General features: G+C 59.5%; 43 protein-coding genes (1 of these 43 running past the window's edge). 23 read left to right on the top strand and 20 right to left on the bottom strand.

What is annotated here, in order from left to right; all coding sequences use genetic code 11:
- Positions 1 to 400 precede the first annotated feature (400 nt).
- From smc to ligA, 3 genes are all read left to right on the top strand, one after another.
- On the top strand, positions 401 to 3,889 hold the full coding sequence (smc, locus tag ACIGHL_RS06645) for a chromosome segregation protein SMC (protein WP_216706841.1): 3,489 nt from the start codon (positions 401 to 403) through the stop codon (positions 3,887 to 3,889).
- A gap of 182 nt (positions 3,890 to 4,071) precedes the next feature.
- Entirely contained in the window at positions 4,072 to 4,890 is an 819-nt protein-coding gene (gene zipA, locus ACIGHL_RS06650) for a cell division protein ZipA (protein ID WP_128121370.1), read from the top strand.
- A gap of 333 nt (positions 4,891 to 5,223) precedes the next feature.
- Positions 5,224 to 7,590 (top strand): NAD-dependent DNA ligase LigA, encoded by a 2,367-nt coding sequence (gene ligA / locus ACIGHL_RS06655; protein ID WP_128121369.1) that lies wholly within the window; start codon positions 5,224 to 5,226, stop codon positions 7,588 to 7,590.
- Positions 7,591 to 7,743: 153 nt separating this feature from the next.
- On the opposite strand, the gene queD is transcribed toward ligA, so the two are convergent.
- Positions 7,744 to 8,100 carry a 6-carboxytetrahydropterin synthase QueD gene (gene queD, locus ACIGHL_RS06660; RefSeq protein ID WP_127839145.1) on the bottom strand — a complete coding sequence of 119 codons (357 nt, stop codon included), beginning with the start codon at positions 8,098 to 8,100 and terminating at the stop codon, positions 7,744 to 7,746.
- Positions 8,101 to 8,281: 181 nt separating this feature from the next.
- On the opposite strand from queD, the gene ACIGHL_RS06665 reads away from it, so the two are divergent.
- Together ACIGHL_RS06665 and ACIGHL_RS06670 are read left to right on the top strand one after the other, a co-directional pair.
- On the top strand, positions 8,282 to 9,598 hold the full coding sequence (locus ACIGHL_RS06665) for a Na+/H+ antiporter family protein (protein WP_128121368.1): 1,317 nt from the start codon (positions 8,282 to 8,284) through the stop codon (positions 9,596 to 9,598).
- A gap of 116 nt (positions 9,599 to 9,714) precedes the next feature.
- Positions 9,715 to 10,773 (top strand): AI-2E family transporter, encoded by a 1,059-nt coding sequence (locus ACIGHL_RS06670; protein ID WP_128121367.1) that lies wholly within the window; start codon positions 9,715 to 9,717, stop codon positions 10,771 to 10,773.
- Between the two features lie 32 nt (positions 10,774 to 10,805).
- Here ACIGHL_RS06670 and ACIGHL_RS06675 read toward each other — a convergent pair whose 3' ends face one another.
- Complete coding sequence (locus ACIGHL_RS06675) at positions 10,806 to 12,794, bottom strand: PhoX family protein (protein WP_128121366.1); 1,989 nt, start codon at positions 12,792 to 12,794, stop codon at positions 10,806 to 10,808.
- A gap of 143 nt (positions 12,795 to 12,937) precedes the next feature.
- On the opposite strand from ACIGHL_RS06675, the gene zapE reads away from it, so the two are divergent.
- Complete coding sequence (gene zapE, locus ACIGHL_RS06680) at positions 12,938 to 14,065, top strand: cell division protein ZapE (RefSeq protein ID WP_128121365.1); 1,128 nt, start codon at positions 12,938 to 12,940, stop codon at positions 14,063 to 14,065.
- A gap of 3 nt (positions 14,066 to 14,068) precedes the next feature.
- On the opposite strand, the gene ACIGHL_RS06685 is transcribed toward zapE, so the two are convergent.
- The gene (locus ACIGHL_RS06685; protein WP_128121364.1) at positions 14,069 to 14,347 is read right to left on the bottom strand and encodes a peptidylprolyl isomerase; all 279 of its coding nucleotides are present in this window, start codon (positions 14,345 to 14,347) and stop codon (positions 14,069 to 14,071) included.
- A gap of 241 nt (positions 14,348 to 14,588) precedes the next feature.
- On the opposite strand from ACIGHL_RS06685, the gene ACIGHL_RS06690 reads away from it, so the two are divergent.
- The 4 genes from ACIGHL_RS06690 to gntR all read left to right on the top strand — a co-directional run bounded on the left by ACIGHL_RS06690 (position 14,589) and on the right by gntR (position 19,262).
- Positions 14,589 to 15,740 (top strand): gluconokinase, GntK/IdnK-type, encoded by a 1,152-nt coding sequence (locus ACIGHL_RS06690; RefSeq protein ID WP_128121374.1) that lies wholly within the window; start codon positions 14,589 to 14,591, stop codon positions 15,738 to 15,740.
- A 43-nt stretch (positions 15,741 to 15,783) separates the two neighbouring features.
- The gene (locus ACIGHL_RS06695) at positions 15,784 to 17,061 is read left to right on the top strand and encodes a TRAP transporter large permease (protein ID WP_128121363.1); all 1,278 of its coding nucleotides are present in this window, start codon (positions 15,784 to 15,786) and stop codon (positions 17,059 to 17,061) included.
- A 50-nt stretch (positions 17,062 to 17,111) separates the two neighbouring features.
- Positions 17,112 to 18,128 carry a TRAP transporter substrate-binding protein gene (locus tag ACIGHL_RS06700; RefSeq protein ID WP_045427681.1) on the top strand — a complete coding sequence of 339 codons (1,017 nt, stop codon included), beginning with the start codon at positions 17,112 to 17,114 and terminating at the stop codon, positions 18,126 to 18,128.
- Positions 18,129 to 18,242: 114 nt separating this feature from the next.
- Positions 18,243 to 19,262, top strand: a complete 1,020-nt coding sequence (gntR, locus tag ACIGHL_RS06705; protein WP_128121362.1) for an HTH-type transcriptional regulator GntR — start codon at positions 18,243 to 18,245, stop codon at positions 19,260 to 19,262.
- Positions 19,263 to 19,316: 54 nt separating this feature from the next.
- On the opposite strand, the gene ACIGHL_RS06710 is transcribed toward gntR, so the two are convergent.
- Positions 19,317 to 20,231, bottom strand: a complete 915-nt coding sequence (locus ACIGHL_RS06710; RefSeq protein WP_019339258.1) for a LysR family transcriptional regulator — start codon at positions 20,229 to 20,231, stop codon at positions 19,317 to 19,319.
- 146 nt (positions 20,232 to 20,377) lie between these two features.
- Between ACIGHL_RS06710 and ACIGHL_RS06715 the strand changes: the two genes are divergently transcribed.
- Positions 20,378 to 21,604: an acyl-CoA dehydrogenase gene (locus tag ACIGHL_RS06715; protein WP_045427675.1), complete on the top strand. Its 1,227-nt coding sequence runs from the start codon at positions 20,378 to 20,380 to the stop codon at positions 21,602 to 21,604.
- A gap of 293 nt (positions 21,605 to 21,897) precedes the next feature.
- Here ACIGHL_RS06715 and xylB read toward each other — a convergent pair whose 3' ends face one another.
- The 10 genes from xylB to xthA form a co-directional block, all read right to left on the bottom strand.
- The gene (gene xylB, locus ACIGHL_RS06720) at positions 21,898 to 23,421 is read right to left on the bottom strand and encodes a xylulokinase (RefSeq protein ID WP_128121361.1); all 1,524 of its coding nucleotides are present in this window, start codon (positions 23,419 to 23,421) and stop codon (positions 21,898 to 21,900) included.
- Between the two features lie 11 nt (positions 23,422 to 23,432).
- Positions 23,433 to 24,911, bottom strand: a complete 1,479-nt coding sequence (locus ACIGHL_RS06725) for a mannitol dehydrogenase family protein (protein ID WP_128121360.1) — start codon at positions 24,909 to 24,911, stop codon at positions 23,433 to 23,435.
- 106 nt (positions 24,912 to 25,017) lie between these two features.
- Positions 25,018 to 26,121 (bottom strand): ABC transporter ATP-binding protein, encoded by a 1,104-nt coding sequence (locus tag ACIGHL_RS06730; protein WP_128121359.1) that lies wholly within the window; start codon positions 26,119 to 26,121, stop codon positions 25,018 to 25,020.
- 38 nt (positions 26,122 to 26,159) lie between these two features.
- Positions 26,160 to 26,993 carry a carbohydrate ABC transporter permease gene (locus ACIGHL_RS06735; RefSeq protein WP_216706840.1) on the bottom strand — a complete coding sequence of 278 codons (834 nt, stop codon included), beginning with the start codon at positions 26,991 to 26,993 and terminating at the stop codon, positions 26,160 to 26,162.
- A 10-nt stretch (positions 26,994 to 27,003) separates the two neighbouring features.
- The gene (locus tag ACIGHL_RS06740) at positions 27,004 to 27,813 is read right to left on the bottom strand and encodes a carbohydrate ABC transporter permease (RefSeq protein ID WP_499175971.1); all 810 of its coding nucleotides are present in this window, start codon (positions 27,811 to 27,813) and stop codon (positions 27,004 to 27,006) included.
- A 231-nt stretch (positions 27,814 to 28,044) separates the two neighbouring features.
- Complete coding sequence (locus ACIGHL_RS06745; RefSeq protein ID WP_241509242.1) at positions 28,045 to 29,313, bottom strand: ABC transporter substrate-binding protein; 1,269 nt, start codon at positions 29,311 to 29,313, stop codon at positions 28,045 to 28,047.
- Between the two features lie 350 nt (positions 29,314 to 29,663).
- Positions 29,664 to 30,569 (bottom strand): AraC family transcriptional regulator, encoded by a 906-nt coding sequence (locus tag ACIGHL_RS06750; RefSeq protein WP_128121355.1) that lies wholly within the window; start codon positions 30,567 to 30,569, stop codon positions 29,664 to 29,666.
- 68 nt (positions 30,570 to 30,637) lie between these two features.
- Positions 30,638 to 31,573, bottom strand: a complete 936-nt coding sequence (locus ACIGHL_RS06755; protein WP_128121354.1) for a carbohydrate kinase family protein — start codon at positions 31,571 to 31,573, stop codon at positions 30,638 to 30,640.
- Between the two features lie 107 nt (positions 31,574 to 31,680).
- The gene (locus ACIGHL_RS06760) at positions 31,681 to 33,051 is read right to left on the bottom strand and encodes a substrate-binding domain-containing protein (RefSeq protein WP_128121353.1); all 1,371 of its coding nucleotides are present in this window, start codon (positions 33,049 to 33,051) and stop codon (positions 31,681 to 31,683) included.
- Positions 33,052 to 33,199: 148 nt separating this feature from the next.
- On the bottom strand, positions 33,200 to 34,012 hold the full coding sequence (gene xthA / locus ACIGHL_RS06765) for an exodeoxyribonuclease III (protein ID WP_127840655.1): 813 nt from the start codon (positions 34,010 to 34,012) through the stop codon (positions 33,200 to 33,202).
- Positions 34,013 to 34,157: 145 nt separating this feature from the next.
- On the opposite strand from xthA, the gene ACIGHL_RS06770 reads away from it, so the two are divergent.
- The 6 genes from ACIGHL_RS06770 to ACIGHL_RS06795 all read left to right on the top strand — a co-directional run bounded on the left by ACIGHL_RS06770 (position 34,158) and on the right by ACIGHL_RS06795 (position 44,132).
- Positions 34,158 to 34,796, top strand: a complete 639-nt coding sequence (locus ACIGHL_RS06770) for a GNAT family N-acetyltransferase (protein ID WP_045427659.1) — start codon at positions 34,158 to 34,160, stop codon at positions 34,794 to 34,796.
- A 149-nt stretch (positions 34,797 to 34,945) separates the two neighbouring features.
- Positions 34,946 to 36,667: an autotransporter assembly complex protein TamA gene (locus tag ACIGHL_RS06775; protein WP_413818156.1), complete on the top strand. Its 1,722-nt coding sequence runs from the start codon at positions 34,946 to 34,948 to the stop codon at positions 36,665 to 36,667.
- 53 nt (positions 36,668 to 36,720) lie between these two features.
- Complete coding sequence (locus ACIGHL_RS06780) at positions 36,721 to 40,356, top strand: translocation/assembly module TamB domain-containing protein (protein ID WP_128121351.1); 3,636 nt, start codon at positions 36,721 to 36,723, stop codon at positions 40,354 to 40,356.
- Positions 40,357 to 40,754: 398 nt separating this feature from the next.
- Complete coding sequence (locus ACIGHL_RS06785) at positions 40,755 to 42,107, top strand: alanine/glycine:cation symporter family protein (RefSeq protein WP_128121350.1); 1,353 nt, start codon at positions 40,755 to 40,757, stop codon at positions 42,105 to 42,107.
- Between the two features lie 47 nt (positions 42,108 to 42,154).
- Positions 42,155 to 42,655, top strand: coding sequence for a thiol peroxidase (gene tpx, locus ACIGHL_RS06790; protein ID WP_128121349.1), 501 nt, complete (start codon positions 42,155 to 42,157; stop codon positions 42,653 to 42,655).
- 301 nt (positions 42,656 to 42,956) lie between these two features.
- On the top strand, positions 42,957 to 44,132 hold the full coding sequence (locus ACIGHL_RS06795) for an NAD(P)-dependent oxidoreductase (RefSeq protein WP_241509240.1): 1,176 nt from the start codon (positions 42,957 to 42,959) through the stop codon (positions 44,130 to 44,132).
- A 170-nt stretch (positions 44,133 to 44,302) separates the two neighbouring features.
- On the opposite strand, the gene ACIGHL_RS06800 is transcribed toward ACIGHL_RS06795, so the two are convergent.
- The 5 genes from ACIGHL_RS06800 to ACIGHL_RS06820 all read right to left on the bottom strand — a co-directional run bounded on the left by ACIGHL_RS06800 (position 44,303) and on the right by ACIGHL_RS06820 (position 48,362).
- Entirely contained in the window at positions 44,303 to 45,598 is a 1,296-nt protein-coding gene (locus tag ACIGHL_RS06800) for a TRAP transporter large permease (RefSeq protein ID WP_128121347.1), read from the bottom strand.
- Positions 45,588 to 46,064: a TRAP transporter small permease gene (locus ACIGHL_RS06805; protein ID WP_128121346.1), complete on the bottom strand. Its 477-nt coding sequence runs from the start codon at positions 46,062 to 46,064 to the stop codon at positions 45,588 to 45,590. The genes ACIGHL_RS06800 and ACIGHL_RS06805 overlap by 11 nt, the downstream gene beginning before the upstream one ends.
- 48 nt (positions 46,065 to 46,112) lie before the next feature.
- Positions 46,113 to 47,108: a DctP family TRAP transporter solute-binding subunit gene (locus tag ACIGHL_RS06810; protein WP_216706839.1), complete on the bottom strand. Its 996-nt coding sequence runs from the start codon at positions 47,106 to 47,108 to the stop codon at positions 46,113 to 46,115.
- A gap of 286 nt (positions 47,109 to 47,394) precedes the next feature.
- Positions 47,395 to 47,799, bottom strand: coding sequence for a hypothetical protein (locus ACIGHL_RS06815; protein ID WP_128121344.1), 405 nt, complete (start codon positions 47,797 to 47,799; stop codon positions 47,395 to 47,397).
- A gap of 164 nt (positions 47,800 to 47,963) precedes the next feature.
- Positions 47,964 to 48,362 carry a DoxX family protein gene (locus ACIGHL_RS06820; protein WP_128121343.1) on the bottom strand — a complete coding sequence of 133 codons (399 nt, stop codon included), beginning with the start codon at positions 48,360 to 48,362 and terminating at the stop codon, positions 47,964 to 47,966.
- 407 nt (positions 48,363 to 48,769) lie between these two features.
- Between ACIGHL_RS06820 and tig the strand changes: the two genes are divergently transcribed.
- The 6 genes from tig to ACIGHL_RS06850 all read left to right on the top strand — a co-directional run bounded on the left by tig (position 48,770) and on the right by ACIGHL_RS06850 (position 57,202).
- On the top strand, positions 48,770 to 50,080 hold the full coding sequence (gene tig / locus ACIGHL_RS06825; protein WP_128121342.1) for a trigger factor: 1,311 nt from the start codon (positions 48,770 to 48,772) through the stop codon (positions 50,078 to 50,080).
- Between the two features lie 87 nt (positions 50,081 to 50,167).
- Complete coding sequence (gene clpP / locus ACIGHL_RS06830; protein ID WP_216706838.1) at positions 50,168 to 50,806, top strand: ATP-dependent Clp endopeptidase proteolytic subunit ClpP; 639 nt, start codon at positions 50,168 to 50,170, stop codon at positions 50,804 to 50,806.
- Positions 50,807 to 50,924: 118 nt separating this feature from the next.
- Positions 50,925 to 52,205 carry an ATP-dependent Clp protease ATP-binding subunit ClpX gene (clpX, locus tag ACIGHL_RS06835; protein ID WP_045427644.1) on the top strand — a complete coding sequence of 427 codons (1,281 nt, stop codon included), beginning with the start codon at positions 50,925 to 50,927 and terminating at the stop codon, positions 52,203 to 52,205.
- Positions 52,206 to 52,338: 133 nt separating this feature from the next.
- A complete protein-coding gene (gene lon, locus ACIGHL_RS06840; protein ID WP_128121341.1) occupies positions 52,339 to 54,735 on the top strand; it encodes an endopeptidase La in 2,397 nt (798 codons plus the stop codon).
- Positions 54,736 to 54,868: 133 nt separating this feature from the next.
- On the top strand, positions 54,869 to 55,141 hold the full coding sequence (gene hupB, locus ACIGHL_RS06845; protein ID WP_019339231.1) for a nucleoid-associated protein HU-beta: 273 nt from the start codon (positions 54,869 to 54,871) through the stop codon (positions 55,139 to 55,141).
- A gap of 207 nt (positions 55,142 to 55,348) precedes the next feature.
- Positions 55,349 to 57,202, top strand: coding sequence for a SurA N-terminal domain-containing protein (locus ACIGHL_RS06850; protein WP_128121340.1), 1,854 nt, complete (start codon positions 55,349 to 55,351; stop codon positions 57,200 to 57,202).
- 62 nt (positions 57,203 to 57,264) lie between these two features.
- Here the strand turns inward: ACIGHL_RS06850 and fabI are convergent, their stop codons facing one another.
- Positions 57,265 to 57,671, bottom strand: partial view of an enoyl-ACP reductase FabI gene (gene fabI, locus ACIGHL_RS06855; protein ID WP_045427639.1) — the 3' portion only. 388 nt of this gene lie beyond the right edge of the window; 407 of the gene's 795 nt are visible here — the last part of the coding sequence; its start codon lies off the right edge, out of view — the gene reads right to left on this strand; its stop codon occupies positions 57,265 to 57,267.

A 57,671-nucleotide genomic window follows, 5' to 3' on the forward strand; every position in this document is an offset into this window, starting at 1 on the left:
CCTAAGGGTGGATACGGCTTCCTGACCTTCCCCCGATGATCAGTCGGGAACTATCACCCCAACATAGCGTGGTAGTCGAGATACAAGGGTGGATGACGCTTTTCTCATCCACCGTGGCCCATCACCCATTTCTGCCGACCCGCAGTTGAGATGGCTGTAAGGCTGGGTCGAGCAACGCTTCGCTTCAGGCCGCCTTATCCTTCATTGTTGGTGGGCTGAAGCCCACCCTACGTCCTGGCGGTAGGCTCGAGATAGCTGCACTGCTGCGCAGGATGCGGTAAAAGCAGCGTGATAGACTCCGCGGCTTTATGCCAGCATCCACTCGACTTCAGGACTCCTTCCGATGTTCACGGCGACTCTGCTTGTTCATCCCTACGCTGACTGCCACGGATAGGCCTCCATGCGTCTGAAAAGCATCAAGCTTGCCGGCTTCAAGTCCTTCGTCGATCCCACCACGGTCAGCTTCCCCAGCAACATGGCGGCGGTGGTCGGCCCCAATGGTTGCGGAAAGTCCAACATCATCGATGCCGTGCGCTGGGTGATGGGTGAAAGCTCGGCGAAGAACCTGCGCGGCGAGTCGATGACCGATGTCATCTTCAACGGCTCGAACACCCGCAAGCCAGTGACCCAGGCCAGCATCGAACTGATCTTCGATAACTCGGACGGTACGTTGCTGGGCGAATACGCGGCGTTCACAGAAATCTCTATCCGCCGGCGGGTCACGCGTGACGCTCAGAACACTTATTTTCTCAACGGGGTGAAATGTCGTCGGCGCGACATCACCGACATCTTTCTGGGTACCGGTCTGGGGCCACGCAGCTATTCGATCATCGAGCAAGGCATGATCTCCAAGCTGATCGAGGCCAAGCCGGAAGACCTGCGTAACTTCATCGAAGAGGCGGCCGGCATCTCCAAATACAAGGAGCGCCGCCGCGAAACCGAAACTCGCATCCGCCGCACTCATGAAAACCTGGCTCGCCTGACCGATCTGCGGGAAGAGCTGGAACGTCAGCTGGAGCGCTTGCATCGTCAGGCGCAGTCGGCGGAAAAATATCAGGAGTACAAAGCCGAGGAGCGCCAGCTGAAGGCCCAGCTGTCGGCGTTGCGCTGGCAGGCTTTGAATGAACAGGTCGGCCAACGCGAGCAAGTGATCGGCGATCAGGAGGTCAGTTTCGAGGCGTTGATAGCCGAACAGCGCAACGCCGACGCCAGCATCGAGCGCTTGCGCGACGGCCACCATGACCTGTCGGAGCGCTTCAATCTGGTCCAGGGCCGCTTCTATTCCGTCGGCGGGGATATCGCCCGGGTCGAGCAGAGCATTCAGCATGGCCAACAGCGCTTGCGTCAGCTGCAAGACGATCTGCGCGAAGCCGAGCGAGCCCGGCTGGAAACTGAATCCCACCTGGGGCATGACCGCACCCTGCGTGCCACGCTTGGCGAAGAGTTGGCCATGCTTGAGCCGGAGCAGGAAATCGCAGGCGCGACGGCCGAAGAATCTGCCGCCCAGCTCGAAGAAGCCGAGGCGGCAATGCAGGTTTGGCAGGAACAGTGGGAGCGGTTCAACCAGCAGAGCGCCGAGCCGCGCCGGGCGGCGGAAGTCCAGCAGTCGCGCATCCAGCAACTGGAACAAAGCCTAGAGCGCTTGGCAGAACGTCAGCGGCGCCTTGAGGACGAGCGCGCCTCGCTCGCCAGCGATCCAGAGGACGCCGCGGTGGCCGAGATAAGTGAGCAGCTGGCCATTGACGAGCTGAGTCTGGAAGAGCTATCTGCGGCGCAAGAACAAACCGAGCAACAGCTTGAGCTGCTCCGCAAACAACTGCAGCAGGCGAGTCGCACCGAGCAGGAAGCGCTAGGCCAGTTGCAGCGTATGGGTGGCCGCATCGCTTCGCTTGAGGCCTTGCAGCAGGCTGCCATGGACCCGGGGAAAGGTGTTTCCGATTGGCTGCATGAGCGAGGGCTCGACCAGCGACCGCGTCTGGCCGAAGGGCTTCGCGTAGAGCCGGGTTGGGAGCTGGCGGTCGAGACCGTGCTGGGCGCAGATCTGCAAGCGGTGCTGCTGGACAGCTTTGACGAATTGGACCTGAACGGCTTCGAGCAGGGCGATCTGCGTCTGGTCAGCGCCACGCAGCGTGCCGGCGTGATCAGCGGAAGTCTGTTGGATAAAGTCGAGTCCGCCATGGACCTCTCGCCTTGGCTCGGCCGGGTGCGCACTGTGGACGACCTCGATCAAGCGTTGGCTGCACGTGGCTCACTCGGTGATGGCGACAGTCTGATCAGTCGTGATGGCTATTGGGTTGGTCGACATTTTCTAAGAATTAGACGGGCTGGAGAGGCCGAGTCCGGAGTGCTGGCGCGCAGCCAGGAACTGGCGCGTTTGCAGGCCGAACGTGATGAGTGCGAGGCGAACCTTGAGCAGTTGACGGAGCAACTCGGCCAGCTGCGCGAGGCACAACGCGAACAGGAGGAGCGCCGGGAGCAGCAGCGCCGTCAGCATCAGGATCTGTCTCGTCAGCAAGGCGAATTGAACGCTCGCCTGTCGGCCAGCCAGGCCAGGCTGGAACAGTTGAGCTTGCGTTGCCGCCGGCTGGACGAAGAGCTTGTCGTGCTTTCCGAGCAGCGCGTGTTGGAAACCGAGCAACTGGGCGAGTCGCGCCTGCATCTGCAAGATGCGCTCGACGCAATGGCCGCCGATACCGATCAGCGCGAGTCGCTGTTGGCAAGCCGTGACGGCATTCGCGAGCAGTTGGACCGGGTTCGCCAGGAAGCGCGGCAGCACAAGGATCACGCACATCAACTGGCTGTCCGAATCGGTTCGCTAAGAGCCCAGCATGATTCGATCCGCCAAGCGCTTGAGCGTCTTGAGCAGCAATTCGAGCGCGCCGTCGAGCGTCGTGAACAACTGAGTCTTAATCTGGAGGAGGGCGAGGCGCCACTCGAAGAGCTGCGCATGAAACTCGAGGAGCTGCTGGAGCGGCGCATGGGCGTTGAAGACGAGCTCAGGCTGGCACGCTTGGCCCTCGAAGACGCTGATCGCGAATTGCGAGATGCCGAGAAGCGCCGGACCCAGGCCGAGCAGCAGGCGCAGTTGCTGCGTGGCCAGCTGGAGCAGCAGCGGATGGACTGGCAGGCCCTTAGCGTTCGGCGTAAGACGGTGCAGGACCAGTTGCATGAGGAGGGCTTCGATCTGCATGGCGTACTGGCGACGCTGCCCGTCGAGGCCGGCGAGGCCGAGTGGGAAGTCGAACTCGAGCGTCTGGGTGCCCGCATCCAGCGCCTCGGGCCGATCAACCTCGCGGCGATCGATGAATATCAGCAGCAATCGGAACGTAAACGCTACCTCGACGCACAGAACGCCGACCTTGCCGAGGCGCTGGATACGCTGGAAAACGTCATTCGCAAGATCGACAAGGAAACGCGAAATCGCTTCAAGGAAACGTTTGATCAGATCAACAGTGGTCTACAGGCGCTTTTCCCAAAGGTTTTCGGTGGCGGCAACGCTTATCTGGAACTTACCGGGGAAGATTTACTCGATACCGGGGTGGCGATCATGGCGCGACCACCCGGGAAGAAGAACAGCACCATCCACCTGTTGTCAGGCGGTGAGAAGGCACTGACCGCGCTGGCATTGGTGTTTGCGATTTTTCAGCTCAACCCGGCACCGTTCTGCATGCTGGACGAAGTGGATGCGCCTTTGGATGACGCTAACGTCGGGCGCTATGCGCGTCTGGTCAAGGAGATGTCGGAAAAGGTGCAGTTCATTTACATCACGCACAACAAGATCGCGATGGAAATGGCCGACCAGCTGATGGGAGTCACCATGCACGAGCCGGGTTGTTCAAGGCTGGTCGCGGTTGATGTGGAGCAGGCGGTGGCGCTCGTGGAAGCTTGAGAGGCGCTCGCTTTGAAGCGCAGTGGAAGGTGTTCGTCGACCAATAAAAGAGCCGCGCCGGGCGGTGCAAATCTACCGTTCGTCGTGATAGTTTAGAGCGCAATTTTTACGATGCGCAGATGAGCCTGTTCAGCGGCTGTGAATCTGCGTCTTTATCATCGATTTCAGGGGTTCAAGCATTAATGGATATCGGTCTGCGCGAGTGGCTGATCGTCATCGGCATCATTGTCATCGCCGGCATTCTTTTTGACGGCTGGCGGCGGATGCGTGGTAGCAAGGGTAAGTTGAAATTCAAGCTGGACAGCAATATCACGAGCAATCTTCCCGATGAAGACGAGTCGAACGAATTGTTGGGCCCGCCGCGTGTCGTGAGTCGAAACAACGAGCCCTCACTGGACGAAACGGATCTTCCGCCGATGAGCGCACGTGAGACCGGTAAGCGTCGCACCGCAGAACCACGCCAAGGCGACCTGCATTTTTCCAGCGATGATGCTCCGGTCCCTACGCTGCTTGACCCGGTAGCGGATGATGAAAACAAACTCAGCGAGCCCAATGAGGACCTGCCTCCGGTAGAGGAAGTGCTGGTCATCAATGTGATATCCCGCGATTCGCATGGCTTCCGTGGTCCCGCTCTGCTGCAGAACATTCTCGAAAGCGGTTTGCGCTTTGGCGAGATGGACATCTTCCATCGCCACGAGAGCATGGCGGGTAACGGTGAAGTGCTGTTCTCCATGGCTAATGCGGTCAAGCCTGGAACCTTCGATCTGGACGACATTGATCATTTCACTACGCCAGCCGTGAGCTTCTTCCTCGGCCTGCCCGGTCCGCGCCATCCGAAACAGGCGTTCGATGTCATGGTCGCCGCTGCTCGGAAGTTGTCGCAGGAGCTGAACGGCGAACTCAAGGATGATCAGCGCAGCGTGCTGACGGCGCAGACCATCGAACACTATCGCCAGCGCATAGTCGATTACGAACGCAGGCAGATGACGGCTAAGCGTTGATCCAGAAAACCGCTCCCAGGAGCGGTTTTTTTAGGGTATTGATCCGTCTGGTCCCATCGAGCCTCGTAGGGTGGGCTTCAGCCCACCGAAGCCTTTTAGGTTAGCTCTGATGGTGGCCGAAGCCATCCCGGCCAACGATGACTCTGATTTCGCCTCTAAGTAGTCTTCGAAGACAAACTGATCTGCAGATAGCGGTCACGCCTCCGACCCCCTCCCGCCCGGTGCTCCATGCCATCACGCAAACAGGCTAAAATCCTGCGCAGAACATCAACTTAAGGTCGACCGGCGCGCTGCTTCTCGTCGGTCCAGCCTGCAGCTATGGCCTCACATACCATGACGTCCGCCCAGACCGCCGCACAACGCATTGCCGAACTTCGCAGCGAAATCGACGCCCACAACTACCGGTATTACGTGCTCGACGAGCCCAGCGTTCCTGACGCTGAATATGACCGCCTGTTCAATGAACTCAAAGCACTCGAAGCCGAGCATCCTGAGCTGGTCAGCCCGGACTCGCCTACCCAGCGCGTCGGCGGCGCGGCGTTGGCGGCCTTCGGCCAGGTCCGCCATGAGATGCCAATGCTCAGCCTGGGTAATGCATTCGAAGAACAGGACCTGATCGACTTCGATCGTCGAGCCCATGAAGGCCTGGACCTACCTTCAGGCGACCTGTTCGGCGGTGGCGTCGAGCTGGAATACAGCTGTGAGCCCAAGCTCGACGGTCTGGCCGTAAGCCTGCTTTACGAAAACGGCAAGCTGGTGCGAGGTGCGACTCGCGGGGATGGCAGCACCGGGGAGGACATCAGCGCAAACGTACGCACAGTGCGCAATATTCCGCTGAAGCTCCATGGCGACGGCTGGCCCGCGGTGTTGGAAGTGCGTGGCGAGATCTACATGCCCAAGGCAGGCTTTGAGGCGTTGAACGCACGTCAGCTGGAGGCGGGAAACAAGCCGTTTGCCAACCCGCGAAACGCCGCTGCGGGCAGCCTGCGCCAGCTGGATTCGAAGATAACCGCCAACCGCCCTCTGGAGCTCTGTGCCTATGGCGTAGGCCGCAGCGACGGTGATTTGCCTGGTACCCATATCGGCATCCTCGAGGCGCTCAAGGGCTGGGGCTTGCCGATCAGCCGAGAGCTCAAGCTGGCCAAAGGCGTGCAACAGTGCCGCGATTACTACCAGGCCATTGGGGCGAAGCGCGACGCGCTGCCTTATGAAATCGACGGCGTGGTGTTCAAGGTCAACTCGACGGCTCAGCAACGCGAGCTGGGCTTTCGTGCTCGCGAGCCACGTTGGGCGATCGCGCACAAATTCCCAGCACGAGAAGAAGTGACCGAACTGCTCGATGTGGAGTTTCAGGTCGGCCGCACCGGCGCCATCACCCCGGTTGCACGGCTGCAGCCGGTACAGGTCGCCGGCGTGACGGTATCCAATGCCACACTGCACAACATGGATGAGGTCGCCCGGCTGGGCGTCATGATCGGCGATACGGTGATCGTGCGTCGCGCCGGTGATGTCATTCCGCAGATCCTTGGGGTCATTCCGGAGCGCCGGCCCGACAGTGCGCGTGCCGTGCATGTGCCAGAGCATTGCCCAGTTTGCGGCTCGGCCGTCGAACGCACCCAGCTGATCAAGCGTAGCAAGGGGCGGGAATCGGTAAGTGAAGGTTCGATCTATCGTTGCGTTGGCCGCCTGGCCTGTCAGGCTCAGCTCAAGCAGGCAATCATCCATTTCGTCTCCCGCCGGGCCATGGACATTGATGGCCTGGGTGACAAGATTGTCGAGCAGTTAGTCGATGCAGGGCTGGTCAGCTCGCCGGCTGATCTCTATTGCCTGAGCTTCGACCAAGTTTTGGCATTGGAGGGCTTCGCCGAGGTTTCGAGCCGCAATCTGCTCAAGGCGATCGACGCCAGCCGCACGCCGTCCCTGGCGCGCTTCGTCTTTGCCCTGGGTATCCCGGATGTTGGCGAAGGCACTGCAAAATTGCTGGCGCGTGCCTTGGGGTCGCTGGATCGCATCAGTCGAGCATTGCCCGATGTGCTGGTCTATCTGCCGGATATCGGCCTGGAAGTCGCACATGAAATTCACAGCTTCTTCAACGATGATCATAACCAGTCCGTCATTGCGCAGTTGCGCACGCGCGGTGTGCAGTTGCAGGAGGAGGGCGACGTGCATCCTGAGTTCGCCGCCTGTGCGACGCTCGCTGGATTGCTCGACAAGCTGAATATCCCCTTTATTGCCGCCACCGGCGCCCAACGTCTCGCCGATCGTTTCGGCAGTCTGCAAAACATTATCGAAGCCGATTGGCTGGACCTGCGTCAGGTTGAACGGCTCAACGAAAAGGCGGCCCGCGCACTGCGCGACTATTTCGACGACCCGGCAAATGCTGTGCGCGCTCGTGCCATCGAAGCCCAGCTGAAGGAATTCGGCATGCATTGGCAGAGCGAAAGAAAGGCCGCGGAGGGCTTGCCGCTGGCCGGCCAGACTTGGGTGCTGACGGGCACGCTGGAAACCATGAGCCGGGACGACGCCAAGGCAAGGCTGGAAGCCTTGGGCGCAAAAGTTTCCGGCTCAGTCTCGGCGAAGACAAGTGTCGTGGTGGCTGGGCCGGGCGCCGGGTCTAAGTTGGCAAAAGCCAACGAACTGGGTCTTGAAGTGGATGACGAAGCGTCGTTTCTAAAGCGCCTTGCCAGCCTCGAAAGCTAGTCTTCAATCGGTGCGCGGCTGGGGCCTGCATGGCAGGTCCCGCTACGTGGACATGGACGCGAAGGTCACGCTGGTTTGCCAACGAGGCGCCATTTGCTGACTGATTTACCTGCCCGGCGAAGCGGGCAAAACAGCGCTGACGAGGCCGTGCGCTTACTGGCCGCGGTATTCGCAGCCACTGGTGCAGGTTTCATGGATGCGTATCCGCGAGAGCTCCGGTAATAACGGCTTCAGCTCGTTCCAGATCCATATCGCGAGATTTTCGCTGGTCGGGTTGTCGAGGCCCGGCAGATCGTTCAGATAGTGGTGGTCGAGCCGTTCGTAGATCGGGTTGAAAATCTGCTTGATCTCGCTGAAATCGCGGATCCAGCCTGTCTGGGCATTCACCTCGCCCTCAAGATAAATCGCGACTCGGAACGAGTGCCCGTGCAAACGGCCACACTTGTGCCCCTCGGGTACGTGGGGCAAGCGGTGGGCGGACTCGAAGGTGAACTCTTTGAATATTTCCACTGGTGCATCCGGATAAGGGCGAAAGGCGGCATTCTACTGCTTTGTACTCTCCTGTCGTTGCTGGACAGCAGCCTGCCAGGTGCTACTTCACCACTGCTTGCGCGGCGCTTTTGACACTCCCTTGAGCTTGGGGCACAGTGCCCGGCTTTTTATCGGCGTTCGCCGCTTTCGGGGAGTTGAAATGAATGCAGTGGTAGCGGCAGTCGGCATCATGCTGATTCTTAGCCTGTGCAGGGTCCATGTGGTGGTGGCGCTGATTGCGGGCGCTCTTGCTGGCGGCGTTTTGGGTGGATTGGGGCTGGAAGGGACCCTCGCCGCGTTCAACAAGGGACTGGGTGGCGGCGCGACGGTAGCGCTTTCCTACGCTTTGCTGGGTGCGTTCGCTGTTGCGATCGGCAAGAGCGGGTTGGCCCATGCGCTGGCTGATCGCGCGCTGGCCATGGTAGGCAAACGCGAATCGGAGTCGGCTGGAGCCGTGAAGTGGTTGATGATCGGTCTGCTGCTGGCGGTCGCTGTGTCGTCGCAGAATATCCTGCCGATCCATATCGCCTTCATCCCGCTGCTGGTGCCGCCGTTGCTCTACGTGCTGAGCAAACTGCAGATCGACAGACGTCTGATTGCTTGCGTACTGGCGTTCGGTCTGGTCACACCCTACATGTTCCTGCCGGTGGGCTTCGGCAGCATCTTTCTGCATGAGATTCTGCTGGCGAACGTAGCCAAGAGCGGTGCTGACATCGCCGGAATCAACGTCAGCCAGGCCATGCTGATTCCAGCTATCGGCATGCTGACCGGGCTGCTGATCGCCATGTTCAGCTATCGCAAGTCGCGAACGTACGACCTGACCAAAGTCGACCAGTCGAAGGCAATTAGTGTCAGCTACAGCCCGCTGACCTTGTTGGTTGCAGGGCTAGCGGTCGCAGCCTCTTTTGTTGTTCAGCTGTGGTTGGACTCGATGATCATCGGTGCGCTGGTCGGGTTCGTGACGTTTTCCGTATCTGGCGTGGTGCGCTGGAAGGAGGCCGATGACCTGTTTACCGAGGGCATGAAGATGATGGCCATGATTGGCTTCATCATGATTGCCGCAGCGGGATTTGCCGAAGTGATGCGCGAGACCGGCGAGGTAAAAACCCTTGTCGATGCGTCTGCAGCCTGGATTGGTAACAGTAAGGCCGTCGGCGCGCTGCTGATGCTACTGGTGGGGTTGCTGGTCACCATCGGCATCGGTTCCTCTTTCTCGACAGTACCGATCATCGCAGCGATCTTCGTTCCGCTCGGGTTGGAGCTCGGCTTCAGTCCGCTGGCGATCGTCAGTCTTGTGGGCACGGCTGGAGCGCTCGGAGATGCCGGCTCGCCAGCATCAGACTCGACCCTTGGCCCAACCGCCGGGTTGAATGCTGATGGCCAGCACAACCATATCTGGGACACCGTGGTGCCAACCTTCCTGCACTACAATCTACCGCTACTTGCATTCGGCTGGATGGCCGCGATGACGCTCTAACGCTTCCCGGGTGACGCACGCGTCGTTGTTGCAACGGCGCGTTCACTCCATCTCTATCAGCACTCCTGACGACAATCGCTGACTAACGGATACAACCGCAGCGATAGGATGCATTCGTGAAATCAACCCTTGAGCAGAAAGTCTTTCTTGCTCTGTTGCTCGTCGTAAGCATTGCCTTCGGCTGGATACTTTATCCGTTCTACGGGGCGGTGTTTTGGGCCGTCATTCTGGCAATTATCTTTTCGCCGCTGCAACGCCGATTGCAACGCCATATGGGGTACCGGCGAAACCTGACAGCGATCATTACTTTATTGGTTTGCCTGATCGTTGCGGTGCTCCCAGTGATTCTGATTACCGGTCTTCTGGTCCAGGAAGGTTCGTCGCTCTACCAACAGATGGAAAGTGGTGAGCTTGACGTCGGCCAGTTCGTGGGTGGGATGAAGAACCTGCTGCCGGACTCGCTGCAGCAGCAGCTGCAACGCTTCGGTTTTGGCAATCTGGATCAGATGCGTGAACGCCTTGCCAGTGGCGCGTTGCAGGGCAGCCAGTACCTTGCGACCAAGGCGTTCAGTTTCGGACAGGGCACCTTTCAGTTCCTCGTCAGCTTTTTTGTGATGCTGTATTTGCTGTTCTTCTTCATCCGGGACGGGCGCGAGCTGGTTGTGAAAATCCGCCGCGCGCTGCCGCTAAGCGATAACCAGAAACGCAGGCTGTTCAGCAAGTTCACCCGGGTGGTTCGCGCCACTGTCAAAGGCAACATCGTGGTGGCAGCTACTCAGGGATTTCTCGGCGGGGTGATCTTTGCGATTCTTGGGATACCGGCATCGTTGCTCTGGGGCGTGCTGATGGCGTTTCTATCCTTGCTGCCCGCAATCGGTGCCGGCCTGATATGGACGCCGGTTGCGATCTACTTTCTGGTACAGGGCATGGTCATCCAGGCCGTGATACTGACGCTCTACGGCATTCTGGTGATTGGCTTGGTAGACAATTTCCTCAGGCCGGTCCTGGTGGGTAAGGACACCAAGATGCCTGATTATCTGGTGCTGATCTCGACGTTGGGCGGTCTCGCCCTGTTTGGCCTAAATGGCTTCGTCATAGGGCCGCTGATTGCTGCCTTGTTCATGTCGTCGTGGGCCTTGTTCATCACCCCTGACGCTAAACCTACACCCGAGTAGGCGTCCGGGCGGAGCCGGACGCCGCTCTTGGGCTAGAGAATACGCCCGCCATCGTCACGCGTGATGATCACCGTCGCCGAACGCGGCCTGCGGCCAGGGCCGTCGGGCCAGGTGCTGGTGTATTCCGTTGGCGTTGATCCTTCCCCCGGGTGCTGAATGTTCACAAACAGCGTGCGGAAGTCCGGAGTAGCGGTGATACCGGTCACTTCGGCTCCCTTGGGGCCGACCAGGAAGCGCTTGGTTTCGCCGCTCTTCGGGTCCGAAATCAGCATCTGGTTGTTGCCGAAGGGGCCGCTTCTGAGCTGACTTCCGCTCATGTCGGTCTGGATCCAGAGTCGTCCTTCCTCGTCGAACCAAAGCCCGTCCGGGCTCGCCATGATGTTTTCGTCAGTCAGTGGCCGACCGCGCGGATCTCGGCTGTCACTCTGTGGCCCGGCGAGCAAGTACAGATCCCACTGGAACTGCGTGCCAATCTGATTCTTGCCAAGCTCACGCCAACGGATGATGTGCCCGGTGGGGTTCGGCGCGCGAGGGTTGGCTGCGTCGGCTTCCTCCCGCGAGCTGTTGTTGGTGAGCGTGAAATACACCTCACCGGTGTCGGGATGAACGGCGCCCCACTCAGGGCGGTCCATTTTGGTCGCGCCAACGATGTCTGCTGCCAGACGGGTATTGATCAGTACTTCGCCCTGATCGGCAAAGCTGACGTTTGCTGCAGCGCAAGCCTGCTGGAAGGCCGCGTCTTCGATATCCAACGCTAGCCAGTCGCCGCTGCCGTCCGGGTTGAAGCGCGCGACATATAGAGTGCCATCGTCAAGTAGCCGGCCGTCGCTGCGCTGCGGGCGGTACTTGTCGCGACTGATGTACTTGTAGATGTATTCGTTCTGCGAATCGTCGCCGGAGTAGCAGACGAGCGGCCAGCCCGGTTTGGTAGGTGCAAACACCAAGCCTTCGTGGCCAAAGCGGCCCAGCGCAGTGTGCTTGATCGGAGTGGAATCCGGGTCGAAGGGGTCGATTTCGACAATCCAGCCAAACGTATTGGGTTCGTTACGATAGTCGGCTCGCGGATCTGCGGCTGTCGTGGTCGCATCGAAACGCTCGAATTCGTCGCCGCGGACGGTCTCCCAGCCGTAACGCCCGCTCGAACGAAGGCCGTAGCGCTCCAGGTGGCGAGGCAATTCAGCGTCTCGCGTTGCGAAATAGCCTGCCCAGTTTTCTTCGCACGTCAGGTAGGTACCCCATGGCGTGTAGCCATTCGCGCAGTTGTTCAGCGTGCCGCGGGTCGACGTACCGCTCGGGCTGTAGCGGGTTTGCATCAGCTCATGGCCACGAGCCGGGCCTTCGATATGCATCGGTGTCGCGCCGGTTATGCGGCGGTTGCGCGCGGATGGCAGTACCGACCAGTCTCCCTGAGGGCCACGGCGTACCTCGACGACCGAAACACCGTGCGCGTTGATCTCCTTGCGCACTTCATCGGCATCCACGCGTTTGCCATTGACCACCGTTGGGCCGTTGGGATGCAGCAGCGGGGCATCAATGTACTCGTGATTCAGTACGAGCAGGCCGTGATCACTTTTACGGCCCTTGAAGCGCGCGTCCATCGGGAAGAAATGCATGCCGTCGTGATGCATGCCGGTCTGTTGAGCCTGGTCTTCCGCGCTGTTGCTGGCGTCTTCCAGAAAGGCGGGGTAGCTACCGCAGATTGGCGTGCCCCACGGAATGAACGTCTTCGCGGAAAAACCGGCTGGGACGGTGATGGTGTCAGCGCGGGTTACCGGCACTGCACCAAAGGGGAGGCGATTACGAAGCTGGAAGGGCTGACCACTGCCGATCTTGGCCGGCTCGGCTGCTCCTGCTATCGAAGGCAAGCCGCCCAGAAAGGCAAGCGCACCGAACGCTGCTCCGCTCGCCACGACCTTGCGACGGCCTTGGTTAATGACATCTTGGATGTGAGGGTTGGCGGAATGGTTACTCGGCAGTTCATCGCCGTTGCCGAACAGTATGTTTTGACTATCGTCAGTCACGGTGCAGCTCCATAGGTAATCGACGGAACTGTGACGTTATGTGCTGCTTGCGACAGCTTTATGACACAGGTTTCGCGGTCGACGAGCGGTACGTGTCTCATGTCTGCGGTACCATCGCAGCCTGTTTCGGAACGGCCGCTCAAATGAACACTAGCGCTCCGCTTGCCTTGTATCGGCAAGCCATCGCCCGTGAGGGCTACGTCAGTGATGCAGCTCAGCTGCGCACCGTGGAACAGCTGCAGCATTGCTATGAGACGCTGCATGGCAACGTGGCCGGTGAATTGCGCTGCGGTGTGTATTTGTGGGGCCCGGTCGGGCGCGGCAAGACATGGCTGATGGACATGTTCCATCGCAGTCTCAAGGTGCCGGCGAGGCGTCAGCATTTTCACCACTTCATGCGCTGGGTACACATTCGTCTGTTTCAGCTCAACGGCACGTCAGATCCGCTACAGGCGTTGGCGACGGAGCTGAGCGAAGACGTGCGGGTGCTGTGTTTCGACGAGCTGTTCGTAGCGGATATCGGCGATGCGATCATCCTGGGCCGGCTGTTTCAGGTGATGTTCGAGCAGGGCGTGGTGATCGTTGCGACGTCCAACCAGCCACCTCATCAGCTCTATGCTGATGGTTTCAACCGCGAGCGCTTCCTGCCTGCCATCGATGCGATCGAGCGCCACATGCGGGTAATAAACGTGGACGGTGGTGCTGATCATCGCTTGCGTCCAGGTGTGGGCGAGCAGCGTTATTGGGTCCGTGATCCCCGCGAAGACGGGGTGCTACGTTCGGTCTTCGACAGGTTGAACGGCGGGGCGATTGCTACGACCGAGCCGGTTCTCATCGGACGCCGGCCGCTTCAAGTTGTGTGTAGTAGCGACTCCGTCCTCTGGTGTCGCTTTGCAGACCTGTGCGCACAGCCATTCTCGGCGCTGGATTTCATCGAGCTATGCGATCGCTACCAGGCGATCCTGATTGGCGACGTGCCGCGGTTGGGCAGCGAACAGCGCGAAGGGCGCATCGCTCGTGGAACCGAGGATGGTGCGGTGCGGGTGGAGGCGGGGGATCGTGAGCTACCCAAGTTGGCTGCTCACGATGATAGTGTCCGGCGATTCATCGCTCTGGTGGATGAATGCTATGACCGGGGGGTGCCGCTGTATCTCGAAGCCCAGGTCGCCATGGACGAACTTTACACCGAGGGCTATCTGTCCTTTGCCTTTCGCCGCGCGCTGAGCCGATTGCGCGAGATGCAGTTGCAGCGTTTCGGTAGGGCCGATTAAGTCTCAGTCGCGGTAGAACACCTGCACGAGGTGATAGCCGAACTGGCTTTTGATTGGACCATGCACTTCACGCAGCGGCTTTTTGAAAATCACCTGATCGATGCTGCGCACCATCTGCCCCGGTCGAACTTCGCCTAGATCACCGCCTTTCTTGCCCGACGGGCAAGTCGAAAACTTCCTCGCTAACACATCGAAGGCTTCGCCGTTGGCGATGCGATTTTTCAGCTGCGCAGCTTCAGCTTCGGTGTTGACCAGGATGTGACGGGCCATGGCTTTCGGCATTGTGGATCTCCTCGGATGCGGCGGCGATTGTAGTCATCCAGCCCGGGAAACCGAAGCGGGAATCGGATGGGATCGACCTTTGATCTGCAAACAAACCCGACGAACGGTGTTTATGGTTGCTGTATGTTAGCGCTACCATTCGGTCCACAAACATAATGTGGCACAACGATGCCGCCGGAGACCGACAGTGGATTACCACTCCCACAGCGAATTTCCCGCAAATCGCCGCGCATTGGTGGTCATGGGTGTCAGTGGTTCGGGCAAGACCGAAACCAGCCATGCCGTGGCCGATGCCTTGGGCTTTCGACACATCGAAGCCGATCATTTCCATCCCGAAGAAAATGTTGCGCGCATGCGTGCCGGCACGCCTTTGTCGGATGCCGACCGGGTCGAGTGGCTGCAAAGGCTCGTTATCGAAATGCAGCGTGCCATCGAGGACGACGTTGGCTTCGTTCTCGCCTGTTCTGCCCTGAAGCGCCGTTACCGCGACCTGTTGCGCGACGCCGTGCCTGGCTTGTGCTTCGCGCACCTGTCCATCGACTACGAGACGGCGATCCAGCGCGTCGGTGGGCGCGCCGGGCATTTCATGCCGATTTCGCTGGTGGACAGCCAGTTCGCGACGCTCGAGTCGCCGGCAGGCGAGCCCCACGTGCTTGTTGTCGATGCCAGCCAGCCGCGAGAGCAGGTCCTGAACGAGATCACCCGCTGGATGAATCAGGACGGCGGTTTGGCTATCAATGCCAACGAAGACCTTTCCGCGGCTCCGCTTGATAGCGCTAACAAGCGCAGCGGCGAGCACGGCGGTCAGCGCAGTAGCGAGCCTTCCAACATGGTGAATAGTCTGGACGTCGAGCCCAAGGGCGCCGAGCTGACTACCCACGCCATTTATGGCGGCAAATTTGCTCAGGGCTTCGATCGAATTACGGATTGGCTGATGGCAGCGCTGCTGGCCTTCATGGTCATCGTGGTGTTCAGCAGTGTGGTCTTGCGCTATGCCTTCGGTACTGGTTGGACGGGCGCAGAAGAGCTGTCGAGGCTGGCCTTCGTTTGGCTGGTGTTCGTCGGTGTGGCTTCGAGCATGCGCCGAGGCGAGCTGATGGCCTTCAGCATGATTCGTGACCGGTTTCCGCATCTGCTCCGCCGGCTGGTGGACTCGGTCAGCTGGATCATGGTCGCAGTGGCCAGTGCGTTGGCCGCAATGGGCGGATGGAATCAGATGCAGTTCGGCTGGACCATCAACAGCCCGGTGGTGGGGTATCCGCTGGCCGTGGCCATGGTTCCGGTCGCGGCCAGCATGGTCGCACTCGCTGTCCTTGCGCTGATCCAGCTGGTGAATGTCTGGCGTCGACAGCCGCCGTTACCCATCGCCGAAGCCAACGTAACGGCCGATTGATCCCCGATAACAACAAGGGCATGCGCCCACCCGAGGTCCGTACATGACTGTCGTCGTCTTCTTATCGTCATTGTTTGGCTTCATGGCCTTCGGTATGCCGATTGCCTTCGCGCTGATTCTTACCGGCGCGGTGCTGATGTGGTACCTGGATTTCTGGGATGTGCAGCTGCTGGCGCAGAACCTTCAGGCCGGTGCCGACAGCTTTCCGCTGTTGGCTGTGCCGTTCTTCATTCTGGCTGGCGAGTTGATGAATGCGGGCGGCATCTCGCGCCGGATCATCAACATGGCGCAGGCCTACTTCGGCCATAAGCGCGGGGGCCTTGGCTATGTGGCGATTGCGGCGTCGGTCCTGCTGGCAAGCATGTCCGGCTCAGCCCTTGCCGATACCGCCGCGCTGGCGACACTGTTGCTCCCAATGATGCGTGAGCGCGGTTACCCGCTGAGCTCGTCTTCGGGCTTGGTGGCCGCCGGCGGCATCATCGCGCCGATCATTCCGCCGTCGATGCCGTTCGTGATCTACGGCGTTGTCACCAACACCTCCATCAGTCAGCTGTTCCTTGCCGGTATGGTGCCGGGCCTGATCATGGGCGTAGGACTGGTGGTGGCCTGGACGATGATCGCCCGCCGGATCGATGAACCCCCACAGGAAAAAGCCAGCGGAGCTGAACGCCGCAAGGCGCTGGTCGATGGCGCGGCTGCGCTGATGCTGCCGGTGATCATCGTGGGTGGCTTGCGTTTCGGTCTGTTCACGCCGACCGAGGCCGCCGTGGTGGCGGCGGTCTATGCATTGCTGGTGTCAACGCTGCTGTACCGCGAACTGAGCTGGAACGGTGTGGTCGAGGTGTTGACCCGCGCCAGCCGCACCACGGCGTCGGTCATGTTCCTTTGCGCTGCTGCGATCGTCTCCGCCTACATGATTACGCTAGCTCAGCTGCCGGACGAGATCGCTTCGATGCTCGGCCCGCTGGCGGAAGATCCCAAGCTGCTGATGGTCGCCATTATGGTGTTGATGATCGCTATCGGCATGGTGCTCGACCTGACCCCGACCATCCTGATTCTCGGGCCGGTGTTGGCGCCGATTGCAGTGAAGGCCGGAATCAACCCGGTGTACTTCGGCGTAATGTTCGTGCTGATCGGCTCGATCGGGCTGATCACGCCACCCGTTGGCACGGTACTCAACGTTGTCGGCGGAATAGGGCGGCTGCGCATGGAAACGCTGGTGCGCGGTGTCATCCCGTTCTTCCTCATCTATCTGGCCATCGTGGTCCTGTTGATTGCAGTGCCGTCGATTATCACCGTGCCGTTGGAATGGCTACGGTGACCGAGGCTTGAGCTTCACCCTTCATCCACAACAACAAAAGGTAAGTGAACATGAAACGATTTCTCATCGCGGCCCTGGCCGCCACTACGCTTAGCAGCGCTATCACCGCAGTGACCGCTCAGGCAGCCGACGATATCCGGCCACGGATGATTCGCTTCGGCTACGGGCTCAACGAAGACAGCAATCAGGGGCGCGCCGCGAAGCTGCTGGCCGAGGAGATCGCCAAGGCGTCCGATGGCAAGCTCAAGGTTCGTACTTTCGGTTCTGCCAGCCTGGGTTCTGATGATCAGATGCAGAACGCATTGATGGGCGGCGCTCAGGAAATGATGGTTGGTTCGACGGCTACTCTGGTCGGTGTTGCCGAAGAAATGGCGGTCTGGGACACGCCGTTCCTGTTCGAGAGCGAGAAGCAGGCCGATCACGTGCTGGATGGCCCGGTCGGTCAGAAGGTCATGGATGCGCTGGAAGAAAAGGGCCTCGTTGGCTTGGCGTATTGGGAAAACGGCTTCCGTAACCTGACCAACAACGTGCGTCCTGTCGAGAAGCTGGAAGACTTCGACGGCATCAAGTTGCGCGTGATGCCAAACCCTGTGTTCATCGATACCTTCAAGCTGATGGGCGCCAACGCTGTCCCGCTGCCGTTCTCCGAGCTGTTCACGGCACTGGAAACCAAGGCAGTCGACGGCCAGGAAAACCCCTATAACACCATCCTCTCGTCCAAGTTCTACGAGGTACAGAAGTACCTGAGCGTGACCAACCACGTGTACAGCCCCTGGATCGTCACGGCATCCAAGCGCTGGTGGGATGGCCTGTCGAAAACCGAACAGGACATCATCATGAAGGCGGCGCAGACGGCGCGTGATTTCGAACGTGAGGACACTCGCGCCGAAGCCCGCGAGGCCCTGGCCAAGATCAAGGAGCAGGGTATGGAGGTGAACAAGGTCAGCCCGGAAGAGATCCAGCGCATGCGGGAACAGGCTAAACCGGCCATCCAGACCGTGATCGATACGGTTGGCGAGCCTCTGTTCAACGAAGTACAGGCAGCGGTCGAGAAAGCCCCGAAGTAATCGGACGCGCCCCATGCAGGCCATGTAAAACCCAGCGAGCGATAGCGTTCGCGTGACCTGCTTAGGGGCGCCTTCCCGTATAGAATCTCCGCCCCCTCGCTGCTGGATCCCGCTATGAGCTCTCGCCGTCGCCGTTCGCTGGAGCGGGCCACATTATCCGATGTGGCTCGCACTGCCGGTTGTTCGCTGATGTCCGCCTCGCGTGCGCTGTCGCAACCCGAACGGGTGTCGGACGCCTTGCGCGAGCGGGTGATGGCTGCGGTCAAAACCTTGGGTTACGTCCCGCATACGGCAGCGCGAAACCTGGCGAGCGCACGTTCGAATCTTGTCGCGGTGATCATTCCGTCGCTGTCGAACGCCGTGTTCGTCGATACCGTCGAAGCCATTCAGCGTGTGCTAATGCCGGCGGGTTACGAGCTGATGATCGGCGTCAGCCATTACCATCCCGAGGAAGACGAACGCCTGTTGCGTGCCTACCTCGCGCATCAACCGGCGGGGCTGCTGGTCACCGGTTTCGAGCGCAGCGACGCCGCGCGCGAAGTGCTCGGCAGCTACACCAGTCCGATTGTGACGCTGATGGAGCTGAGCGAAGCCGACGAGGAGTACTGCGTCGGTTTTTCCCAGCTTGAAGCCGGTGCGGCCATGACCCGCAAGCTGCTCGAGCGCGGCTACCGCAACATTGCCTTTGCGGCTGCGCAGCTTGACCCCCGAACCCTGCAACGTGCCGAAGGCTATCGGCAGGTCATGCGCGAGGCCTCGCGTTACGATGCCGCACTTGAACTGCTCACACCGCAGGTTTCGTCCATCGGGCTGGGCGCCGAGTTGCTCGATCGGTTACTGGCGCAGCATCCAGAAATCGATGCAATTTTCTTCAACAACGATGACTTGGCGTTGGGCGCACTGTTTCGTGCTCGCCAGCTGAACTTGGCCGTGCCGGAGCGGCTGGCGGTTGCCGGGTTCAACGACTTGCCGGCCGCGGCCTGGATGCACCCGGCGCTGACCACGGTCCGTACCATTCGCGGCGAGATTGGCAAGCTGGCTGGGCAAATGTTGCTGAGCCTGATGCGCGGCGAGTCGCCACCGCAGCGGCGTATCGATGTAGGTTTTGAAGTGGTGATGCGCGAAAGCGCATGAGTCAAACCGGCACGCATTGCACGTGCCGGCCGATCTGGCATTTAAGCGGGCAAATCAGTCGGCCTGCTGCGCCGCCGTAACCTGCTGAGCGATCTCAATCATTTGTTCGCGCATCCAGCGGTTGGCCGGGTCCTGATCGGTGCTCTCGTGCCAGTAGATGTGTGTCTCCAACGGTGGGATATCCACCGGCAGTGGCACCTGATACAGGTCATGACGCCGGGCGAAACGCTCAGGAACCGTCACTGCCATATCAGTCTGCTGAATCACCTGGGTGGCCATCATGTAGTGCTGCGAGCGCAAGGCGATTTTGCGCTGTTGGCCCATCTTGCCGAGTGCCAGGTCAACCATGCCCAGCCCGCTGCGACGGCTGGAAATATGGATATGCGACAACGAGAGGTATTCCTCGACGCTGAGCTTGTCCTTAGCCAGTGGGTGTCCGCGGCGCATGGCACAGACGTAGCGGTCCTCCAGCAGCTTGACGTGGCGCACCTGCGGATCGGTATTCAACGGTGCGTCCATGGCGAAATCCAGGCGTCCGGCCGCCAATTCCTTCGTGGTTTCGCGGCGTTTGGCGAGCATGCTTTCGATTTTCACGTTTGGCGCCAGTCGACGCAGGCGCTGGAACAGCGGCGGCAGCACCACGGCCTCGGTTAGGTCGGTCATGCTGATTCGAAAGGTCTTGTTTGCCTGCAGCGGATTGAAGGTGCGGCTTTCCTGCACCGATACCCGAAGAAGCTGCAGCGCATTGCGCACAGGGCCGATGATGTTCTGCGCCATCGGCGTCGGCACCATGCCTTGCGCGGTGCGCACAAATAGCGGGTCGTTGAAGGTTTCCCGCAGGCGGGCCAGTGCGTTCGAAACGGCCGGCTGGGTGATGCCGACGATCTGCCCGGCGCGGGTCAGGTTCGCTTCGGTGTAGATCGCGTCGAAGACGATGAAAAGATTCAGATCGACCTTGTTCAGGTTCATTGTTGTGCTCTCCGGCGTGTATCGGAATTCGCCGATCATATATCGGTGATGAATGTTTATACACGAGGAAAATAGCTTAGATAAATCACCAGGCCTCCTCTAGCATTCAAAACTACAAAACATTACCTGCCAGAAGGTTGTCGCCCATGGATTTCGCCTACTCCCCGAAGGTTCAAGAGCTGAGAGAGCGCGTGCAAGCGTTCATGGATGCTCACGTCTATCCCGCCGAAAAGGTCTTCTATCAGCAGGTTGCAGAGGGTGACCGCTGGCAACCGACCGCCATCGTCGAGGAGCTTAAGGCCAAGGCAAAAGCCGAGGGTCTATGGAACCTGTTTCTGCCAGATTCCGAGCTGGGCGCCGGCCTGACCAACACCGAATACGCGCCGCTGGCAGAAATCATGGGCAGCTCGGGCCTTGGCCCGGAGGCATTCAACTGCTCGGCGCCGGACACCGGCAACATGGAGGTGCTGGTTCGCTACGGCAGCGAAGCGCACAAGAAGCAGTGGCTGGAGCCGTTGCTGCGCGGCGAGATCCGTTCGGCCTTCGGCATGACCGAGCCAGGCGTGGCTTCGTCCGACGCCACTAATATGGAAGCCCGCGCTGTTCGCGAGGGTGACGAATGGGTCATCAATGGTCGCAAGTGGTGGACCTCAGGTGCCTGCGACCCGCGTTGCAAGGTGATGATCTTCATGGGACTGACCAACCCGGACGCACCGCGCCATCAGCAGCACTCGATGATCCTCGTGCCGATGGATGCGCCGGGTCTGAAAGTGCTGCGTCCGCTGCCGGTGTTCGGCTACGACGATGCCCCGCACGGCCACGCCGAAGTGCTGCTGGAAAATGTTCGCGTGCCATACGAGAACGTGCTGCTGGGTGAGGGCCGAGGCTTCGAGATTGCTCAGGGCCGCCTCGGCCCGGGCCGTATTCACCACTGCATGCGCTCCGTCGGTGTAGCCGAGCGCGCATTGAAGCTGATGTGCGAGCGCTCGGTGAACCGCACGGCGTTCGGCAAGCCGCTGGCGCGACTGGGTGCCAACCTTGACCACATCGCTGAGTGCCGCATCGAGATCAACATGGCGCGCCTGCTGACGCTCAATGCCGCGTACATGATGGACACGGTGGGCAACAAGATCGCGGCGAGCGAGATTGCGCAGATCAAGGTTGTGGCGCCAAACGTTGCGCTGAAGGTGATCGACCGCGCTATTCAGATTCACGGTGGTGCCGGTGTGTCCGAAGACTTCCCGCTGGCCCACTGGTGGGCCATGCAGCGCACCCTGCGTCTGGCGGACGGCCCGGACGAGGTACACCGCGCTTCGATCGCCAAGCATGAACTGGGCAAGTACTTCCCGCGGGAAATGTTGCGTAGCCGTTGAGCCATCGGTAGGTCCGGGCAAAAAGGTAAAAGCAAAGCCACTCAAGTGGCTTTGCTTTATTTATGCACCGACAGTTGAGCTATTAAGGGCGAGCTCGTGTACCTGACTGCGCCAGGTCCCTTCAGGGCGACACTGTGCTCAGAGTGACCGTAGGGTGGGCTTCAGCCCACCAGCGAGGGGATCGGTGGGCTGAAGCCCACCCTACAAACGGCGCGCTGCCTGTAGGTGCGAGCCACCAGTGATTCCGCGCCCCGGTGTCGCTCAACGCCCGGTTCGAGAACAACGTCGGTTCATCACGGCGTGACTGTCGTCAGGTCCGGCGGGGTAGGTTGTCCGTAAGTGGCGATGACCAGCTCTCGATAACGCCGGTAAGCCTGTTCGTAGGCCTGAACGGCATCGGCTTCAGGCTCGACCGCGGTTGCCTCGTCAATACTGATGCAGCGCTCGCAAAGGGCTGCGAGGCTGGCATGCGAATCGCTCTGTCTCGCATGGCACCATGCAGCCTGAATCGCACCGCCGAGCGCGGCGGCCTCGCTATGAGTGGTGCAGACCACCGGTGTCGCCATCATGTCGGCGACGATCTGGCGCCATTGCGGGTTTTTCGCACCGCCCCCGATCAGCTGGATTCTTTCGCTGCGAATGCCGTTTTTGCGTAGCAGATCCAGCCCGTAGCGTAGGCCGAATGTCACGCCTTCAAGCACTGCGCGGCAGAGATTGGCCCGAGTCAGGTTGTCTGCAGTCAGGCCGTGCAGGCTGGCTGTGGCCTGGGGCAGGGCAGGCACGCGCTCGCCATTCAGGAATGGCAGCAAGGTGACGCCTTCGGCTCCAATCGGCGCCTGCGCCACCAGGACATTGAATTGATCGAAGTCGAGCTGGAGCAGATCGCGAATGGCGCCGTTCGCGTTAGTCAGGTTCATGGTGCAGATCAGCGGCAGCCATCCACCGCTGGACGAGCAGAACGTGGCGACCGCTGGCTGCTGGCTGATTCGTGGCTCTTCAGCAAAGGCGTACAAAGTGCCGGACGTGCCGAGGCTCATGGTGATGGCGCCCGGGCGGATATTAGCCGTACCGATGGCGCCCATCATATTGTCGCCACCCCCGCCCGAAACGATGGCGTCCGGGTTCAGGCCCAGGCGATGCGCCAGTTCCGGACGGAGCCTGCCGACAGCTTCATCAGGGGCAATCAGCTCCGGCAGCGCGGCTTCGAGTCGCCCACTGGCATCGATATGCCGCAGTATTTCCCGGTCCCAACGCCGCGTTCGGACGTCGAAGTAACCCGTGCCGGATGCATCGCCGTACTCGCTGCAGCAGCGGCCGGTCAGCCAGTAGTTCAGGTAATCGTGGGGCAGGAGGATGTGGGCGATACGCTCGAACAACCGGGGGTGTTGTTCTTTCATCCACAACAGCTTCGATACCGTGTATCCCGGCGCGATGACCACACCCAGCCTCTCCAGCGAACCGCGTTCACCACCCAGCCATTGCAATAGCCGCTGGTTTTCCTCGGCGGACTCGGTATCGCACCAGAGCTTGGCGGGCCTTAAAACCTGTCCATCGCGATCGAGTGTGACCAATCCGTGTTGCTGACCAGAAACACCGATCCCGAGCACCTGATCGCCCGTTACCCCGGCTTCGGCAAGCGCCGCCGCGGTTGCCGCTTCGAATGCAGCTGTCCATTGCTCGACATGCTGTTCGCGGCGGCCGTTTGGGCCGCTGATCAACTCGTGACCGGCCGAACCCTGGCCGAGCACCTGTCCGCTGGCTGCATCGAGCAGCAGTGCCTTGGTGCCCTGAGTGCCGCAATCGATACCGAGAAACATGGTCTGCTCCGTCAACGGGTTAGCAACAGATCGAGGGTGCCGCTTACGCCTAACGTGGTGAGGCGCAGCAGGTTGCGCTCGAACGCCTCGCGGAAGGCTGGCGAGCGGCCTATGTGATTGCCGAAGATCTCCTCCCGCCCGAGCAGGCGCTCGGCGAGCCCTTCATCCTCTTCGACCAGCGACTGGCAGAACTCTGCCCGTGGATCGGGGATTCGGTAGCGGTCACCATTTTCGTCTACGCCACGCAGATACAGCGCCCAGGCCGCTACCAGCAACGCTGCGCGATCAAGCTCGGCGCCATCAGCGATCAGCCGGTCGATGGTCGGTACGCTGAACTTGGGAAACTTCGACGAGCCGTCGGAACAGACGCGTTCCAGCTGGTCGGCGATGGCGCAATTGGAGAAGCGTTCGATCAGCGTCTGCTTGTACTGGGTGAGGTCTATCCCTGGCACGGGCGCCAGCTGCGGGGTGACGTCCTCGTCCATGTATTGGCGTATGTACTCAACGAATAAAGGGTCGGCCATGGTTTCGTGGACGAATCGATAACCGCGCAGGAAACCCAGATAGGTCAGCGCAAGGTGGCTGCCGTTCAGCAGCTTGATCTTCATTTCTTCGTAGGGCGTAACGTCGTCGGTGAACTGCACGCCGACGTTCTCCCAGGCCGGTCGGCCGGACACGAACTTGTCTTCAAGCACCCACTGAACGAAAGGCTCGCAAACCACCGGCCAGGCATCGTCGATGCCATGTTGCTGTTTCAGGTCCTTGCGATGGGCAAGGCTGGTCATCGGTGTGATGCGGTCAACCATGGCGTTGGGAAAGCTGACATAGCGCTCGATCCAGCTTGCCAGTTCGACATCGACCAGGCTGGCAAACGCCAGCGTCGCCTTGCGCGTGACGTCGCCGTTGTGCGGCAGGTTATCGCAGGACATCACCGTGAATGCCGGCAGGCCCTGTCCGCGACGCTTGGCCAATGCTGCGCACAGCAGGCCGAAGACGCTGATCGGGGTTCGAGGATTCTCTACGTCGTGCTGGATATGCGGCAGCTTGGCGTTGAATTCGCCAGTGCTGTCGTCCATGCAATAACCGCCTTCGGTGATGGTCAGCGAAACGATGCGGATCGCCGGATCGGCGAGCCGGGCGACCACGGCCTCGGAACCGTCTTCGGCCACTAGCAGCATCTCGCGAATGCTGCCCATCACGCGGACCTCGGTATCGGGCCGGTCGTCGAGTTCGACCAGCGTGTAGAGGTAATCCTGCGAGGCGAGGGCGTCGCGCATGGACGATTCGTCGGCGCGCGTGCCGATGCCGCATATGCCCCAGTCGAGCCCTTCGCCAGTGTTCATCAACGCATCGGTATAGGCCGCCTGGTGGGCGCGATGGAAGCCACCCACGCCAATGTGCGCAATGCCAGCGGTGACGTCGTTCAGGGCGTAGGCAGGACGCGCGATGTGCGCCGGCAGCTGTGGCAGATTCTGTCGTTTCAACTTCATGTCAGGCCTCGCTGGGCGTAAGAATGGAAAAGCCGGGGGCCGGATCGCTGCCATTGCAGGCGCAGCGATCTGCCGGTAAGTGGAGGGCTGGGTAGCGGTGGACGGGTCAGGCCACCTGTTGCAAGGATTGGCCGACTGCCAGGCCGTTGCCGTCGAACAGATGGCAATGGGCAGCGTCCAGGCTCAGCCTCAGCGATTCGCCATAGCGCGGCGTGAAGTCGCCCCGGATGCGCATGGTCAACGGCTCGTTCGCCTGGGTGCTGACGTGGCAGTAAGTGTCGCTGCCCAGTCGTTCGCTGACGTCGGCTTTGACTTCCAGCTGGCAATTGCCGTCGGTGCTGCGGTTGAGGTGTTCGGGGCGAATCCCTAGCGTGACGGTATCGCCCACCGCGAGGGAAGGGCCGCTGCGAGGCAGATGAAGACGGCAACCAGCGTCCAGTTCCACTTCGCAACCGGTGGCCTCGACCTGACTGATGCGGCCCTGCATAAAGCCCATCTTGGGCGTGCCGAGAAAGCCGGCTACAAACAGGTTGGCGGGGTTGTGGTAGAGCTCCATGGGTGAACCCACCTGCTCGATGCGTCCACCATTGAGCACCACCACCTTGTCGGCCAGGGTCATGGCTTCGACCTGATCGTGGGTGACGTAGATCATTGTCGCCTGCAGCTCCTGATGAAGCCGCGACAGCTCCAGACGCATCTGCACGCGTAGTGCGGCATCGAGGTTCGACAGGGGCTCATCGAACAGGAAGACCTTGGGGTTGCGCACGATAGCGCGGCCAATGGCGACACGCTGGCGCTGGCCACCGGAGAGCTGGCGTGGCTTGCGCTCGAGCAGCGGCTCCAGTTCCAGGGTGCGGGCGGCTGCCTCGATCTTGCGCGCCACTTCCTGTTTGTCCGCGCCGGCCAGGTCCAGGGCGAAGGACATGTTCTTGCGCACCGTCATGTGCGGGTAAAGCGCGTAGGTCTGGAACACCATTGCCAGGTCGCGCTTTGCCGGGCTGACATCTGTGATGTCCCGCCCGTCCAGTTCGATTCTGCCGCCACTGACTTCTTCGAGACCAGCGATCAGTCGAAGCAGGGTCGACTTGCCGCAACCGGACGGCCCGACGAAGACCACGAATTCGCGATCGCGAATGTCCAGATCGATGCCCTTGATGATGTCGTTGCCGTCGAAGCTCTTCTTCAGGTTATGGACTTTAAGATCTGCCATGTTCGGAATCCTCTATTGTTCTTCTCAGCTCGGCGGCGTTATTTCACGGCGCCGAACGACAGGCCGCGGACCAGCTGCTTCTGGCTGATCCAGCCGAATATCAGAATGGGGGCGCAGGCGAGGGTGGAAACGGCCGAAAGCTTGGCCCAGAACAGGCCTTCCGGGCTGGAGTAGGAGGCGATCAGCGCAGTCAGCGGGGCAGCATTGGAGGACGTCAGGTTCAATGACCAGAAGGCTTCGTTCCAGCACAGGATCAACGACAGCAGCATGGTCGAGGCCAGCCCGCCCTTACTGATCGGCAACAGCACGCGAACCATCTCCTGCATCAGCGTGGCGCCGTCCATGCGCGCCGCTTCGAGAATGTCGCGCGGTATGTCCTTGAAGTAGGTGTAGATCATCCAGACGAGAATCGGCAGGTTGATCAGCGTGTAGATGATGATCAGCACCGTGCGGCTGTCGAGCAGGCCGAACTGCTTGGCCAACAGATAGATCGGCACCAGCACGCCCACGGGCGGCAGCATTTTGGTGGACAACATCCACAAAAGGGTGCCCTTGGTACGCTTGGTCTCGTAGAAGGCCATCGAATAGGCCGCCGGGATTGCGATCAGCATGCCCAGTGCAGTGGCGCCAAAGGAGATGGTCACCGAGTTCCAGGCGTACTTGAAGTAACCGCTGCGGTCCTGGATCTGCAGGTAGTTCTCCAGGGTCGGGGTGAAGATGAATTGCGGCGGTGTGGCGAAAGCGTCGATCTCGGTCTTCAGGCTGGTCATCAGCATCCAGAAGATCGGGAAGAACAGCAGCAGCGCCACGGCCCAGGCGAACAGCCCGACTACCAGGGTATTGAGGCGGCGACTTTGTTTGAGCGTCAGCATCGGTCTGTCCTCAGTATTTTTCGGTGAGATTCTTGCCGAGCATCCGCACCAGGATGATCGCCGCGATATTGGCGATGACCACCGCGATCAACCCGCCGGCCGATGCCATGCCGACGTCGAACTGCAGCAGCGCCTGGGTGTAGATCAGGTAGGCAAGATTGGTCGAGGCGTAGCCGGGACCACCGCTGGTAGTGGTGAAGATCTCGGCGAAGACCGATAGCAGGAAGATGGTTTCGATCATTACCACCACGGCGATCGGGCGTGCCAGGTGCGGCAGGGTCAGATGCCAGAAGATCGCGATAGGGCCTGCGCCGTCCAAACGTGCGGCTTCCTTCTGTTCTTGGTCGAGGGACTGCATGGCGGTCATCAGGATCAGGATCGCGAAGGGCAGCCATTGCCAGGACACGATGATGATGATCGAGAGCAGCGGATGCTGAGCCAGCCAGTCCACCGGTTGTGCACCAAAGAACTTCCAGACGGCCGCTAGGATTCCCGAGACGGGGTGGTAGATCAGGTTCTTCCAGACCAGCGCACTCACGGTCGGCATGATGAAGAACGGTGAGATCAACATCACGCGAACGATCCCGCGCCCGGTGAAATCTGCCGCCTCAAGCAGCGCGGAAATCAGAACGCCGAGGACGACGCTGATCAGCAATACGCTGCCAACCAGGATCAGCGTGTTGGTCATGCCAGGCATGAAGCCGGCGTCGGTCAGGAAGTAGTGAAAGTTTTCAAGCCCGACGAACCCGTTCTCGCCGGGATATAACAGGTTGTAGCGGATCACCGAGAAGTAGACGGTCATCGACAGCGGAACCAGCATCCACAGCAGCAACAGCGCAACGGACGGGCTGACGAGAAACCAACTGGGGCCGAACCGGCGCGGCTTGCGCTCGCTCGGCTCGCTTGCCGTATCGGTAACGGGCGCCTTGGGCAAGGCTGTTGAGGTGGTAGCCATGGCTGTGCTCCGGCTGAAAGAAGGCCATGAGGGCTCGGGCGAGCCCTGCCTGGTGTTCACCTTCGGTGAGGAAGGGACGTTGCCTGCTTGCGGTGCCTATTTGGGGTAGCCGGCGCGCTTCATTTCCCGCATGGTCGACTGCTGCACGGCGGTGAGCATCTGCTCGACCGGCATCTGTCCGGTGAGGGCGGCTGCGAACATCTTGCCGACCTGGGTGCCGATGGCCTGGAATTCGGGAATGGTCACCAGCTGGATGCCAACATAGGGCACAGGCTTGGCTGACGGTGAGGCGGGATCAGCCTGTTTCAGCGACTCCAGCGTGGTCTTCGCGAACGGCGCGGCGGCCATGTATTCATCGCTGTAGGTGGACTCGCGAGTGCCCGGCGGTACGTTAGCGACGCCGTCGGTCTCGGCAACCAGTTCGGCATAGTCCTGCGAGGTGGCCCAGGCTGCGAAGGTCTTGGCCGCTTCCTGCTTGTTCGAGCTAGCAGGAATGGCCAGCGCCCAGGAGTAGAGCCAGGCAGAGCCTTTATCGGTCGTTTCTTGAGGCGCGAAGGTGAAGCCGACTTTGTCCGCCACCTTGCTCTGGGAGTTATCGGTGACGAAGGAACCGGCTACGGTGGCATCGACCCACATGGCGCATTTGCCGCTATTGAACAGCGCCAGGTTTTCGTTGAAGCCGTTGCTGGAAGCACCAGGCGGGCCGTACTTGCTCAGCAGGTCCACGTAAAAGTTGGCTGCTTTGGTCCACTCGGGTCCGTTGAATTCCGGCTGCCATTTTTCATCGAACCAGCGCGCGCCGAAGGAATTGGCAACGGTGGTGACCAGCGCCATGTTCTCACCCCAACCGGCCTTGCCGCGCAGGCAGATGCCGTATTGCTCTTCGCTGGGCTTGTGCAGCTTCTCAGCAAATTCGGCCATCTGCGTCCAGGTCGGATGCTCCGGCATCTCCAGCCCGGCCTGCTCGAACAGGTCCTTGCGGTAGTAGGTCATCGAGCTTTCGGCATAGAACGGCAGCGCATACAGAGTGCCATCGACCGACAGGCCTTCACGCACCGAGGGGAAGACGTCATCGAGGTCGTAGTCATCAGGCAGATTAGTCATGGGGGCCAACCAGCCCTTATCGCCCCAGAGTGAAGCTTCGTACATGCCGATGGTGAGAACGTCGAATTGGCCGCCTTCGGTGGCGATGTCGGTGGTCAGGCGCTGGCGCAGAACATTTTCTTCGAGCACGACCCAGTTGAGGTCGATGTCGGGGTTTTGCTCTTCGAAGGCCTTGGAAAGACGCTGCATGCGGATCATGTCAGCGTTGTTGACGGTCGCAACGGTCAGCGTCTCGGCGACAGCCTGAGTCGCGCCGATCATGGCAAAACAGGTGGTTCCGATTAGCAACTTCGCAAATTTCATCGAGGGCTCCTCTTCCGCGGCCGGAGGGCGGAAGCACTTATTGTTTTTGTTGTGGCTCGCTTACTGCGGTACGAGCGGCTCGCGAGCATTACAACGCCGGGAGTGTCAGGCTCACAAAGCCCTGACTGCACATCATCTGGTACTTTTTTGCACCGTTACGGTTGATCGATGAGGTTGATTTGGTACCTGCGCAAGCGCTCGCTTAGTGTGGGCTAGCGCTCTGAAACCTCGGAGAAAAGCGGCGCGACCGGCCTGTAACCGTTCATGACGGCGGGAGAGCCTCATGTGACACGCAGCGACGAAGCGTATCAGCTGGCGAGGTTCTGCTCGGTCAACCGCTGCTCAACCAGACGGCGGTAGCAGGAGGGGGTCATGCCCTTGAGCTGCTGAAAGCGACGATTGAAATTGGACAGGTTATTGAAGCCTGACTCAAAGCAGACGTCGGTGACCGGCTTGTCGTTGTCCAGCAGCAGCTCGCAGGACTTGCTGATGCGCAGGCTGTTGACGAACTCGACATAACAGCGCCCAGTGGCGCGTTTGAAAAAGCGTGAAAAATAGGTGGGCTTCATGCCCAGGTGACTCGCGACTTCTTCGAGCGGCAGTTCGCGCATGTAATGGTCGAAGATGTAGTTGACCGCCATGTTGGTGCGGTCGGCGTGGTGCTCATCTCCCAGCTGCGACGAGGTGGCGCCGGAGAGCAGCTGGTAGTCGTCGCAGCTGGCCAGCAGCTCTAGCATGATCAGGAAATAGCCGAGGCGGGTGGCCCCGCCGCTGCCGGCGACCCGATGCATCAGCCTGCTGGCCTCGGCAATGGTCTGCGGACAGCGGTACTCGATCCCATAGCGTGAACGCTCGAGCATCGGCGTCAAACTGCGCAGTTCGGAAAACACGTTGTGGCCCGCTTCGAACAGTTCGTCAGTGAAATTGACAAGCATGTCGCGCTTGGCGACCACTTCACCCTCATCGACCTGGCTGATCCAGTTGTGTGGCAGATTCGGGCCTGTCAGGAACAGGCTGTTGGGACCGAAATTGCCGACATAATCCCCAACGAAGACCTTGCCCGAACTGGCGACGATCAAATGCAGTTCGTATTCCTTGTGGTTGTGCCAGCGCACCAGCGGGCACGGAAAACCATGCTCACGGTAGATCAGCGAGTTGCCGTGGTGATCGTCCATCAGTTCGTAGGATGGGTCGGAGATCTTTAACGCTTTCATGCCCGGTTCCGTCGTCCTTATTGTTGTCCCCTTGGGGTTATAGACGTTCGCGCTGTTATGGCCAACCGTCAGACAATTTCGTATCGGTAGGGCAGGTCCGGGCCGCGACGGGAACAGGTGATTGCCGCTGCCTGAACGGCAAACGCCAGCATGGCTTGCAACTGGTCGCGCTGAATCTGAGCCAGGGCTGCGGCTGTATCCAGCTTGTGTTCGTGCAGGTAGCTGAGCAGCGCGGCCTGGAAGGTATCGCCAGCACCAACCGTATCGCGCACGTTCACAGGTTTTGCCTCTACATAAAACTCGCCCTGGCGGCGGCTGAACAACTGTGCGCCTTCTCTGCCTCGGGTCAACACCACCAGTTCGCAGCCTCCTTGCAACCAGCGCCGGGCAATGGATTCGGGGGTTTCGCCGGGATAAAGCAGCGCCAGATCCTCATCGCTGACCTTGAGGAGATGCGCAAGCGCTGCGATCGCCTCGACACGCTCGCGCCAGCGGGCCAGGTCCGGTTCGACGTTTAGGCGGATGTTGGGATCGAAGGAAATGAGCCGGCGCTCGCTTTCGCGGCGGACCAGCGACAGCAGGGTGTCGGCGATCGGGGCGGTGACGATGGAGTAGGAGCCGACGTGAATGCCGCGGATCTCATCGCAGAGCGTGGCGAGATGCTCGGCGCGTGGAAGTCGATCGGCACAGCCTTCGCCGCGAAAGCTGTAGACGGGTGAGCCGTTGGCACCCAGGGCGACCATCGCCAATGTGGTGGGTGCATCGAAGTCGATCAGATAGCGCGTATCGACTCCTTCGTCCTCGAGCACTTGCCGCAATTGCTGCCCCAAATGGTCTCGGGACATGCCCGTGAACAAAGCCGACGGCGTGCCGAGGCGGGAGAGGCCGACCGCTACGTTAAAGGGCGAGCCGCCAGCCACCGCGTCGAGACTCAAGCGATTGCGCGGGATGCCCCCGGGCGCTACGAAAACGTCGAACAGGGCTTCGCCACAAACCAGATACATGATCATTTCCGCTGCTGGAAATCGTTTGAGCTTAATCGTGCCCGTCGCGACGTAACAGTACGCCGCAGGCTATCGGCCGATACGTTTTTGCACAGGTCCGCCGTCGCTCAGTACACCCATACCTCGACACGGCGGTTCTTTACGCGACCGCTGTGCGTATTCGATGCTACTGGAAGTTCGTCGCCTAAGCCGTTGATTTCTCTGACGAGTATGCCGCCACGGGCGAGCTCTCTACGTACCGCCATGGCGCGAAGTTTGGAGAGCAAAGCGGTACGCGCCGGGTCGCCCCGAGCGTCTCCGAATCCAACCAGGACCGCCGCGCTCATCGTTTTGTTGGTGCTCTGCAGGTACTCGATCAGCCGCTCGACGTCACGTTGCGCCTTGTTGTCCAAGCGCGCGCTACCTTCATCGAAGCGGAAGTTAACCGTCAGACGCTGCGCCTGGCTGGCGAGGTTTTGGTACGGCTGCGACATGCCAGGCGATGGAGTGAGGGTGATCGCGTTGATGGCTTGCCCGATGTAGCCCGACTTGGTGACGATGGCTTGGCCAGCAGCACTGTGCACGAAGCCTAGAAAGGTTTGGGTCCACTCCGACTGCTGAGCCGGGTTCGCATAGAAAAACAACCGCCGCGACAATGGATAGTCCTCGGTCGCCACCAGTGCTGTGCTGGGTAGCATGGGCTGTGAATCACCGTCTGCTATTGCCAGTGCGCGGGCTTTACCCACCGATGCGAGGCCGACGAAACCGATCGCGCCGGGGCGACCACTGACGATCTGTGAGAGTTGGTCATTGGATTCATAGCGGGCGGCATCGGCGGCCAATGTCTTCCCCTGCGCTCCGAGCACCAGCTCCTTGAAAGTGTCGAAGGTGCCGGACTGGTCATCCCGCGCGTGCAGCTCCACAGGTATGTCTTTGCCGCCGAGCGCTTTCCAGTTGTGGATTTCACCGGCAAACAGGTTGGCGACCTGCTCAACGCTGAGTGAGGAGACTGGGTTGTCGGGGCTGACGATGATTGCCAGTCCGTCGATCGCAATCACCTGCTCGGCTGCTGCGCTGCGCAAGTCGCCGAGGGCGGAGAGACTTGCATACTCGCTGTCCTTGATGGGGCGCGAAGCAGCCGCGAGATCAGAGGAGCCGTCTTTAAGCCCGGCGAAACCGGTGCCGGTGCCGTGTGCTGCAACAAGGGCATGAACCGCTCGGCCAGAGCTGTCGATGGCACTGATGCGCTGTTCGTTCTCCTTGCCGGCCGGGCTGATTCGCACCGAATTCAGGCCCTGCGCCTCGAAGAGGCCGGCCAGCAGCATCGGTGCGAGCTTCGCACCGACCGTGTTTGAACCCTGAATACGCAGGACCGGACTGTTGTTGACGGGGGTAGCCAATGGCTCGCCTAGCACGAGCGGGCTGGCGCAAAGTAGGCCGAAGGCCCACAGGCGCAGCGCCCGTTTTCCCTTGCCGCGTACGGACGCTGAACCTGTCATGCGATGACTCTCCCTTTCAAAGAAGCGGGGAGATTAAGACGCTTTGCTTACCGTTATGTGACAGTCGGCCGCGGCGGGTCGGGGTTGTCGATCAGATCGCAAAACTATGTGTAGGCTCGCCCAACCTGCGGAATCAGCAGCATGATGATCAGCGCAGTGCGATCCACACGGGGCAGTGGTCCGAGGGTTTTTCCATGCTGCGGATGTCATAGTCGACACCGCAATCTGTGACGCGCTCATGTAGACCTGCAGTGGTCAGGATCAGGTCGATGCGCAGCCCTCGGCGTGGGTCATCTTCGAATCCGCGGCTGCGGTAATCGAACCAGCTGAAGCGATCGACGACTTCGGGGTTGAGCGTACGGAAGCTGTCTTGCAATCCCCAGTTCTTCAGGCGAGCCAACCACTCGCGTTCTTCCGGCAGAAAGCTGCATTTGCCGGTGCGCAGCCAGCGCTTGGCGTTCACCTCCCCAATGCCGATGTCACAGTCTTCCGGCGAGATGTTGAAGTCTCCCATCACGGCCACGGACTGCTCCGGGGTAAAGCGCTCTTCGAGCAGCGCCTGAAGATCTGCGTAGAACTTGGTTTTGGCGGGAAACTTGGTGGGATGAATGCGGCTTTCGCCTTGTGGGAAATAACCGTTCATGACGGTAACCGGCTCGCCGTTGGCATCGGCAAAGCGGCCCCAGATGAAACGCTTCTGCGATTCTTCGCCGTCGCCGGGAAAGCCTTTGTGGATCTCAAGTGGAGCCTGTCGGGATAACAGCGCGACGCCGTAGTGCCCTTTTTGGCCGTGAAAATGAACGTGATAGCCAAGGGCTTCGATTTCGGCTTGAGGAAACTGCTCGTCCGCAACTTTGGTTTCCTGCAGACCGATCACGTCGGGCTGATGCTTCTCAATAATGGCAGAAAGCTGATGAGGTCTAGCTCTTAAGCCATTGATATTGAAAGAAACAAGCTTCATCGGCAGCGACTCCGGCAAAACGGCGATTCTACTGGTATGGCGGCGCTACGGCGAGCCGTAATCATCAATCAGGTTCTCGTCCGGCAGGACTCCGATACGGGTGCTAACGTGAAACAAGCTCCGAGGACATAACAAGAGAACCGCCATGCCGATGACTGCAGAAGTACGAATGCTCGACAGTGGTTACGCCAGGGAAATACGCTCGCTTCTGTACAACGCTTACCGACACGAACCGACCTTCGCCTATCTGTTCGAAGCTGATCGCCCCGGCTACGAGCAGCGTGTCCGCGCAACCGTCCGCGAGCTGGTCAATCAGCACCTGCTGCAGGATCAGCCCGCGCTGGGGCTGTTGCTCGATGATCGGCTGATCGCTGCCGCGCTGATTGCGCCACCGCAGCGTCGGCTGGACATTACCGAAAGCTGGGCCTGGCGAATGCGCATGCTGCTCACAGCGGGCTTCCGCTGCACGCGGCGTTACCTTGATTACCACGCCGCGGTGCTGGGTTGTCTGCCGCCGGGCTCCTATCATGTATTGCCGCTGATGGCGGTTCATCCCAAGTGCCAGGGGCAACACTATGGCGAACAGCTGCTTGAAGCGCTGCATAACTGGTGTGCTGCGGACTCGGCATCGGAAGGCCTGGTGATCGACACTGGCAACCCGCGCTACCTGCACTTTTATGAACGTCAGGGCTACCAGGACATTGGGCAAGTGGCGATCGGCCCGGTCGTTGAGCATGTGTTCTTCCATCCGGCGCCGCGACAGGTCGAATCATCTACTGCATAGAGCGAATTTTGCGCCGGGGCGACAGTCGTACTGATGTTGTCCAAAGAAGTGCTCCCATGCTCTCGTCTGACGCTGTAAATGCCGAGCTACACGCATCGACACTTCGCCAAAGCCCAGTGCGCACCGTGCTAGCATCCTTGGCCATGCCTATCCGTCTCCTTCGCCGTGTCGTTCCGACAGGCCTCATGTTGTGCTGTGCATCAGCGGTGTACGCAGCTGAACTCGACGTCAAGCTCACGCCATCAAACGATGCGCTGCGGGAAAACGTCGAGAACTACATCGGCGAGCTTGGCGATCGCAACGAAGACGAACTGCTGCGCTACAGTCGTATCGCCCAGGAGCAGGCGAACAAAGCCCTCCAGGCGTTGGGCTATTACCACGCTGAAATCGAAACCAGGGTCACCGATGGGGAAAATCCCCAGTTAGCGCTGCGAATCAACCCCGGCGAGCCGGTTCGTCTGCGAGATATCAAGGTGCAGGTCAACGGACCGGCCGCCGAACTGCAGGCGTTTAGGGTGCCGCGCAACACCTTGAAACCAGGCGCTGTGCTCAATCACGGGCAGTACGAAGCGGTCAAACAACGGATTCTCAACCAGGCCTCGCGTTATGGGTTTTTCGACGGACGTTTCGAGCGCCAACGTCTGGAGATCAACCCCGACACGAATGCCGCCGACGTCGAGTTGGCCTTCAACAGCGGGCCGCGCTATCTGCTCGGCGATGTTGGGTTCGAGGGTGACTCGCCGTTTGACCCGGATCTGCTGACGCGCATGGTGCCTTTCGAACCCGGCACGCCGTATGACTCGGAGCTGATTGCCGAGCTCAACCAGGCGATGCAGTCCAGCGGCTATTTTGAAGGTGTGCGAGTCGATGCCAATCCGGCCAACGCCAACCAACAGCGCATTCCCGTCGCGGTGCAGTTGACCACGCGAGAGCCGCGCACGCTCGGACTTGGCTTGGGCTATTCGACCGACGTCGGTCCGCGCATACGCTTCGATTTCACCCGTCATTGGGTCAACCCGCAGGGCCACAGCTACGGCATCGAGTCCGAACTGTCCGCGCCGCGGCAGAACGTCGGCTTCTTCTATGACGTGCCGCTGGACCCACCTTTGACCGACAAACTGCGCTATGCGGCTGGCTATCAATACGAAGAGCTGAGCGACAAAGACAGCCTGAGTCGACTGCTGACGGTTGGCCCCGAGTGGCACCGCAGGTTGCCCAGCGGTTGGCAGCGCGTTTGGGCATTGAAGTGGCGCCATGAGCAGTACGAGCTGGGCGATGATTCGGGGGTCAGCACCTTGCTGATGCCTGGTGTGGCCTACAGCTTTCTGCGCAGCGACAACCGCCTCGATCCCAGTCATGGCTATCGTTTGAGGTTCGAACTGGGCGCGGCGAAGGAAGGCGTGTTCTCGGACGCTGATCTGGTGCATGCCAACGCGACGGTCAAGGGCCTGACCACGCTGGGCGCTCGGCATCGCTTTCTCGGGCGGGTGGAAGTGGGCGGCAACTGGACGGACGAATACACCAACGTGCCGCCATCGCTGCGCTATTTCGCCGGTGGTGATCAAAGCGTGCGGGGCTACGACTACCAGAGTCTGTCACCGACCAACTCCGATGGCGACCGAATCGGTGGGCGTTACCAGCTCGCGGTCAGCGCCGAGTACCAGTATTCGCTGACCGAGAAATGGCGCCTGGCGACCTTTGTCGACCAGGGTAATTCGTTCAACTCGTTAGAGCTGCCGAGCCTCAAAAGCAGCGTAGGTGTCGGCGTGCGCTGGGTCTCGCCGGTTGGGCCGATTCGCGTGGATCTGGCTCATCCGCTGGATGGGGAAGGTGGCGTTCGGTTGCATTTTTCCATGGGGCCGGAGCTTTGAGGCGTAGCGCGAAGATAGTCAGCTGGGTACTGCTGTTTCCGTTGGCCCTGCTCATGGCCATCGTTCTGGCGGTTGGCCTGCTGGTCGGTACCGAAGCCGGTAGTCGTTGGGTGTTGGGCAAAGTCCCTGGGCTGCAGCTCGAAGCATTCAGCGGGCGTCTAGGCGGCCGTTGGCAGGCGGACGGTCTGGTCTGGGAACAAGATAGTCGCCGGGTCGAAGTGGCGTCGCCGCAGATGAGCTGGTCGCCCAGTTGCTTGCTGCGTAAGACCCTTTGCATTGAAGAGCTGGTCACTGGCGATATCGATCTGCAGTTTCCACCTGCTGACGAAGAAGAGACAGCAAGCGAGCCCTTCAAATTACCTGAGTTTGATCTGCCGCTTGAGCTGCGCATCGAGCGCGTCGACATCGGTGCGGTCAATCTCAACGGCGTTCAACAATTGCAGGGGGCCGAACTGCAGGCAGACTGGGACGAGCAGGGGCTCGCCATCAGGTCTTTGAAGGTTCGCCGTGATGACGTTGTGCTCGAACTTGCGGGCCGCCTGCTGACCAGAGCCGACTGGCCGCTGGCGCTGGGGGGGACTGTGGCGATCCGCTCGCCAAACGCGCAGCCCTGGGCATTGAAGTTCGAGGTTGATGGCGAGCTGCGCGAACATTTGATGGTCGACGTACAAAGTCAGGGCTACCTGGACGCCAAACTCAGCGGCTGGGTGCGCCCGCTTGAACCGGACGTACCAGCAAATCTGCTGTTGGCGTTGGAGGATTTCAAGGCCGCACCAGAGCTGCCAGATGCCTTGCGTCTGGAGGCGCTGGAGCTGACCGTCAAAGGCAATATGGAACAGGGCTACCGCCTGGACGGTAACGGGAGCCTGCAAGGCGAGGGCGGTGCGGTGGCTGTTGCACTGAACGGCCTGGTGGACAAGGTGCACGCAGAGATCGAGGCCTTTAGCCTGGATGCGGGCGAGCAGCAGGGCGTCGACTTGAGCGGTGCCGTTAGCTGGCAGGACGGTCTGGATGCAGAAGCCCAGTTGGCTTGGCGTAATTTCCCATGGCGCCGCCTCTATCCCGATATTGAGGAACCACCTGTTGCGCTGCAAACCCTCGATGCGCAGATCCAGTATGACGACGGTAACTACCTCGGGAATTTCAATGCTGCGCTGACAGGCCCTTCCGGTGATTTCACGCTGCAGAGCCCTGTCAGCGGCAACCTTGAAGTGGTGCACCTGCCGCAGCTGGAACTGCGCGCTGGACAGGGCTGGGCCGAAGGGAACCTCAGCGTCGGGTTCGCGGACGGCCTCGATTGGACGACTCGGCTTGATCTAAGCGAATTCGATCCGTCTTATTGGGTCGCGGAGCTGCCAGGGCAGATCGGCGGCACGTTGAGCAGTAGCGGAGCCTTGCGAAACGAAAATCTGCAGGCTGAAGCCGCTCTCGACTTGAATGGTACGTTGCGCAAACAGCCGCTCAAGCTTCAGCTACAGGCGAGCGGCGAAAACGCCACCTGGAACCTGCCGACGGTCGATCTGCGTCTTGGCGACAACCGCATCCAGGGCAGCGGCCGCTGGGCTGAAACGCTCCAGGCGAACCTGGCGCTCGATCTCTCGCGTCTGGGCCAGCTTTGGCCTGACCTGAGTGGCAGACTGACGGGTAATCTCGACCTTGCAGGCACGCCAGACGCACCTCAGGGAAAGCTGGCGCTGAGCGGCGCTGATGTTGCGTTCCAGAATAATCGAATCCAGCGCTTGCAACTTGCCGCCAGTCTCTTGGAGGGCGAGCGCGGCCAGCTCAGCCTGGACGCAACAGGCTTACAGGCCGGAGCGACCGAAGTGGGTCAGTTGCAACTGAGCGCCGAAGGCACGCAAACCGACCACCAGGCGAGCCTGCTGCTGCAAGGGCCATTGCTCAACTTGTCGTTGGCGTTGACCGGTGGGCTCGAAGGTGGCGATTGGCGGGGCCGGTTGGTAGAAGCCGAACTGGATGCCCAGGGGCAGCAGTGGGCCTTGCGGGACCCAGCGATCCTGCAGCGCCTGGAGAACGGCCGGATTACGTTCGGCGCGCACTGCTGGCTCTCAGGGCAAGCCACGCTGTGTGCCGACGATCAGCGGCTGCAACCTGACCCACAGTTGCGCTACCGCCTGCGCGACTTTCCGCTCGAGTCGCTTGCCGCATACCTGCCGGACAATCTGATCTGGCAGGGCGAAGTCAATGCGGATCTAGCGCTGGATCTGCCGAGCGCGGGTCCAAGCGGGTCTATCCGTGTCGACGCCGGCCCTGGCATGTTGCGCATGCGCGATGGTGAGCAGTGGCTCGACTTCCCGTACCAGACCTTGTTGTTGACTAGTCAGCTGGCCCCGAAACAGGTCGATAGCAGGCTACGATTCGAGGGAGGCGATCTTGGCGATCTGGATGTCCGACTGCAGGTAGACCCCAGTGGTGAGGTCAAGCCAATCTCTGGCAATTTCCAGCTAAGCAACTTCGATCTGTCTGTTATCAAGCCTTTTATTGCGCAGGTCAAACGACTCGACGGACAACTGAACGGCAATGGCCAGATCTCGGGCACGCTGCAACAGCCGCAGATCAACGGAGCGCTGAGGCTTACTGAAGGCGAGATTGCGGGCGCCGAGCTGCCGGTCAGCTTCGAGCAGCTGCAGGTCACGGCCATCATCGACGGCGAGCGGGTTCGTGTCGACGGTGACTGGCGCAGCGGCGAGCAGGGCCAGGGGCAGATTGCGGGAACGATCGATTGGGCACAGGCGCTGGACCTCGATCTGCGAATCAGCGGCAGTCAGTTGCCTGTGATAGTCGAGCCTTATGCTGAGCTCGAAATTGCGCCCGATCTACGCATTCAGTTGGCTGACGAGCAGCTGGCCGTAAGCGGGAAGCTTCGTGTGCCACGCGGCGAAATTACCGTCCGCGAGCTGCCGCCCTCGACAGTGAAGGTGTCTGAGGATGCGGTCATCGTGGGCGCCGAAGCGGAAGAGAACAAGCCACCCTTGGCCATTCGCATGGATGTCGACGTTGAAGTTGGGCAGGACAGGCTGCGCTTTTCCGGCTTCGGTCTAACGGCGGATCTTGCCGGCTACCTGCACATAGGCGACGACTTCGATGCGCGTGGTGAACTCAGTCTCAACAAGGGCCGTTACCGCGCTTACGGCCAGCGCCTGACGATCCGTCGCGCGCGATTGTTGTTCACGGGTGTGCTGTCGCAACCCTACCTGGATATCGAAGCCATTCGGCGTATCGAAGACGAGAATGTCATTGCTGGCCTGCGTATTACCGGCAGTGCAGAGCAGCCACGCGTCGATGTATTTGCCGAACCCGCCATGAGTCAGGAGCAGGCATTGTCCTACCTGGTGCTTGGCCGGCCCCTTGGCGCCGAGACGGGCGACAGCAATCTGCTGGCCCAAGCGGCCATTGGACTCGGCTTGGCCGGCAGCGCGTCGATTACCGGCAACGTCGCGCAACGCCTGGGTATCGAGGATTTTCAGCTGGACACCGAAGGCAGCGGTGCAGACACCAGCGTAGTCGCGAGCGGGAAGCTAACGGATCGGCTGACCTTACGTTATGGCGTTGGGGTGTTCGAGCCCGCCAATACGGTTGCGTTGCGCTATCAGCTGACCAAGCGGATTTTCCTCGAAGCGGCCAGCGGGCTCGCCAGTTCATTGGACGTCTTTTACAGGCGCGATTTCTGATCATTCCCCCCAAATAAAGCCGCGGATCGACTGGCATTGGCGCCGCGCTAGGCTACGATCAAAGGCTTCCGTATGCGGCAACCTGGCGCGGATTCGCAGGCTGACTAACCGGTCGCTAGTTCGTCCCGCTCATACGCTGCAGATCCCACACAAAGGGTGTGGCGCCAAGGGCTTAAGGTGGTGGTAGGATCGCTCGGTCGCTCCTTGCATGGCGGCTGATGCGAGGCTCTAGCACGAGTCTTGCAGGTTGTCGGTAACGCTCCGGACATTGAAGTCGGAGTATTACCGGGTCGTTCGGGCAGCAGTTGAAGTCGCGTACTCCACGCGCCGTTCAGTGTTCGTACCGACTCGGCCCGCTCGGGCAAGGATGTCTAACATAATCAATAAGGGTGCCTTGAATGGAATTCCTGCAAAACCTGGTTAATAGCGTCAACGGTCTCGTCTGGGGGCCGCCCATGCTGGTGCTGATTCTCGGTACCGGTCTTTTCCTTATGGTCATGCTCAAGTTCATGCCGCTGGTGCGTATAGGTACTGGTTTCGCACTGATCTGGCGCGGACGTACAAAAGGCGACGACGACACAGGGGAAATCAGCCCGTTTCAAGCGCTGATGACGTGTCTGGCCGCAACCGTGGGCACCGGCAACATTGCCGGTGTCGCCACCGCAATTTTTCTCGGCGGACCTGGCGCGTTGTTCTGGATGTGGTGCACGGCGCTGGTGGGAATGGCGACCAAGTACTGCGAGGTCGTGCTGGCTGTGCATTACCGGGAAAAGGATGACCGCGGCGAGCATGTCGGCGGACCGATGTACGCCATCAAGAACGGCTTGCACAAGCGCTGGTTATGGCTGGGGGGCGCCTTTGCCATCTTTGGCGGCTTGGCTGGGTTCGGTATCGGCAACATGGTGCAGGTCAACAGCATGGCGTTGGCGCTGGAAGCCACGTTCTCAGTACCGCTGTGGGTCACCGGTCTGGTCACCATGCTGTTCGTTGGGCTGGTCATTCTTGGCGGCATCAAGCGCATCGGTGCGGTAGCCGCCGCGTTGGTGCCGTTCATGTGCGTAGCCTATGTCATCGCCGGCATCGTGGTGCTGGTGGTGCATGCTGCTGAGCTGCCGGCTGCGTTCGACTTGATCTTCACGCACGCCTTCTCGCCAATCGCTGCGACCGGCGGCTTTGCCGGGGCGGCTGTGATGGCTGCGATTCGCTTCGGTGTGGCGCGTGGCATCTTCTCCAACGAAGCGGGGCTGGGTACTGCAGGTATCGCGCAGGCCGCCGGCACCACTAAAAGCTCGGTACGCTCGGGTCTTATCGGCATGATGGGGACCTTTATCGACACCATCATCATTTGCTCGATCACCGGTCTGGCGATCATCTGCTCCGGTGTCTGGACCGGCGGCGAGAGCGGTGCGGCGCTGTCTGCAGCAGCCTTCGAATCGGCAATGCCCGGTGTTGGTGCGGCGTTGTTAACCATTGCACTGGTGGTGTTCGCGTTCACCACGATCCTGGGCTGGAGCTATTTCGGCGAAAAGTGCTGGGAGTTCTTGGTCGGTACCAAGGCGATCTGGCCGTTCCGGGTCATCTGGGTCCTGGCTGTTCCGTTCGGTGCAATCGCTCAACTCGATTTCGCCTGGCTGTTGGCAGACACCCTGAATGGGCTGATGGCCATTCCTAACCTCGTCGCGCTGCTGCTGCTGAGCCCGGTGGTGGTCAAGTTGACCAAGGAATACTTTGCCCGCACACACGCCGCCTAAAACCCGGGCCGCGGGTACGCCCGCGGCCCATGACTGAGAGGATCCACATGACTGAAGTAACCCTGAAAGGCAATCCGATCCAGGTTGCCGGCAACTTTCCGCAGGCTGGCCAGAAGGCGGCGCCGTTCAGCCTGGTAGGCGGAGATCTGTCCGACGTGACGCTTGCGAGCTTCGCGGGTAAGCGAAAGATCTTGAACATCTTCCCAAGCATCGATACGCCGACCTGTGCCACCTCGGTGCGCAAGTTCAATGCACAGGCCAACGAACTGGCTAATACAGTGGTGCTGTGTATCTCTGCCGATTTGCCTTTTGCGCAGAAGCGCTTCTGCGGCTCTGAAGGCTTGGATAACGTCATTAACCTATCCACCATGCGTGGGCGCGAGTTCCTCGAGAACTACGGCGTATTGATCGCAAGCGGCCCGCTTGCTGGTGTGTCGGCTCGCGCTGTCGTCGTGTTGGATGAACAGGACCGGGTGCTTCACAGCGAGCTGGTTGCCGAGGTCGGTTCGGAGCCGGACTACGACGCTGCGATTGCGGCGCTTAAATAGCTCTGCCAATAGGAAGCGGTGCAACGCCGCTTCCTTTGCCTTTGAAATCTGACGACAAAAATACACCCCAGCCGCGCCTCTTCTCTGCCATTAATCAATTGGCTGAATAACCCTGCTGACGCTTAGCTTCAGTATGTGGTTTTCCAAACGCAGCCGTGCCAGGCAACGGCGACAGGCGCTGATTTGCAGCACCGTAAAATCTTTTTCTGTCGCTGCGGTCAGAGCATTCGTTGCCTATTGAATGGATTCGCTTATGTCTAGCTCGCACATCAAGAAGAAGATCGGTGTATCCGGCACAGGGATGATCGCGCACTGCTTCATCCGGCTGATCAAGCAGCACTATCACGATCTGGAAATCTCGCGAGTACTGACTCGCCGTCCGTTGAATTCCTTCACTGATTTTCCGCTGTCTGAACGCCTTACCAATTCGATCGACCATCTGATCGCTGATGCTGACCTGATCGTCGAGTGCAGCGGTGATGTCTTTCATGGCACCGAGGTCATCGAGCGTGCGTTCGAGGCTGGCTTGCCGGTTGTGACAATCAATGCTGAGCTTCAGGTCACCACGGGTTCGTACTTGGCTGGCAAGGGCTTCCTTACCGAGGCCGAGGGCGACCAGCCGGGGTCATTAGCGGCACTTCATGAAGAAGCCTTGATGATGGGCTTCAAACCGTTGGTCTACGGCAACATGAAAGGCTACCTGAACCACGATCCCTCGGTTGAAGACATGCGGTACTGGGCAAAGCGCCAAGGCATAAGCGTAGACCAGACCACTTCGTTCACCGACGGCACCAAAGTGCAGATCGAACAGGCAATTGTCGGCAATGGCCTGGGCGCAACGATCACCAAGCAGGGGCTGGAAGGCCTGGCTTCGACCAATTTGACGGAATCGGGCAACCTGCTAGGCATGATGGCCGAGCGGCTGGGGCAACCCTTTGTGGATTATCTGATTCCTTCCGGTTATCCCGCAGGCGGTGTTTTTTTGGTCTGTCGCCATGATGACGATCAGCGGGCTGCCATCGAGTATTTCAAGCTCGGCCCTGGCCCTTATTACACTTTGGTGCGCCCGTTCCATCTCTGTTCGCTGGAAGTCGGTAAAACCGTGCGCCGAGTGCTCAGTGGTGGTGATGTGCTGCTGAACAACTCCGTGACACCGACTCTGGGGGTGGGCGCAATTGCCAAGCGAGCCATGCGCCCAGGTGAGCTGATCGAGCGAGGCATCGGCGGATTCCAGTTTCGCGGCGAGGCTCTGAAGCTCGACCAGCACCCGGATCATGTCCCGATTGGCCTGTTGCGCAAGACGGCATTGAGGAGGGCGGTCGAGCCGGGTCAACTCATTACCTTCGATGACGTCGACATCCTGCCCAGCCGTGCACTGGACATCGTCATGCAGCAGCGCGCCGCATCTGCGGCAAGCGCTCTGCAGAAACCGTCGGCGGACCATGGGCGCGCCGCTTTGGCGGTGATGGGCAGCTGACAGCTGACCCGTACTGAGCGAAAGCCAGTCGACTGTTTTTTCTGTTAGTTCAAGCGTTCGGAGCACCACCCTATTTCAAGTGTTGAGAACGGCCGATCTCGGTGACCGGGATCGGCCGTTTTTGCAGCCGTTCCGACGACTGACTCGTTAGGGTGGGAGCTCCAGCTCAACTAGACCGCATAGCCAAGCATTCTAGGCAGCCACAGGGCGATTTCCGGAAAAACCGCCACTAGGATTAGTGCGCTGCCCATCACCAGAACGAACAGCAAGGCCCAACCAACCGTTTGCTCCAAGCGAATCTTGGCGACTTCCGCCGTCACCATAAGATTAATCGCGACCGGTGGGGTGAATTGGCCGATGGCAATGTTCATCGCCAGCAAAATACCAAACCACACCGGGTTCCAGCCGAAGTGCTGCATCACAGGAATCAGGATCGGCATCAGGATCAGGTAGATGGAAATTGCATCCAGCAGCATGCCGGCCAGCAACACTGCGACCATCACCAGGATTAGCAGTACCGCTCCGCTATCTGACAGCGAAATCAGCCATTCGGCGAGGTGGCGGAAGGTGCCGAGCATCGTGCCAGCCCAGGCGAAGATGCCCGCCAGCGCGATAATCAGCATCACTACGCCAGAGATTACCGCTGCCTCGCCACAGAGCCGCCAGAGGTTGCGCCAGTCCAGTTCGCGCGTAACGAACAAGCCGATGACCACGCCATAGGTCACGCCGGCAACCGCTGCCTCGGTCGGCGTGAACAGGCCGCTACGAAGGCCGCCCAGAATCAGTACAGGGGCGAAGAGCGCTGGCAATGCTTGGCGGAAACTGTCAGCCAGCGGTGGACGTTCAGCACCTTCTGGATTCTCCCAACCGTAGCGGCGCGCCAACAGCCAGGCAGGTAGCAGCAACACAAGGCCTGCAAGTATTCCGGGGAAAAGTCCGGCTGCAAACAAGGCCCTCAGGTCGACGCCGGGAACCACGATGGAATAGAGGATCAGCGCAATGGAAGGCGGAATCAGGATCGCTGTCGAGGCGGATGCGGCTATCAGCGTGGCTGAGAATGGCTTGGGGTAGCCGGCACGGGTCATGCTCGGCAACATCACCATGGCCACCGCGGCAGCATCGGCGGGCCCGGAGCCGCTCATGCCACCCATGATCAGGCAGACCAGGATGGCGACCATCGCCAGGCCGCCGTGGCGCGGGCCGATCAGGGCCTGGGCGAAGCGCACCAGACGTAGCGCCACGCCGGATTTCTCGAACACCAGGCCGGTGAGGATGAACAGCGGAATGGCAATCAGGGGGTATTTGGCTACGCCGTTGTAGGTGTTGGTGCCGAGCGTGGCGAGCATGTCCGGTGATAGGCCAGCAAGGATGCCAATGGCGCCGGAGAGCGCCAGGGAAAACGCAACCGGTACGCCAATCAGCAGAAACACTAAAAAGCTAGCGAGCATCCAGAGATCAGGGCTCATCGGCGAGCCTCCCGCGCAGCCTGTCAATCGTCATCTGGGTCAGGCGTATAAGCATCATCAGCGCCAGCAGTGGCAGCCAGACCACATACCACCAGTTCGGCAGCCCCAGGCCGGGAGACTCGGACTCCCACTGGTATTCCTCCAGCGCGAACTGCCCGCCGTACCAGAGGACCATGCCGAGCACCAATACGCTGGCCAGCCACTGCACCAGGATCAGTGGCGTACGCAGGCGCGGAAACATCCGCTCCGCAAAGCCTATGCGGATGTGGCGGTTACTACGCATGGCCACCGAGGCGCCGGCGAAGGTGAGAATCACAAGAAGAAAAACGGAAAATTCTTCAGTAAAGGCGAAGGAGGCATCGGTGAAATAGCGCACCACCACGTTGGCCAGGCTGATCAGGCTGATGATCACCAGCGCTAGGGTAGCCAGCACGCGCTCAAGGCGCGCGTCCTGTCGATTGTTCATGGGTTTCCTCGAATCCCGACGGCATCGCGCCGTCGGGGAGAACGGTTTTTACTTTGCTATGGCCGTGCGGGCTGCTTCGACCAGATCGGCGCCGATTTTAGATGTCCACTTCTCTTGCACGCTGCGAGTCGCATCGACGAACGCTTGATGCTCGGCCTCGCTCAGTTCGGTGACTTCGACGCCCCGAGCGCGGATGTCTTCCAAACGCTTGGCTTCGGCGTTGCGCGATAGCTCGATTTCCCACTTGCCAGCGTCGATGGCGGCCTGGCGCAGCAGCTCGCGGTCGGCTTGCGGCAGCTCTCTCCAGACACGCTGGTTGACCGCGAAGATCAACGGGTCGGCCATGTAATGCCAGAGCGTTAGGTACTTCTGCCCAACCTGATCGACCCGCGCCACGTCGAACACCGACAGCGGGTTTTCCTGGCCATCAACTGCGCCGGTGGTGAGCGCCGGTTTGGCATCGGCCCAGCTCATCTGCGTCGGGTTGGCGCCCAGGGCGGTGAAGGTGTCTTGAAAAAGCGGCGAACCGACTACGCGAATCTTCAACCCCTTCAGGTCGGCGGGCGTCTTCACAGGCTTGACCGAGTTGGAAATCTCGCGAAATCCGTTCTCACCCCACGCGAGCGGGACAATGCCTCGTTTCTCGATAGCAGCGAACGTCTGCTTGCCAGCCTGACCCTGAGTGATGGCGTCGAGATCGGCGCTGTCGGCCATTAAAAAGGGCAGGGAAAATAGGTTCAGCTCTGGTACTTGTGGTGACCAGTTAATGGTCGAGCCGACAGCCATGTCGATCAAGCCGGAGCGCATGGCGGAAAATTCCTTGGTCTGGTCGCCGGCAACCAATTGCGCGTTGGGGTATACGCGCAGAGTTATCTCGCCATTCGAGCGCTCCTCGACCAGGTCTGCCCACTTCTGGGCGGCTTGCCCCCAGGGGAAGGCGTCGGAAAGCACAGTGGAAACGGAATACTCACGAGCCGAAGCGGCACAAGTGACAGAAAGCGCAGCAGCGGCAGCCAGCGCGGTCAAGCAGCGGGTCAGTTTCATGGGGCGTCCTTGTTCGGATCGGAATTTTTATTGGCGAACGGCCGGCACTGAGCATAGTGCTCGGCTCAACGATGGCTGGTAAACCATCGACACGCGCGGGTTGCGCGAAAGACGCGGTAGGCTGCGTGCGGATAGAAGCAGCGAGACTCGCAAGGCGTCACAGGTGCCGCCGGCCTTGTGGGCAGGTGGCATACCGGCCGGATTCGACTGGTCGTACAACTATCGCAGATGGCAACAGTGAGTGCCATTGCGGATAGCTCATCTTTCGTCGGAGTGCGATCGCTAGTCAGGCATCGCGCAAAAGGTCGTGCGCGTTGAGCAGGCTGAAGGCGATTTCAGGGCGCTTTTCCAGGCCGCGGCGGATCGCAGCCGGAATGGATTGCCGGGTTTTGCGACACAAGCCAGGCAGCTCGGACATATCGATGCGAATGCCGCGCATGCTGCGCACTTCGTTGATGCCCGGCGCAATACGCAGGCGAATCCCCAGTTGTTCGTAGATTCGTTGCTGCATGCGCTCAAGGTCAGCCAGGTTTTCAATGTTTTCCAGGCGCGCTAGCAGACGATTCTCCTCCTGGCGGGTCAGCCGCAGGATGCGCAGGTCGGCTTTGCTTGGGTCTTCCAGCAACTGCTCGCGCCCGCAGATGCAGGCGGCAGGCGGGCAGGGTTGGCGGATCGGCACGGACGCGGTCATGGGCTGATAATAGCTACGATCATGTAATTGCTGCGCCGACGAAGCGATCGGGGACCATGTAAGCTTTGATAAGGGCGAAGCGTGTCAGTGTTTGCAGGGGGCTTATGCCTCTAGCGATAGACGTCCGATTCTTGTCGCCGAAGCTGGCTATCGATACACACTCATTAGTTGTAACGCCCTGCAATGCCCCCAACGCTGAATTTGCCTGCGCCAAGCAGGGCTATCGCAATCGCGCCAAACAAAAACATGCCTTGCAGCTCGAGCGCCCAGCCACCCATTTGGCCGAGCGAGAACAGCTCTTGCATGTGGGCGAGTAGAAACGCGACGAGCATGTTGCCCGCTATGAGCAATGCGCCAATCCGGGTAAACACACCCAGAATGACCAGGGCTGGTCCGACTACCTCGCCTATATAAACGCCATAAGCCAAAAACGTGGGTAGGCCATGATTACCGAGCATGCCGGCAATACCGTCGACTCCGTTTTGCAACTTGAAGATGCCATGCAGGAGAATCAGTACACCCACCGAAACCCTTAACACAAGTTTACCCAGATCATCGGTCATGGTTCGTTTCATCCTTCGCTCAGGGTCGGTCGTAGCGCTACTCAAAAGATAGACCACTGAGAGGGTGGATGCTCCGGCAAGTTCCTAAGAACATGGCGTCCTAAACAGGCCCCGTTGCTCAGCTCGTTACAGCTACGCAGGCACGTCAGTGGATGCGGCGTGCATGGCGGATCGTCCGCAGTGCCGCCGTGTGCGTTTGAGATCAGATCAATCTCCGATCAGCCACTGCAATTTTGCGTACAGCTGCCGGCGCTCAGGTTGCGTTCCGGTGGCCGCAACTGAACCACTCGCTGCTGTGTTTGGTTGCGGCCTGATAGGCAGGGTGACTTCTCTGGTACGAGCCACTAGAATGCTTGCCCATTCTGGGGCCGGAACGCCGGCTTATGTCTGTGCAACGAGGAAAATCCATGCAAGTTTCTGTTGAAAGCACCTCCGCTCTTGAGCGCCGCATGACCATCGGCGTGCCGGTCGAGCGCATCGAGACCGAAGTCAACAAGCGTCTGCAACAGACCGCCAGTCGTGCAAAGATTCCAGGCTTCCGTCCCGGCAAGGTGCCGATGAGCGTCATTCGTCAGCGTTACGAAGCGGCTGCCCGCCAGGAAGCATTAGGCGACCTGATTCAAGCGACCTTCTATGAAGCTGTCGTTGCCGAAAAGCTGAACCCCGCCGGCGCGCCGGCGGTCGAGCCTAAGGTGTTCGAAAAGGGTAAGGATCTCGAGTACGTAGCCACATTCGAAGTGTTCCCAGAATTCAAGGTGGCTGGTCTGGATGCCATCGAAGTCGAGCGTCTGCAGGCCGAAGTGGCGGATTCTGATGTCGACAACATGCTTGAGATCCTTCGAAAGCAGAACACACGCTTCGAAAAGGTTGACCGTGCTGCAGAAGACGGCGATCAGCTGAACATCGATTTTGTTGGCAAAATCGATGGCGAGGCCTTCGCTGGCGGGTCCGCTCAGGGCACGCAGCTGGTCTTGGGTTCCGGTCGCATGATTCCCGGCTTTGAGTCTGCACTCGTTGGTGCCAAGGCTGGTGAAGAGCGGGTTATTAACCCGACATTCCCTGAGGACTATCAGAACCTCGACCTGGCAGGCAAAACGGCTGAGTTCACTGTTACCGTGAACGGCGTAGAAGCCCCGCAACTACCAGAGCTGAATGATGAGTTCTTCGCCCAGTTCGGCGTGCAGGAAGGTGGTCTGGAAGGCTTCCGTGCGGAAGTTAAAAAGAACATGGAGCGCGAGCTGCGCCAGGCCATCAAGACCAAGGTCAAGAACCAGGTTATGGACGGTCTGGTTAGCGCCAACCCGATCGAAGTGCCGAAGGCCCTGATCGATAACGAAGTGAACCGTCTGCGCGTTCAGGCTGTTCAACAGTTCGGCGGTAATATCAAGCCTGATCAGCTGCCTGCTGAGTTGTTCGAGGAGCAGGCCAAACGTCGTGTTGTGCTGGGTCTGATCGTTGCCGAAGTGGTCAAGCAGTACGAGCTCAAGCCTGATGATGCGCGCGTTCGCGAGCTGATCGAGGAAATGGCCTCTGCCTACCAAGAGCCGGAACAGGTCGTGTCCTGGTACTACAAGAACGACGAGCAATTGAACGAAGTCCGGTCTGTTGTGCTCGAAGAGCAAGTTGTAGATACTGTCCTGCAGCAGGCTAAAGTGACCGACAAATCGGTCTCCTACGAAGAAGCAGTGAAGCCTGCGGAAGCCCCGCAAGCTGCCTGAGTTCCTTCAATCGTTTAATGCACATTCATAAGCCAGCCTTGAGCTGGCTTATGTCTTTGCGGCGTAACATAGGGAGTATCGTTGGACATGTCCGGCAATCCGTTTATGCAAGCACCAGACATTCAGGCCGCTGGCGGCCTCGTGCCGATGGTCATCGAGCAGTCCGCTCGTGGCGAGCGGGCGTATGACATTTATTCCCGTCTCCTTAAGGAGCGGGTGATTTTCATGGTTGGCCAGGTTGAAGACTATATGGCCAACCTGATTGTCGCGCAGATGCTGTTCCTTGAGGCGGAAAACCCTGAGAAGGACATTCACCTGTATATCAATTCCCCTGGTGGGTCGGTGACTGCTGGTATGGCTATCTACGACACCATGCAGTTTATCAAGGCTGACGTTTCTACTACTTGTATCGGTCAAGCGTGCAGCATGGGTGCGTTCCTTCTCGCTGGCGGGGCCAAAGGCAAGCGTTTCTGTCTGCCAAATGCCCGAGTGATGATCCACCAGCCATTGGGTGGTTTTCAGGGGCAGGCGTCGGATATCGATATTCATGCCCGCGAAATCCTCTTCATTCGCGAGAGGCTGAACCAGTTGCTGGCCCACCATACCGGCCAGGATTTGGAAACGATCGAGCGCGACACCAATCGTGACTACTTCATGAGTGCTACGCGAGCGCTGGAATATGGCGTTGTCGATGCAGTTCATGATAAGCGGCAGCTGCCGGTCTAACGCTGGTCTAGGAGGGCGTAGTTAGCGGGCATCCGTCATGTGCGCTTTGCGCGCCCTTGAAAATGCCTGCATTTGCCTTCATCTTGTATTACATGCCTTCCCCGATTGGATCGATCGAATGACTGACACCCGCAACGGCGAGGATTCCGGCAAGCTGCTCTATTGCTCTTTCTGCGGCAAAAGCCAGCACGAAGTACGCAAGTTGATTGCCGGGCCCTCGGTTTTTATCTGCGACGAGTGCGTCGACCTGTGCAATGACATCATCCGTGAGGAGGTGCAAGAAGCACAGGCTGAGAGCACATCGCAAAAGCTGCCTGCACCCAAGGAGATTAGCGGCATCCTCGACCAGTACGTAATTGGTCAGGAGCGAGCCAAGAAGATCCTGGCTGTGGCTGTGTACAACCATTACAAGCGACTCAACCAGCGCGATAAGAAGGAAGAAGTCGAGCTGGGCAAGAGCAACATACTGCTCATCGGACCGACCGGTTCTGGTAAGACGTTGCTTGCGGAAACGCTGGCCCGTTTGTTGAATGTTCCCTTCACTATCGCTGACGCTACTACGCTGACCGAAGCCGGCTACGTGGGCGAAGACGTTGAAAACATCATTCAAAAACTGCTGCAAAAGTGTGATTACGATGTGGAGAAGGCCCAGATGGGCATCGTCTATATCGACGAGATCGATAAGATCTCGCGCAAGTCGGACAATCCCTCGATCACCCGTGACGTCTCTGGCGAAGGTGTGCAACAGGCGTTACTGAAGCTGATCGAAGGCACGGTTGCCTCCGTACCACCGCAAGGTGGACGTAAGCATCCGCAGCAGGAATTCCTGCAGGTGGACACACGAAACATTCTGTTTATTTGCGGCGGTGCGTTTGCCGGACTCGAGAAGGTTATTCAGGGTCGTGCAACCAAAGGCGGGATCGGCTTCAATGCAGAGGTTCGCAGCACGGAGCCGGGCAAGAAAATTGGCGAGTCGCTGCGTTCAGTTGAACCGGACGATCTAGTGAAGTTTGGTTTGATTCCCGAATTCGTCGGTCGTCTGCCGGTAATCGCTACACTCGACGAGCTCGACGAGGCGGCGCTGATTCAGATCCTCACCGAGCCGAAGAACGCCCTGACTAAGCAATACGGCAAGCTGTTCGAGCTTGAAGGTGTCGATCTGGAGTTCCGTGCCGACGCACTGAAAGCAGTCGCGGCTCGTGCGCTGGAGCGCAAAACAGGTGCTCGAGGGCTACGCTCAATCCTCGAAGGTGTATTGCTGGATACCATGTATGAAATTCCTTCTCAGAAGGATGTCAGCAAGGTAGTCATCGACGAGAGCGTCATCGAAGGGACTTCTCAGCCGCTGCTCATATATGAGAACAGTGAGCCGCCTGCCAAGGCCGCGCCGGACGCGTGATAGAACAAGGGGGCCTCCGGCCCCCTTTGCTTTTCTACAGTCTCCTTGTTTTTTGCATTGCGCGCCCTCATCTTGATTGCCAAGGGTATGAATTTCCCGTTTACCGCCGTATGGCCGTCGTAGAGCTGAATTTATGAAGACAACCATCGAATTGCCCCTTTTGCCGCTGCGCGACGTAGTGGTTTACCCGCACATGGTGATTCCGCTGTTCGTTGGGCGGGAAAAATCCATTGAGGCCCTTGAAGCAGCAATGGCTGGCGATAAGCAGATATTGCTCTTGGCCCAGAAGAACCCAGCCGATGACGACCCGAACGAAGAGGGGCTCTATCGTGTGGGTACGGTCGCAACGGTGCTGCAGCTGCTGAAACTGCCGGATGGCACAGTGAAAGTGCTTGTCGAAGGCGAACAGCGTGGCGTCATAGACCGGTTTTTCGACGTTGAGGACCATTGCCGGGCCGAGGTCTCACTGATCGATGAGTCGGAGATCGAAGAGCGTGAAGCGGAAGTCTTCACCCGCAGCCTTTTGAGCCAGTTCGAGCAATATGTTCAGTTGGGCAAAAAGGTGCCCTCCGAGGTGCTTGCCTCGCTTGCCAGCATCGACGAGCCGGCGCGTCTGGTCGATACCATGGCTGCGCATATGGCGCTCAAAATCGAACAGAAGCAGGCAATCCTCGAAATCACCGATTTGCCGGCGCGAGTCGAACATGTGTTGGCGTTACTTGATGCTGAAATCGATCTGCTACAGGTGGAAAAACGCATTCGTGGCCGAGTTAAGAAGCAGATGGAGCGCAGTCAGCGTGAGTACTATTTGAATGAGCAGATGAAGGCCATTCAAAAAGAGCTGGGCGATATCGACGAAGGCCACAATGAAATCGATGATCTCAAGAAGCGCATCGAGAATGCCGGCCTGAGCAAGGACGCCTATGCCAAGGCGACCACCGAGCTGAACAAACTTAAGCAGATGTCACCGATGTCGGCTGAAGCCACCGTGGTCAGGACCTACATCGATTGGCTGGTCAACGTACCGTGGAAAGCAGCCAGCAAGGTTCGCCTTGATCTCGCCAAGGCTGAGGAAGTGCTTGATACCGATCACTACGGCCTCGAAGAGGTCAAAGATCGGATTCTTGAATACCTCGCAGTGCAGAAACGTGTGAAAAAACTAAAAGGTCCGGTTTTGTGTCTGGTCGGTCCTCCAGGCGTGGGTAAGACCTCGCTGGCCGAGTCCATTGCTCGCTCGACGAATCGCAAGTTCGTGCGCATGGCGCTGGGTGGGGTGCGGGACGAAGCTGAGATCCGTGGACATCGTCGTACGTACATCGGCTCCATGCCTGGTCGGTTGATCCAGAAGATGAGTAAGGTCGGCGTGCGCAATCCGCTGTTCCTGCTCGACGAGATCGACAAGATGGGTAACGACATGCGCGGAGACCCTGCGTCTGCTCTGCTTGAGGTGCTAGACCCTGAGCAGAACCACAACTTCAACGATCACTATCTCGAGGTCGACTACGACCTCTCAGACGTGATGTTCCTTTGCACAGCCAACTCCATGAACATCCCGGCGCCACTGCTTGATCGTATGGAGATCATTCGTCTGCCCGGCTATACGGAAGACGAGAAGATCAATATTGCCACCCGCTATCTGGTCCCGAAGCAGGTTCAGGCCAATGGCCTTAAAAAGACTGAGTTGCTGTTCGATGATGAAGCTATTCGCGACATCATTCGTTACTACACTCGCGAGGCCGGCGTTCGCGGACTGGAGCGTCAGATAGCCAAGGTATGCCGCAAGGTGGTGAAGGAGCATGCCGCAGAGAAGCGCTTTGAAGTCAGTGTTACAGCCGAATCGCTGGAGCACTTCCTGGGGGTTCGCAAATTCCGCTACGGGCTTGCCGAGCTGCAAGATCAGGTCGGTCAGGTCACCGGCTTGGCATGGACTCAGGTTGGTGGCGAGTTGCTCACCATCGAAGCAGCCGTAGTTCCAGGGAAGGGGCGGCTGACCAAAACTGGGTCGCTTGGCGATGTGATGGGGGAGTCCATCACAGCAGCGTTAACCGTGGTACGTAGTCGCGCGAAGAGTCTCGGCATCCCTGTCGATTTCCACGAAAAACAGGATATTCATATCCATGTCCCGGAAGGCGCTACGCCGAAGGATGGTCCTAGCGCAGGCATCGGCATGTGCACCGCGTTGGTTTCAGCAATGACCCAGATTCCTGTTAGGGCCGAAGTTGCCATGACCGGCGAGATCACGTTGCGGGGGCAGGTGCTTGCGATTGGCGGTTTGAAAGAGAAACTGCTCGCGGCCCACCGCGGCGGAATCAAGACGGTGATCATTCCTGAAGAAAACCAGCGTGATCTGAAAGAGATTCCTGAGAATATTAAGCAGGACCTGCAGATTAAACCGGTCAAGTGGATTGACGAAGTCCTCCAAATTGCGCTGCAATACGCGCCGGAGCCCTTGCCCGATGCGGCTCCAGATATCGTTGCAAAGGATGACAAGCGCGAGTCTGATTCCAAGGAGCGAATCAGCACGCATTAGTCCGAGAGGCTTGATTGACACATTTTCGGTGGCCTTGATATAAGCCGGCCTTTTGTGTAGTTGCTATTTCGGCACCGCTTTGCTTACACCTAAAAATTATAGATACGACTCAACAGAAATAAGGGGACTTAGAGTGAACAAGTCGGAACTGATCGATGCTATCGCCGCATCTGCTGATATCCCGAAAGCTGTTGCTGGCCGCGCGCTGGATGCAGTAATTGAATCCGTTACAGGCGCTCTGAAGGCTGGTGATTCCGTGGTGCTGGTTGGTTTCGGTACTTTCGCTGTCAAGGAGCGCGCTGCTCGCACTGGCCGCAATCCCCAGACTGGCAAGCCGATCGACATCGCTGCAGCCAAGATCCCGGGATTCAAGGCAGGTAAGGCTCTGAAAGACGCTGTCAACTAAGCGTTTTCGATCCGGCCAGTTGCCAGTTAGCACTGGCCCTGGCTTGGGGCGGTTATTCGAACAGGCACTGCTTGTTGCGTTCGGGCTTGGGGGATTAGGCCCAGCTGCTCCAAAAGCTCCGAGAAGGCGCATCCCTGGATGCGCCTTTCTTTTTATCCGGATTCCCGCGCTGCAGCGACGACTGCGCAGCTGACTCCTGGGGGACGCATGCTTCAGAATATCAGGGACAACTCACAAGGCTGGATTGCCAAAACCATCATAGGCATCATCGTGATGCTGCTGGCTTTGACCGGCTTTGACGCCATTTTCAATGCCGCCAGTAATAGCCGAAATGCCGCTGAGGTCAACGGTGAGGAGATCTCACTGGACGAGCTCAACCAAGCCATGAACATGCAGCGTCGCCAACTGGCTCAGCAGCTCGGGGGCAACTTCGACCCATCGATGCTGGACGACAAGCTGGTACGCGAGTCATCACTACGAGCGCTCATTGACCGTGCGCTTTTGCTGCAAGGTGCCCGCGATGCAGATTTCGCCTTCTCCGAAACGGCGCTTGATCAGCTGATCCTGCAAACTCCTGAGTTTGCCGTGGACGGCACATTTAATGCTGCGCGTTTCGATCAGGTAATTCAGCAAATGGGTTATACCCGGCTGCAGTTCCGCGAGCTGTTGAAACAGGAAATGTTGATTGGCCAACTTCGCGCCGGCATTTCCGGTTCCGGTTTCGTCACGGATGACCAGATCGAAGCTTTCGCTCGGCTTGAGCAGCAGACGCGTGATTTCGCAACCATCACCGTGCCGGCTGATACCGACGCAGTTGAAGTCAGCAGTGACGAGGCGCGCGAATTTTATGAACAAAATACGGACCGCTTTCGCTCGCCGGAGCAGGTTATTGTCGAGTATGTCGAGCTAAACAAGGAGTCCTTCTTTGACCAGGTCGAAGTGTCGGAGGAGGAAGTGCAGGATCTGTATCAGCAGCGTATCGCTAACCTGGCAGAACAACGCCGTGCGGCGCATATTCTGATCGAGACCGATGATGCTGGCGATGCAAGCGCCAGGGAGAAGATTGACGAGGTCGCTAAGCGTTTGGCCTCAGGCGACGACTTCTCAGCGCTGGCTAAGGAACTTTCCGAAGATCCGGGATCCGCGGGTGAAGGGGGGGACCTCGGCTTTGCTGGTCCAGGCGTTTACGACCCTGCTTTCGAGGAGGCGCTTTACGCTTTGGAGGAGGGCCAGGTCTCTGCGCCGGTTCGCTCCGATTTCGGCTGGCACTTAATCAAGCTTCTGGATGTTCAGTCGCCAGAGATCCCAACATTGGAAAGCCTAAAACCTGAACTGGTGCGGGAACTCAAAGCTCAACAGGTTGAGCAGCGCTTCGTCGAGGCCAGCAAGCAGCTCGAGGACACCGCATTCGAATCTGCCGATCTTGTCCAGCCAGCACAGGAATTGGGTCTTTCGGTACAAACGACCGAGGCGTTCGGTCGTGAAGGTGGAGCTGGCGTCGCATCAAATCGACAGGTCATCCAGGCTGCGTTCAGTGATGAGGTTCTGATCGACGGCGCTAATAGCGGTGTGATCGAACTGGATCCGGACACCGTCGTTGCGGTGCGAGTGAAGGAACACCTGAGACCCGAAGTGTTGCCTTTCGATACAGTGAAGGACGACATCATCGCTCAACTCAAGCGCAGTAAGGCGGCAGAACAAGCGATTGAAACCGGTGAGCAGCTGATCGCTTCCCTGCGTGATGGTGGGCAGGTCGAGCAGCAGTGGCAGCCGGTCGAGGCCGCCTCGCGCAGCCAGGAAGGGATTGAGCCTGCAGTACTTCAACAAGTGTTTCGAATGCCGATACCGGAGGAAAGCGACAAGCCGAGCTACAGCAGTGTTCGCCTGCCAGACGGAGATCTCGTCGTGGTTCGTCTGAGCGGTGTAAGCGAGCCCAAAGCCGAGCTCTCTGAGGAAGACAAACAGAACTATCGTCGTTTCCTGGCGTCGCGGAGTGGCCAGCAAGATTTCGCTGCCTACCGTCAGATGCTCCATGCGGACGCTGAGATCGAGACCTTCTGAGCAAGTCCTAGCGCAAAAAAAACCCGCATCCATATGCGGGTTTTTTTATAGCGCCGGGTGGATCAGTCTTCCATTGCGCCCATCGCAGTGGTGTTGAAACCACCGTCGACATAGAGAATTTCGCCACTAATCCCCGAAGCCAGATCTGAACAGAGGAAGGCACCCGCATTGCCGACCTCGTCAATGGTGACATTGCGGCGTAGCGGCGTCTGCTTTTCGTTGGCCGCCAGCATCTTGCGGAAGCTCTTGATCCCAGAGGCTGCCAGCGTACGGATTGGGCCAGCGGACACAGCGTTGACGCGAGTGCCCTCTGGGCCCAGGCTGCCGGCGAGGTAGCGAACACCTGCCTCGAGACTGGCCTTGGCCATGCCCATTACGTTGTAGTTGGGCATGGTGCGTTCAGCACCGAGGTAGGAGAGCGTGAGGATGCTGCCATTGCGCCCCTTCATCATCGGACGTCCAGCCTTGG

Origin of the sequence: Pseudomonas sp. NPDC077451 (assembly GCF_044543345.1) — a bacterium.
Lineage (GTDB): Bacteria > Pseudomonadota > Gammaproteobacteria > Pseudomonadales > Pseudomonadaceae > Stutzerimonas.

Bases quoted from the DNA above. Each gene is read 5' to 3' on its own strand.
- smc (WP_216706841.1), top strand. From the start codon at position 401: ATGCGTCTGAAAAGCATCAAGCTTGCCGGCTTCAAGTCCTTCGTCGAT.
- zipA (WP_128121370.1), top strand. From the start codon at position 4,072: ATGGATATCGGTCTGCGCGAGTGGCTGATCGTCATCGGCATCATTGTC.
- ligA (WP_128121369.1), top strand. From the start codon at position 5,224: ATGACGTCCGCCCAGACCGCCGCACAACGCATTGCCGAACTTCGCAGC.
- ACIGHL_RS06665 (WP_128121368.1), top strand. From the start codon at position 8,282: ATGAATGCAGTGGTAGCGGCAGTCGGCATCATGCTGATTCTTAGCCTG.
- zapE (WP_128121365.1), top strand. From the start codon at position 12,938: ATGAACACTAGCGCTCCGCTTGCCTTGTATCGGCAAGCCATCGCCCGT.
- ACIGHL_RS06685 (WP_128121364.1), bottom strand. From the start codon at position 14,347: ATGCCGAAAGCCATGGCCCGTCACATCCTGGTCAACACCGAAGCTGAA.
- ACIGHL_RS06690 (WP_128121374.1), top strand. From the start codon at position 14,589: ATGGGTGTCAGTGGTTCGGGCAAGACCGAAACCAGCCATGCCGTGGCC.
- ACIGHL_RS06695 (WP_128121363.1), top strand. From the start codon at position 15,784: ATGACTGTCGTCGTCTTCTTATCGTCATTGTTTGGCTTCATGGCCTTC.
- ACIGHL_RS06700 (WP_045427681.1), top strand. From the start codon at position 17,112: ATGAAACGATTTCTCATCGCGGCCCTGGCCGCCACTACGCTTAGCAGC.
- gntR (WP_128121362.1), top strand. From the start codon at position 18,243: ATGAGCTCTCGCCGTCGCCGTTCGCTGGAGCGGGCCACATTATCCGAT.
- ACIGHL_RS06710 (WP_019339258.1), bottom strand. From the start codon at position 20,231: ATGAACCTGAACAAGGTCGATCTGAATCTTTTCATCGTCTTCGACGCG.
- ACIGHL_RS06715 (WP_045427675.1), top strand. From the start codon at position 20,378: ATGGATTTCGCCTACTCCCCGAAGGTTCAAGAGCTGAGAGAGCGCGTG.
- xylB (WP_128121361.1), bottom strand. From the start codon at position 23,421: ATGTTTCTCGGTATCGATTGCGGCACTCAGGGCACCAAGGCACTGCTG.
- ACIGHL_RS06725 (WP_128121360.1), bottom strand. From the start codon at position 24,911: ATGAAGTTGAAACGACAGAATCTGCCACAGCTGCCGGCGCACATCGCG.
- ACIGHL_RS06730 (WP_128121359.1), bottom strand. From the start codon at position 26,121: ATGGCAGATCTTAAAGTCCATAACCTGAAGAAGAGCTTCGACGGCAAC.
- ACIGHL_RS06735 (WP_216706840.1), bottom strand. From the start codon at position 26,993: ATGCTGACGCTCAAACAAAGTCGCCGCCTCAATACCCTGGTAGTCGGG.
- ACIGHL_RS06740 (WP_499175971.1), bottom strand. From the start codon at position 27,813: ATGCTGGTTCCGCTGTCGATGACCGTCTACTTCTCGGTGATCCGCTAC.
- ACIGHL_RS06745 (WP_241509242.1), bottom strand. From the start codon at position 29,313: ATGATCGGCGCGACTCAGGCTGTCGCCGAGACGCTGACCGTTGCGACC.
- ACIGHL_RS06750 (WP_128121355.1), bottom strand. From the start codon at position 30,569: ATGAAAGCGTTAAAGATCTCCGACCCATCCTACGAACTGATGGACGAT.
- ACIGHL_RS06755 (WP_128121354.1), bottom strand. From the start codon at position 31,573: ATGTATCTGGTTTGTGGCGAAGCCCTGTTCGACGTTTTCGTAGCGCCC.
- ACIGHL_RS06760 (WP_128121353.1), bottom strand. From the start codon at position 33,051: ATGACAGGTTCAGCGTCCGTACGCGGCAAGGGAAAACGGGCGCTGCGC.
- xthA (WP_127840655.1), bottom strand. From the start codon at position 34,012: ATGAAGCTTGTTTCTTTCAATATCAATGGCTTAAGAGCTAGACCTCAT.
- ACIGHL_RS06770 (WP_045427659.1), top strand. From the start codon at position 34,158: ATGCCGATGACTGCAGAAGTACGAATGCTCGACAGTGGTTACGCCAGG.
- ACIGHL_RS06780 (WP_128121351.1), top strand. From the start codon at position 36,721: ATGGCCATCGTTCTGGCGGTTGGCCTGCTGGTCGGTACCGAAGCCGGT.
- ACIGHL_RS06785 (WP_128121350.1), top strand. From the start codon at position 40,755: ATGGAATTCCTGCAAAACCTGGTTAATAGCGTCAACGGTCTCGTCTGG.
- tpx (WP_128121349.1), top strand. From the start codon at position 42,155: ATGACTGAAGTAACCCTGAAAGGCAATCCGATCCAGGTTGCCGGCAAC.
- ACIGHL_RS06795 (WP_241509240.1), top strand. From the start codon at position 42,957: ATGATCGCGCACTGCTTCATCCGGCTGATCAAGCAGCACTATCACGAT.
- ACIGHL_RS06800 (WP_128121347.1), bottom strand. From the start codon at position 45,598: ATGAGCCCTGATCTCTGGATGCTCGCTAGCTTTTTAGTGTTTCTGCTG.
- ACIGHL_RS06805 (WP_128121346.1), bottom strand. From the start codon at position 46,064: ATGAACAATCGACAGGACGCGCGCCTTGAGCGCGTGCTGGCTACCCTA.
- ACIGHL_RS06810 (WP_216706839.1), bottom strand. From the start codon at position 47,108: ATGAAACTGACCCGCTGCTTGACCGCGCTGGCTGCCGCTGCTGCGCTT.
- ACIGHL_RS06815 (WP_128121344.1), bottom strand. From the start codon at position 47,799: ATGACCGCGTCCGTGCCGATCCGCCAACCCTGCCCGCCTGCCGCCTGC.
- ACIGHL_RS06820 (WP_128121343.1), bottom strand. From the start codon at position 48,362: ATGACCGATGATCTGGGTAAACTTGTGTTAAGGGTTTCGGTGGGTGTA.
- tig (WP_128121342.1), top strand. From the start codon at position 48,770: ATGCAAGTTTCTGTTGAAAGCACCTCCGCTCTTGAGCGCCGCATGACC.
- clpP (WP_216706838.1), top strand. From the start codon at position 50,168: ATGTCCGGCAATCCGTTTATGCAAGCACCAGACATTCAGGCCGCTGGC.
- clpX (WP_045427644.1), top strand. From the start codon at position 50,925: ATGACTGACACCCGCAACGGCGAGGATTCCGGCAAGCTGCTCTATTGC.
- lon (WP_128121341.1), top strand. From the start codon at position 52,339: ATGAAGACAACCATCGAATTGCCCCTTTTGCCGCTGCGCGACGTAGTG.
- ACIGHL_RS06850 (WP_128121340.1), top strand. From the start codon at position 55,349: ATGCTTCAGAATATCAGGGACAACTCACAAGGCTGGATTGCCAAAACC.